Annotated in this window: 50 protein-coding genes and 1 pseudogene; 15 read left to right on the forward strand and 36 right to left on the reverse strand. The window is 69.0% G+C overall.

Annotated features, from left to right (window positions below; translation table 11 throughout):
• Positions 1–430 precede the first annotated feature (430 nt).
• The 3 genes from NQ706_RS11430 (at position 431) to lepB (NQ706_RS11440) (ending at position 2492) form a co-directional block, all read left to right on the forward strand.
• Entirely contained in the window at positions 431–751 is a 321-nt protein-coding gene (locus NQ706_RS11430) for a rhodanese-like domain-containing protein (RefSeq protein WP_006943527.1), read from the forward strand.
• Position 752: 1 nt separating this feature from the next.
• Positions 753–1694 (forward strand): signal peptidase I, encoded by a 942-nt coding sequence (lepB, locus tag NQ706_RS11435; RefSeq protein WP_051805483.1) that lies wholly within the window; start codon positions 753–755, stop codon positions 1692–1694.
• A gap of 120 nt (positions 1695–1814) precedes the next feature.
• Positions 1815–2492 carry a signal peptidase I gene (gene lepB / locus NQ706_RS11440; RefSeq protein ID WP_167539819.1) on the forward strand — a complete coding sequence of 226 codons (678 nt, stop codon included), beginning with the start codon at positions 1815–1817 and terminating at the stop codon, positions 2490–2492.
• A 164-nt stretch (positions 2493–2656) separates the two neighbouring features.
• On the opposite strand, the gene NQ706_RS11445 is transcribed toward lepB (NQ706_RS11440), so the two are convergent.
• The 4 genes from NQ706_RS11445 to NQ706_RS11460 form a co-directional block, all read right to left on the reverse strand.
• Positions 2657–3595: a D-alanyl-D-alanine carboxypeptidase family protein gene (locus tag NQ706_RS11445; protein ID WP_081873533.1), complete on the reverse strand. Its 939-nt coding sequence runs from the start codon at positions 3593–3595 to the stop codon at positions 2657–2659.
• 274 nt (positions 3596–3869) lie between these two features.
• Positions 3870–4733 carry an Fpg/Nei family DNA glycosylase gene (locus tag NQ706_RS11450; protein ID WP_038566453.1) on the reverse strand — a complete coding sequence of 288 codons (864 nt, stop codon included), beginning with the start codon at positions 4731–4733 and terminating at the stop codon, positions 3870–3872.
• Complete coding sequence (locus NQ706_RS11455) at positions 4726–5925, reverse strand: App1 family protein (protein ID WP_038566451.1); 1200 nt, start codon at positions 5923–5925, stop codon at positions 4726–4728. Before NQ706_RS11455 ends, NQ706_RS11450 begins: the two co-directional genes overlap by 8 nt.
• Positions 5926–6018: 93 nt before the next feature.
• Entirely contained in the window at positions 6019–6276 is a 258-nt protein-coding gene (locus tag NQ706_RS11460; protein WP_038566449.1) for a hypothetical protein, read from the reverse strand.
• Between the two features lie 252 nt (positions 6277–6528).
• Here NQ706_RS11460 and ppk2 point away from each other — a divergent pair, with 252 nt between their 5' ends.
• On the forward strand, positions 6529–7560 hold the full coding sequence (gene ppk2 / locus NQ706_RS11465) for a polyphosphate kinase 2 (RefSeq protein WP_051805481.1): 1032 nt from the start codon (positions 6529–6531) through the stop codon (positions 7558–7560).
• A gap of 151 nt (positions 7561–7711) precedes the next feature.
• Here the strand turns inward: ppk2 and NQ706_RS11470 are convergent, their stop codons facing one another.
• From NQ706_RS11470 to NQ706_RS11480, 3 genes are all read right to left on the reverse strand, one after another.
• Positions 7712–8146: a MarR family winged helix-turn-helix transcriptional regulator gene (locus NQ706_RS11470; RefSeq protein WP_038570031.1), complete on the reverse strand. Its 435-nt coding sequence runs from the start codon at positions 8144–8146 to the stop codon at positions 7712–7714.
• A gap of 88 nt (positions 8147–8234) precedes the next feature.
• Complete coding sequence (locus NQ706_RS11475) at positions 8235–9725, reverse strand: long-chain fatty acid--CoA ligase (RefSeq protein ID WP_038566447.1); 1491 nt, start codon at positions 9723–9725, stop codon at positions 8235–8237.
• 30 nt (positions 9726–9755) lie between these two features.
• Entirely contained in the window at positions 9756–10385 is a 630-nt protein-coding gene (locus tag NQ706_RS11480; RefSeq protein ID WP_051805479.1) for a TetR/AcrR family transcriptional regulator, read from the reverse strand.
• Positions 10386–10448: 63 nt separating this feature from the next.
• On the opposite strand from NQ706_RS11480, the gene NQ706_RS11485 reads away from it, so the two are divergent.
• Complete coding sequence (locus tag NQ706_RS11485) at positions 10449–10985, forward strand: hypothetical protein (RefSeq protein ID WP_006943515.1); 537 nt, start codon at positions 10449–10451, stop codon at positions 10983–10985.
• Positions 10986–11083: 98 nt separating this feature from the next.
• Positions 11084–12628, forward strand: coding sequence for a bifunctional phosphatase PAP2/diacylglycerol kinase family protein (locus NQ706_RS11490; protein ID WP_081873532.1), 1545 nt, complete (start codon positions 11084–11086; stop codon positions 12626–12628).
• Here the strand turns inward: NQ706_RS11490 and NQ706_RS11495 are convergent.
• From NQ706_RS11495 to ahpC, 10 genes are all read right to left on the reverse strand, one after another.
• Positions 12615–13385, reverse strand: a complete 771-nt coding sequence (locus NQ706_RS11495) for a CPBP family intramembrane glutamic endopeptidase (protein WP_038566443.1) — start codon at positions 13383–13385, stop codon at positions 12615–12617. The genes NQ706_RS11490 and NQ706_RS11495 overlap by 14 nt on opposite strands.
• A gap of 127 nt (positions 13386–13512) precedes the next feature.
• On the reverse strand, positions 13513–13701 hold the full coding sequence (locus tag NQ706_RS11500; RefSeq protein ID WP_038566441.1) for a hypothetical protein: 189 nt from the start codon (positions 13699–13701) through the stop codon (positions 13513–13515).
• A 62-nt stretch (positions 13702–13763) separates the two neighbouring features.
• Complete coding sequence (locus NQ706_RS11505) at positions 13764–14183, reverse strand: hypothetical protein (RefSeq protein ID WP_038566439.1); 420 nt, start codon at positions 14181–14183, stop codon at positions 13764–13766.
• A complete protein-coding gene (locus NQ706_RS11510) occupies positions 14180–14335 on the reverse strand; it encodes a lipopolysaccharide assembly protein LapA domain-containing protein (RefSeq protein ID WP_006943511.1) in 156 nt (51 codons plus the stop codon). The genes NQ706_RS11505 and NQ706_RS11510 overlap by 4 nt, the downstream gene beginning before the upstream one ends.
• Complete coding sequence (locus NQ706_RS11515) at positions 14332–14637, reverse strand: hypothetical protein (protein ID WP_038566438.1); 306 nt, start codon at positions 14635–14637, stop codon at positions 14332–14334. Before NQ706_RS11515 ends, NQ706_RS11510 begins: the two co-directional genes overlap by 4 nt.
• Before the next feature lie 75 nt (positions 14638–14712).
• On the reverse strand, positions 14713–17880 hold the full coding sequence (locus NQ706_RS11520; protein ID WP_338032965.1) for an amidase: 3168 nt from the start codon (positions 17878–17880) through the stop codon (positions 14713–14715).
• A 77-nt stretch (positions 17881–17957) separates the two neighbouring features.
• Positions 17958–18437: a rhodanese-like domain-containing protein gene (locus NQ706_RS11525; protein WP_200874230.1), complete on the reverse strand. Its 480-nt coding sequence runs from the start codon at positions 18435–18437 to the stop codon at positions 17958–17960.
• A complete protein-coding gene (locus tag NQ706_RS11530) occupies positions 18434–19453 on the reverse strand; it encodes a hypothetical protein (RefSeq protein WP_051805473.1) in 1020 nt (339 codons plus the stop codon). The genes NQ706_RS11525 and NQ706_RS11530 overlap by 4 nt, the downstream gene beginning before the upstream one ends.
• Before the next feature lie 334 nt (positions 19454–19787).
• Positions 19788–21338: an alkyl hydroperoxide reductase subunit F gene (gene ahpF / locus NQ706_RS11535; RefSeq protein ID WP_038566431.1), complete on the reverse strand. Its 1551-nt coding sequence runs from the start codon at positions 21336–21338 to the stop codon at positions 19788–19790.
• Between the two features lie 383 nt (positions 21339–21721).
• Entirely contained in the window at positions 21722–22285 is a 564-nt protein-coding gene (ahpC, locus tag NQ706_RS11540; RefSeq protein WP_038570018.1) for an alkyl hydroperoxide reductase subunit C, read from the reverse strand.
• Positions 22286–22653: 368 nt separating this feature from the next.
• On the opposite strand from ahpC, the gene NQ706_RS11545 reads away from it, so the two are divergent.
• Positions 22654–22929, forward strand: coding sequence for a VOC family protein (locus tag NQ706_RS11545; protein ID WP_200874229.1), 276 nt, complete (start codon positions 22654–22656; stop codon positions 22927–22929).
• 129 nt (positions 22930–23058) lie between these two features.
• Here NQ706_RS11545 and NQ706_RS11550 read toward each other — a convergent pair.
• A pseudogene (locus NQ706_RS11550) lies at positions 23059–23952 on the reverse strand (LysR family transcriptional regulator).
• A gap of 89 nt (positions 23953–24041) precedes the next feature.
• On the opposite strand from NQ706_RS11550, the gene NQ706_RS11555 reads away from it, so the two are divergent.
• The gene (locus NQ706_RS11555; protein WP_235181985.1) at positions 24042–25184 is read left to right on the forward strand and encodes a threonine/serine dehydratase; all 1143 of its coding nucleotides are present in this window, start codon (positions 24042–24044) and stop codon (positions 25182–25184) included.
• A gap of 199 nt (positions 25185–25383) precedes the next feature.
• Here the strand turns inward: NQ706_RS11555 and NQ706_RS11560 are convergent, their stop codons facing one another.
• Positions 25384–26328, reverse strand: coding sequence for an ABC transporter permease subunit (locus tag NQ706_RS11560; RefSeq protein ID WP_051805472.1), 945 nt, complete (start codon positions 26326–26328; stop codon positions 25384–25386).
• Entirely contained in the window at positions 26325–27218 is an 894-nt protein-coding gene (locus NQ706_RS11565) for an ATP-binding cassette domain-containing protein (RefSeq protein ID WP_038566425.1), read from the reverse strand. The genes NQ706_RS11560 and NQ706_RS11565 overlap by 4 nt, the downstream gene beginning before the upstream one ends.
• 142 nt (positions 27219–27360) lie before the next feature.
• On the opposite strand from NQ706_RS11565, the gene NQ706_RS11570 reads away from it, so the two are divergent.
• Positions 27361–27954 carry a pentapeptide repeat-containing protein gene (locus NQ706_RS11570; RefSeq protein WP_038570010.1) on the forward strand — a complete coding sequence of 198 codons (594 nt, stop codon included), beginning with the start codon at positions 27361–27363 and terminating at the stop codon, positions 27952–27954.
• 79 nt (positions 27955–28033) lie between these two features.
• On the opposite strand, the gene NQ706_RS11575 is transcribed toward NQ706_RS11570, so the two are convergent.
• The 4 genes from NQ706_RS11575 to NQ706_RS11590 form a co-directional block, all read right to left on the reverse strand.
• Positions 28034–28852 carry a serine protease gene (locus NQ706_RS11575; RefSeq protein ID WP_051805466.1) on the reverse strand — a complete coding sequence of 273 codons (819 nt, stop codon included), beginning with the start codon at positions 28850–28852 and terminating at the stop codon, positions 28034–28036.
• A 276-nt stretch (positions 28853–29128) separates the two neighbouring features.
• The gene (locus NQ706_RS11580) at positions 29129–30619 is read right to left on the reverse strand and encodes a CoA-acylating methylmalonate-semialdehyde dehydrogenase (RefSeq protein ID WP_235181984.1); all 1491 of its coding nucleotides are present in this window, start codon (positions 30617–30619) and stop codon (positions 29129–29131) included.
• A gap of 179 nt (positions 30620–30798) precedes the next feature.
• Positions 30799–31773, reverse strand: coding sequence for an NAD(P)-dependent oxidoreductase (locus NQ706_RS11585; RefSeq protein WP_038566422.1), 975 nt, complete (start codon positions 31771–31773; stop codon positions 30799–30801).
• 132 nt (positions 31774–31905) lie between these two features.
• The gene (locus tag NQ706_RS11590; protein WP_051805465.1) at positions 31906–32397 is read right to left on the reverse strand and encodes a hypothetical protein; all 492 of its coding nucleotides are present in this window, start codon (positions 32395–32397) and stop codon (positions 31906–31908) included.
• A 299-nt stretch (positions 32398–32696) separates the two neighbouring features.
• Here NQ706_RS11590 and NQ706_RS11595 point away from each other — a divergent pair, with 299 nt between their 5' ends.
• Positions 32697–33230: a type 1 glutamine amidotransferase domain-containing protein gene (locus tag NQ706_RS11595; protein ID WP_062258037.1), complete on the forward strand. Its 534-nt coding sequence runs from the start codon at positions 32697–32699 to the stop codon at positions 33228–33230.
• A 283-nt stretch (positions 33231–33513) separates the two neighbouring features.
• Here the strand turns inward: NQ706_RS11595 and NQ706_RS11600 are convergent, their stop codons facing one another.
• Positions 33514–33933 carry an NUDIX domain-containing protein gene (locus tag NQ706_RS11600; RefSeq protein WP_038566419.1) on the reverse strand — a complete coding sequence of 140 codons (420 nt, stop codon included), beginning with the start codon at positions 33931–33933 and terminating at the stop codon, positions 33514–33516.
• A gap of 167 nt (positions 33934–34100) precedes the next feature.
• Between NQ706_RS11600 and NQ706_RS11605 the strand changes: the two genes are divergently transcribed.
• A complete protein-coding gene (locus NQ706_RS11605; RefSeq protein ID WP_235181983.1) occupies positions 34101–35363 on the forward strand; it encodes an alpha/beta hydrolase in 1263 nt (420 codons plus the stop codon).
• A gap of 455 nt (positions 35364–35818) precedes the next feature.
• Here the strand turns inward: NQ706_RS11605 and NQ706_RS11610 are convergent, their stop codons facing one another.
• On the reverse strand, positions 35819–36904 hold the full coding sequence (locus tag NQ706_RS11610; protein ID WP_051805463.1) for a DUF2332 domain-containing protein: 1086 nt from the start codon (positions 36902–36904) through the stop codon (positions 35819–35821).
• Positions 36905–37241: 337 nt separating this feature from the next.
• Between NQ706_RS11610 and NQ706_RS11615 the strand changes: the two genes are divergently transcribed.
• On the forward strand, positions 37242–37403 hold the full coding sequence (locus NQ706_RS11615; RefSeq protein WP_156444974.1) for a hypothetical protein: 162 nt from the start codon (positions 37242–37244) through the stop codon (positions 37401–37403).
• 117 nt (positions 37404–37520) lie between these two features.
• The gene (locus tag NQ706_RS11620; RefSeq protein ID WP_081873775.1) at positions 37521–38243 is read left to right on the forward strand and encodes a GTP pyrophosphokinase family protein; all 723 of its coding nucleotides are present in this window, start codon (positions 37521–37523) and stop codon (positions 38241–38243) included.
• Positions 38244–38251: 8 nt separating this feature from the next.
• Here NQ706_RS11620 and NQ706_RS11625 read toward each other — a convergent pair whose 3' ends face one another.
• Complete coding sequence (locus tag NQ706_RS11625) at positions 38252–39406, reverse strand: hypothetical protein (protein ID WP_235181982.1); 1155 nt, start codon at positions 39404–39406, stop codon at positions 38252–38254.
• Positions 39407–39598: 192 nt separating this feature from the next.
• Here NQ706_RS11625 and NQ706_RS11630 point away from each other — a divergent pair, with 192 nt between their 5' ends.
• A complete protein-coding gene (locus NQ706_RS11630; RefSeq protein WP_038566412.1) occupies positions 39599–40519 on the forward strand; it encodes an NADP-dependent oxidoreductase in 921 nt (306 codons plus the stop codon).
• A gap of 123 nt (positions 40520–40642) precedes the next feature.
• Here the strand turns inward: NQ706_RS11630 and NQ706_RS11635 are convergent, their stop codons facing one another.
• The gene (locus tag NQ706_RS11635) at positions 40643–41005 is read right to left on the reverse strand and encodes a hypothetical protein (RefSeq protein ID WP_150112696.1); all 363 of its coding nucleotides are present in this window, start codon (positions 41003–41005) and stop codon (positions 40643–40645) included.
• Positions 41006–41015: 10 nt separating this feature from the next.
• Here NQ706_RS11635 and NQ706_RS11640 point away from each other — a divergent pair, with 10 nt between their 5' ends.
• Positions 41016–41381: a hypothetical protein gene (locus tag NQ706_RS11640; RefSeq protein ID WP_038566408.1), complete on the forward strand. Its 366-nt coding sequence runs from the start codon at positions 41016–41018 to the stop codon at positions 41379–41381.
• 412 nt (positions 41382–41793) lie between these two features.
• On the opposite strand, the gene NQ706_RS11645 is transcribed toward NQ706_RS11640, so the two are convergent.
• From NQ706_RS11645 to NQ706_RS11680, 8 genes are all read right to left on the reverse strand, one after another.
• Positions 41794–42261: a hypothetical protein gene (locus NQ706_RS11645; protein ID WP_150112695.1), complete on the reverse strand. Its 468-nt coding sequence runs from the start codon at positions 42259–42261 to the stop codon at positions 41794–41796.
• A gap of 94 nt (positions 42262–42355) precedes the next feature.
• Positions 42356–42610 carry a TM2 domain-containing protein gene (locus tag NQ706_RS11650; protein WP_051805461.1) on the reverse strand — a complete coding sequence of 85 codons (255 nt, stop codon included), beginning with the start codon at positions 42608–42610 and terminating at the stop codon, positions 42356–42358.
• A 545-nt stretch (positions 42611–43155) separates the two neighbouring features.
• Positions 43156–44268, reverse strand: a complete 1113-nt coding sequence (locus NQ706_RS11655; protein ID WP_038566404.1) for a hypothetical protein — start codon at positions 44266–44268, stop codon at positions 43156–43158.
• Between the two features lie 291 nt (positions 44269–44559).
• Complete coding sequence (locus NQ706_RS11660; RefSeq protein ID WP_051805459.1) at positions 44560–45432, reverse strand: alpha/beta fold hydrolase; 873 nt, start codon at positions 45430–45432, stop codon at positions 44560–44562.
• A 163-nt stretch (positions 45433–45595) separates the two neighbouring features.
• Positions 45596–46219, reverse strand: a complete 624-nt coding sequence (locus NQ706_RS11665) for a uracil-DNA glycosylase (RefSeq protein WP_038566402.1) — start codon at positions 46217–46219, stop codon at positions 45596–45598.
• Between the two features lie 207 nt (positions 46220–46426).
• On the reverse strand, positions 46427–46837 hold the full coding sequence (locus NQ706_RS11670) for an HNH endonuclease (protein ID WP_081873530.1): 411 nt from the start codon (positions 46835–46837) through the stop codon (positions 46427–46429).
• Between the two features lie 42 nt (positions 46838–46879).
• Positions 46880–47254, reverse strand: coding sequence for a hypothetical protein (locus tag NQ706_RS11675; protein WP_150112693.1), 375 nt, complete (start codon positions 47252–47254; stop codon positions 46880–46882).
• 259 nt (positions 47255–47513) lie between these two features.
• Positions 47514–48572: a hypothetical protein gene (locus NQ706_RS11680; RefSeq protein ID WP_404360963.1), complete on the reverse strand. Its 1059-nt coding sequence runs from the start codon at positions 48570–48572 to the stop codon at positions 47514–47516.
• Positions 48573–48742 lie beyond the last annotated feature (170 nt).

Here is a 48742-nt window from a genome sequence, read left to right on the forward strand (position 1 = left end):
AGTAGGGTGGAGCACGTCGAGGTCTTTCGGGATGGCGAGCGTGAAGAACTTCCATCATCCGGGAGACCTCGACCCCTACCCGGCCACTGACGCGCTCAACCGACTACACCCTCGTTCGTGAAGAGCCCGTCATCCGCCGGCAACGTCACGGTGACGTGGGCCGGGCCGCTGACGCAGCTTTCGTTGACGTACGACCAAGGTGGCATTGTTTCTGGAGGCCCCTTCGTCGCGGTCTCGGGGCTGACGTTCACCCCGACAGTTTGTTGATCTGGTCGGTAGCGCCCTGGAACAAATTCGGCCACCGCGTCTTGACCGGCCGCAAGCAGCACACTGCTGGACGCTTTTTGGTGCCTCGGGGCGGCGTGAAAGGCCTGCGTGGGGGCGCGTCACGCCTATGAAGCCCACCCCAAGACGTGAGAGGCTTGCACGCATGAACACCGTGACTCCGAAGGACATTGCTGACGACGCCGTCGTGCTCGACGTTCGTGAGCAGGACGAGTACGACGCCGGTCACGCGCCGCGCGCCATCCACATCCCCCTCGCGGAGCTCCCGGCCCGCGTCGGCGAGCTTCCCGAGGTCGATGGCGACCTCCCCGTCGTCTGCCGCAGCGGCGGCCGCTCGAGTCGCGCCGTGCAATGGCTCGAGGGGCAGGGTCTCGACGTGGCGAATGTCGAGGGCGGCATGAAGCAGTGGCACGCGGACGGCAAGCCGATCCAGGCTGTCGGCGGCGGCGACGCCAACGTCATCTGACGTGAGCGACTCCCCCCTCTCGCGTCGTGCGCGGCGCGACGCCGACCCGCAACCTGCGGCCGATGACGCTGCCGCCACCGGGTCCGACACGACCCCCTCGACGAGCGACACCCGCGATGGCGCCGCGTCCGTCAGCTCCCGCAAAGCCACGTCGGCGCGTTCCTCGCGCGAGGACGCCACGTCCGCCGTCTCCGGCGACGCCACCTCGTTGCGCCCTTCGCGCGACGACGGCGCTACTGCTGCAACGGCATCCGGTGACGGCAAGCGTGCGCACAAGCCACGCTCGGCGGCTCGCACGTGGTTCGACCGCCTCATCCTCGTCGTCGCCGTCTGGGCGATCTGGGCGTTCATCACGACGTTCGTCGTGCAGCCGTTCCGCATCCCGTCCGGTTCGATGGAGAACACGCTGCGGGTCGGCGACCGCATCGTCGTCGCCAAGTGGGCGCCGCGATTCACGGACGTCAAGCGCGGCGACGTCATCGTGTTCAAGGATCCGGGCGACTGGACCGACCCCGTTCCGAGCGGCAACGCCATCACCGGAGGGATCCGCAAGATCGCCGAGGTGACGCACCTGTCCGCGAGCGGCAGCCACCTCGTCAAGCGCGTCGTCGGCGTCGGCGGCGACAAGGTCTCGTGCGAGGGGCCCGGGCAGAAGCTCACCGTCAACGGTGTCGCGATCACCGAGCCGTACCTGAAATCGGGTGTGCAGCCGTGCCAGGACAAGTTCTCCATCACCGTGCCCAAGGACAAGGTGTGGGTCATGGGTGACAACCGCTCGAACTCGGCCGACAGCCGCTACCACGACGACGGCACCGGACGCCTCGGCAGCGTGCCCGTCAGCGACATCACCGGCCGGGGTCTCGCCGTCGTCTGGCCGATCGGCAACATCGCCGGCGGCCACAACGACGAGGACGCCTTCTCGAAGGTGCCCGCCGCCAGGTGATCGGTTCGCGCTGAACGATCATTCGCGACGGGGCGCCGCGGCCAGTGATGGCCCGGCGCCTCACCTCGTCTGGCCGTCGGTGCCACGGTTCTCTCAGGCTGGGATGGTGGTATGTCGGGCATGAATCCGAAGCTCGCGGTGTGGCGCGATCGTCTCCTCACGATCGTCATCATCTGGGTGGCATGGGCGCTCATCTCGACGTTCGTCGCCCAGCCGTTCAAGATCCCCAGCGGGTCGATGGAGAACACGCTCGGGGTCGGCGACCGCATCGTCGTCGAGAAGTGGAGCCAGGACGTGAAGCGCGGTGACGTCGTCGTCTTCGCCGACGACCTGCACTGGGAACCCGCGCAGGCCGCACCCACGGGCTGGCGCAAGGCGGTGCGCGGTGTCGCGACGGCCACGCACATCGCTGCGGAGGGCAACCACCTCGTCAAGCGCGTCGTCGGCCTGCCCGGCGACGTCGTCAGCTGCTCCGAGCCGAACGCGAAGCTGACGGTCAACGGCGTCGCCGTCGACGAGCCGTACCTGCAGGGCGGGCTCGACGGCTGCACGCCGAGCCCCGGGCAGGCGAGCAAGTGGAGCATCACCGTGCCGGCCGGGCACATCTGGGTCATGGGCGATCACCGCGGCGACTCCGCCGACAGTCGCTCGCACGACGACGGCACCGGAGGCCTCGGAAGCGTGCCGCTGAGCGCCGTCACCGGGCGCGCCATCGCCGTCGTCTGGCCCCTCAACCACCTCGCAGGCGGCCACGGCGACGCAGACGCGTTCGCGAAGGTGCCCGCGCCGAAGAAGTGACCTCGGCACGCATTGCTGCCACGATGCGATGGGCTCGCTGGCAGCTCCGAGGGACAACACCACGAGCCAGCAATCATGCGGTGCATCGAAGGCAAGCACCGGGGTGCTCTCCGGGGCGGAGAACTCGACATCCGGCGCGGCTTCAGGCAGGCGGCGCCAAGCCGTCAGTATCCCGGCGCGGCGGGCAGGCCGAAGAGTTTTTCGAGCGTCGCGATGTCGCGTCGCGCATGCATGAACGCTGCGACCTCCGGGCCGACGTAACGCAGGTGCCATGGTTCGGGTTCGTAGCCCGTCACCGCCTGCTGGCCCTCGGGGTAACGCACGACGAAACCGAACTCGTGCGCATGAGCGTCCACCCAGCGACCCACGGGCGTGTCCTTGAATGCGGGCTCGAGCTCGTGCTGACGGTCGACGCCCCGCACGTCGAGGGCCAGGCCAAGCTGGTGCTCGGAGTGGCCGGGGCGCGCGGAGTACGTGTCGGCGGCCTGCTTGCCGTCGCGCGCGGCGTAGGCGTCGTAGACGCGGGCCTGGTCGTCGAAGTCGCGGTGTGCGCTGACGGCTTCGAGCGCGACGTGCTCGCGCTCGGCGCGCGCGAACATCGCGTCGAGAGGCTTGCTCAGCCGTTCGTCGATCATCACGCCGTGCGCCGCGAGGAGCTTCTTCGGCTCGTCCGAACGGGCCAGCGCGAGGCGCTTGTTGACGACGCGCAGCAACGACGAGCGCAGCGCGTCGGGCCGCGTGTCGACGCTCACCGACGTGTCGGGCGCGCTCGGGGTGCTGATGTCGATGCGGCTCACGGCGGAGTGCTTGACCGGCAGCGCCACGACGACGACGCCACCTGCGGCGCGTTCGATGGCGACCGCGTCGTCCTGGTGCGCCCACAACTCGCCGTCATGGAGCCGCGCGACGACGGCGGCGACGTTCGGTGTCACGGCGAAGGCTTGCAGGTGCAGGGCGCGCAGCGCGTCCGCGTCAGTGCCGGTGACGAGCGAGGGCGATGTCGTCGATGCCGCCAGCGCCCCGGACGAACCCGCGATTCCGGCGGCTGCCGCCAGCGCGGCCACGGGTGCGGCGAGGGCCGCGCGGCGCGTCACGTCAGCCATGGCCCTCACCCTTCTTCACGCCCCGTCGACAACGCCCACGCTCTGGCTGCACATCTGAGCGGGGGACGAACGAAAACGGGAAGACGATCTCGTCGAGGTCACGATATCGTCACGGCGGCATCCGCGTCACACCGGGCGCCGCCCCGGACCCGGCCTCCTCGCACGATGGCGAGTAACTCGCAGGTGGGCGCGCAGTTGGCTGCCTACCTGTGAGTTACCCGCCATGTTGTGGCCTGCGAACTGACATCACCCGCCAGGCATCTCGCGAGCAGGCTCACTTGAGCAGCTTGCTCATCCGTCGATCGGCGAGCGGCTTGCCGCCCGTCTGACACGTCGCGCAGTACTGCAACGAACGGTCGGCGAACGACACCTCGCGGATGACGTCGCCGCACACCGGGCAGGCCTCGCCCGTGCGCCCGTGCACGCGCATCCCGGCGCGTTTGGCGTCCTTGAGATCCTTCGCGGGCTTGCCGGCCGCAGCGTCGACGGCATTCGTCAGGGTCGTGATCAGCGCGTCGTACAGCGTGTCGATCTGCCCGGGCTCGAGCGATGACGTCAACGCGAACGGCGAGAGCTTCGCGACGTGGAGCACCTCGTCCGAGTAAGCGTTGCCGACGCCCGCGATCTCGTTCTGATCGCGCAGCAAACCCTTGATCTGCATGCGCCTGCTCGCCACGAGCTGCCCGAACGCCTCGCGGGTGAACTCGGGCGACAGCGGGTCGATGCCGAGCTTCGCGATGCCCGGCACGTCGACGACGTCACGCACGATGTGTACGGCGAGGCGCTTCTGCGTGCCGGCCTCGGTCAGGTCGAAACCGGAGCCGTCGTCGAAGCGCACGCGCAGCGCGATCGGCGACTTGCCGGGCCGCAACACCGTCGTCGGCAGCGCGTCGGACCAGCGCAGCCAGCCGGCACGCGAGAGGTGGAACACGAGCGACAGCCCGCCGCTCGTCTCGAGGGCGATCCACTTGCCGTGGCGGCTGACGGCGTCGACGACGAGCCCCACGAGCGCCTGCGGTGACGGGTCGAACGTCTTGAGCACGGCGATGGAGGCGAGTTCGACCCCGACGATCGCGCGCCCGACGATGCGCTCGTCGAGAAACCCGACGAGCCCGCTCACCTCTGGTAGCTCAGGCATGAACCTTCCCCCTCACCCGTCGCGCCTGCGGGGCCGCAATGGCGGCGACCGAACCACGCCCCGGATCGACGACCGCGCTCACACGTTCGTGGAGCATGAAACCGTTGGGCCCCTCGAGCCACGGCACGCCCGGCACCCGACCGGCCACGTCGTCCATCTGCAAGGGATGGCCGTGGCTGAGCAGCTGCTGCGCGGGCGTGAGCTGACGGATGGCGATACCCGCGACGTGCTCGGGATAACTGAGCGCGAACTTCTCGTACAACGCCGGGTCGTGCTGGCCATCGTCACCGACGAGGAGCCAGCGCACGTCCGGGAACTCGGACGCGAGACGCCGCAGCCAGCGACGCTTGTGCTCCGGGCCGGAGCGGAACCACGCCGTCTCCGTCGGCCCCCAGTCCGTCAGCAGCAGCGTGCCGCGCGGAAAACCGCTGCGGCGCAGGAAACGCGTGAGAACGGGTTGGGTGTTCCAGGCACCCGTCGACAGGTAGAACATCGGCGCACCCGGGTGCCCCGAGAGCATCGAGCGATAGAACGCCGCCATGCCCGGCACCTCGCGACGCACCGTCTCGCGCACGACGAACGTGTTCCACGCCGCGATGAGCGGGCGCGGCAGCGCGGTGATGAGGGCCGTGTCGTCGATGTCGCTGATGATGCCGAAGCGCGCCTCACCGCTGATGATCTGCATCGCGGCGTGCGTGACGATGCCGTCGCACTCGATCGTCGCCTCGTGCCAGCCGTCGCGCAGGCCGTGGCCGACGACCTCGATGTCGAAGTACCCGCCCCGGTCGGTGTGGCCGACGGCGCGCGCGGCGCCGAGGCTCACCGTCACCTCTTCACCGGTCTGCGGGACGGAGAAGAAGGCCCGGAATCCGCGGCGCACGAGCGAGTCGTCGTGCGCGGCGGGCACGGCGGGCTGGCCGCTCTTGCCCATGACGACGCGGCCCAGCACGACGGCGCGCCCGCCCTCGGGGATGCGGCGCTGACGGCCGCTCGGCTGCCCCGATGCACGCCAAGTCTGGGTCTTCGGGCGTGGGGCGCTGACGTACGGGTTACGCCCCTCGAGTTCGGGGTCGACCGAGCCGAAACCGACGTACGGGAACACGCGCTTGCTCCAGTGACGCCGCTCGAGCAGCGTCGACGTCGAGCTGTTCAGCCGATCCTCGAGGCGGGAGGCCATGTGCGCGCGAGACATGCCACCACCCTATGACCCCGCACCGACAACCGCTGGGCAGCGGTGAGGATACGGGGCCGGGGCGGCGGTGAGCGGTCGATGCTCAGGCGTGGGTCAGGCCTGCGTCTTCGGCAGCGCGGCTTCGACGGTGGGGGTACCCGCGTCCTCGTCGTCCTTCAGCGCGGTGATCTCGCGGACGAGGCGCTCGAACTCGGGCGTGTCGACGGTGACGCCGGCCGCGTCGAGGCCCTCCTGCAGCTTGTCGGCAATCTTCGCGTCGCTCGCGCTGTAGTCCCACGAGGTCGCGGTGTCGACGGCGGCCTGCGCGGCGTCGCGTGCGGCCTGCAGCTCTTCGTCGGTGTACGAGTTCATGCTCTGCTCCTTCGCGGTGGGTCGCGTCCGAGCACCTCGGACGCCTGCAGGCCAGTGCACCACGAGCCGGACGTCCGCCGCACCGCCCTTACGGGTGGCCGCCTCCCGCGTCATCCGCGGGCAGCATCCGCCCGAATGGCACACGTCTGCTCACCAGCCTGACGAAGCCGCCGCGTGAACGCGAGGGGACGTTTGACCCATCCTGGCGCCAAACCCTAGCCCTGGGGATGTCATGTCGACCAAAATGGGGGCATGGGAAAGAAGAAGTTCAAGACGCAGGACGAGACCTGGCAGCACAACTACCCGTATGACGTGAAGATGACACGTACGGAGTACGAGTACCTCAAGCGCCAGATGCAGATCGAGCTGCTCAAGATGCAGGCGTGGGTCAAGGAGAGTGGCGAGAAGGTCGTCCTCATCTTCGAGGGGCGTGACGCCGCCGGCAAGGGTGGTTCGATCAAGCGCTTCAACGAACACCTCAATCCGCGTGGTGCGCGCACCGTCGCCCTCGACAAGCCGACCGAGCGCGAGATGGGCCAGTGGTACTTCCAGCGCTACGTCTCGCACCTGCCCACCGCCGGTGAGATCGTCTTCTTCGACCGCTCCTGGTACAACCGCGCCGGCGTCGAGCGCGTCATGGGTTACTGCACCGACGAGCAGTACGACGAGTTCATGCGCACCGCGCCGCAGTTCGAGCAGATGCTGACGGGCTCCGGCATCCACCTGCGCAAGCTGTGGTTCTCCGTCGGCAAGGCCGAGCAGCTGACGCGCTTCGAGAAGCGCCGCACCGACCCGGTGCGTCAGTGGAAGCTGTCGCCCACCGACCTCGCCTCCCTCGACAAGTGGGACGACTACACGAAGGCGAAGGAGGCCATGTTCGAGCACACCGACACCGAGTGGGCCCCGTGGACGGTCATCAAGAGCAACGACAAGAAGCGCGCCCGCGTCGAGGTCATGCGCTACGTGCTCGACTCGCTCGACTACCCGGGCAAGAACACCGACTTCATCCACGCGCCCGACCCGCTCATCGTCGGCCCCGCCAAGCACATCCTCGACGAGGGTGAGGGCGGATTCCAGGAGGGCTACCCCGACCGTCACGACGGCGGCAAGACGCCGACGCACACGGCCCCGAAGTCGAAGTCGGCTGCCAAGGCGCGCGCCAAGGCCCAAGCCGAGGTCAAGGCGCTCGAGATGCAGCGGACCGCCGAGTCCATCGCGCGCGGTGACGGCGACAAGTCGGCTGAGCAGAAGTCAGCCGAGGCCAAGGCGGCCGAGGGGCGCTGACGCCGCTCACGCTCGCGCAGGCGAGCACGATGGCGGGTAACTCACAGGTAGGAGGGCAACTTCGCGCCTACTCGTGAGTCACCCGCCATCCTGACGTTCGGGGTGGGTGGCTCGGGGGTTCGTGACGCCCGGGTCAGGGGGCGACGAGACGTCAGGGTTGAGTGTCGGCGCGCTGCTTCGCGAGGCGTCCCTCGAGGATCTCGAGAGCGGCGTCGAGCGTCGCAAGTTCGTCCTCGCTCATGCCGTCGAGCAGCGGGACGACGACCTCGGCGCGCGCCTCGCGGGCCTTCGCCAGCGTCTCCCGGCCTGCGGGCGTCATCGTGACGAGCGTCGCGCGCCCGTCGCGCGCGTCCTGCGAACGGTTGACGAGGCCGAGGCCCTCGAGGCGTTTGACCTGCGTCGTCATCGTCGGTTGAGACGAGTTGTCGGCCGTCGCGAGATCGCCGATGCGTGACGGGCCGAGGTCGTTGATGAGGGAGAGCAGCCGCAGCTGAGCCGCGGGGGCAGGCAGCTGCGCGTGGCGTGACGCCCATCGGTTGAGCCGGGCCACGACGAGCAGCAGACGGTCGCCTCGTGAAGTCGTCATGCTCGCCATCGTAAGACCCGCGGGCGTCTCGAGGGGCGAGGTCAGCGTCACCGCCTCACCCCGACGGGCGGGGTGAGGCGAACACCGTTCACTGCGGCCGCAGTTCGCGCTTGAGAATCTTTCCGGTCGCGCCCTTGGGCAGCGTTTCGATGAACGTCACGTGGCGCGGGTACTTGTACGCGGCGACGCGCTCCTTCGCGAAGGCCTTGACGGCGTCGGCGTCGAGGTTCGAGCCCTCGGTGCGCACGACGAAGGCGGCGACCTCCTCGCCGTAGTGCTCGTCGGGCACACCGACGACGGCGACCTCCGCGATCTCCGGGTGCTCGTACAGCACCTCCTCGACCTCGCGGGGGTAGACGTTGTACCCGCCGCGGATGATCATGTCCTTCGAACGGTCGACGATGAAGTAGAAGCCGTCCTCGTCCTGGCGGGCGAGGTCGCCGGTGTAGAACCAGCCGTCGCGGATGGCCTTTGCCGTCTCCTCCGGCTTGTTCCAGTAGCCCTTCATGATGTTGTGCCCGCGCACGGCGACCTCGCCCACCTCACCGACGGGCAGCGGGTTGCCGTCGAGGTCGGCGACCTTCATCTCGACGCCCTCGATCGGCGTGCCGATCGAACCGGGCTTGCGCTGCGCGTTCGGGTGGTTGAACGACGCGACGGGTGAGGTCTCGCTGAGGCCGTAGCCCTCGAGGATCGTCGCGTCGAAGCGCTCCTCGAACTTGCGCAGCACCTCGACGGGCATCGCCGAACCACCCGAGATGCAGGTGCGCAGCGACGCGAGCTTCACCTCGGGCGCCTTCGCGGCCGCCGCGAGCATCGCCTGGTACATCGTCGGCACGCCCTCGAAGACGGTGACCGAATCACGCTCGATGATCTCGAGCGCCTTCGTCGGTTCGAAGCGCGGCAGAAGGGTCAGCGTCGCGCCCCTGGAGACGGACACGGCCATCGCGCACGTCAGGCCGAAGACGTGGAACAGCGGCAGGCAGCCCATGACGACGTCGTCGGACGTCACCTCGACGAGCGTGCGCGCCGTGACGTCCTGGTTCGTCTCGAGGTTGTCGTGGGTGAGCTCGGCCCCCTTCGGGCGACCCGTCGTCCCCGAGGTGTAGAGGATGACGGCGGTGTCGCTGCCATCGCGCTCGACGATGTCGGACGTCGGCTCGAACTTCGCGAGCAGGCTCTGCAGCTGATCGTCACCGACCTCGACGAACGTGACGCTCTTCTGCTCGGCCGCCTTGGCCATCTCACCGGCCATGCCGAACGCGAGCTTCACGCCGGCGTCCTCGAAGTAGTAGTCGATCTCGCGCCCCATGAACAGCGGGTTCATCGGCACGAGAACGGCGCCCGCGCGCCACACGCCGTACGCGACGACGGGGAACGCCGGCACGTTGGGCAGGCTGAGCGCGACGCGATCCCCGACGCCGACCCCCTGGTCGGCGAGGAAGGTCGCGAGTCGTTGCGTCGCGTCGTCCAGCTGCGACCACGTCAGCGTGAAGTCGTCGAGCTTGATCGCGACATCGTCCGGCTGACGCTCGGCGGTGCGCGTGAGGTTGGCGGCGATGTTGAGCTCGTTCGTCATGACGTGATCCTAATCACTCAGCCCGGGTGTTCAGTGACCCGGGTCACGCATGTCTCGAAACCCCGCCGCCGCACCCGTCAGCTGCTCGAGGTGATCCTGCAGCACGTCGAGCGCCCAGTCGCACGGATCATCCGGCCCTTGACGGATGAGTTGCAGCGCCAGCCCGTCGAGCAGGGCGTGCAGACGCCTGGGCTCGGAGTCGGCGCTTCGCGATCCGGCCAGCAGGCCGACCGCGTCGAGGCGGCCGATGACGATGACGCACATCTGGCGCAACGCTTCGTCGGACTTGGTGCACTCCTCGCGCATCTGCGGGTCCGCCAACGCGCTGATGGACAGGGCCAGCCAGACCTCCATCTCGACGCGGCGGTCTTCGTCGAGGGGCAGGACGTGGGTGCACGCCTGCCACGCGAATTCGCGGGCGTCGAGGTCCACTGGCAACGCGCGAAATCGTTCGACCCCGCGCTGGAGCACCAGCTCCAGACAGAATCGGACGAGGCTGCGCTGCGTCGGGAAGGAGCGACGCAGTGAGCCGACCGCGAGATCCGCCTGCGCGGCGACGTTGCGAACGGACAGACCCCGGATTCCCCTGCTACGGAGCACCTCCCATGCCGCCTCTGCGATCGCAATCTCTCTCGCGGCATGATCGATGACCTTCGGCATCCCGCCATCTTAGTACGGTCGTGCTAACTTGTTTTTGGTACAACCGTACTCATTGGGAGGGTCATGATCGTCGCCATCATCGCTGCCTGCGAGATCCTCTTCTGGGTCTTCGTCATCGCGGGCCTGGCCGCGCGCTACCTCCTCGAGCGCCGGCGCCTCGGAGCTGCCCTGCTCGTCATGGCCCCCGTGACCGACCTCGTCCTCCTCGCCGCCACGGCCATCAGCCTGCACCGCGGTGACGTGGCACACCTCGGGCATGCGGTGGCCGCCGTCTACATCGGATTCAGCGTGGCCTACGGCCATCGCATGATCGACTGGTGTGACACACGCTTCGCCCATCGATTCGCGGCCGGGCCGGCGCCCGTCAAGGCGACCGGGGCGACCTACACCCGCCAATGCTGGGCCGACGTCGCGCGGACGAGCGTGGCCGCGGCCATCACCTGCACGCTGACGGCGGTACTCATCGCGATCGCAGCCGACACCTCGTCCGCGGGCGCACTTTCGGGCAACTACACGTGGATGGGCGTCATTCTCGGCCTGGACGTGTTGTGGGCCGTCAGCTACACGCTGTGGCCACGACGCGCCTCGAAGAACGGCTGACACCACGCCGAAGGTGGGGCGCAGATCCGGGAGCGCCCGGATGCTCATGGTGGCAAGGTGGACATGCCAACCGACGACTCGAGCGACGAGGAACCGTCATGCGTCTGCCCCGACCCCGCTTCACCCCGCAGATCATGCGCGTCGTGCGTGACGTCGACCGTCTCGACCGTTCGCTGTTCACGGCGATCGCCGAGCACCGCAGCCCCATGCTCGACCGCGTCATGCCGAAGCTGAGCCGCGCCGCCGACTACTCGGTGCTGTGGATGGCGGTGGGCGCCGGGCTCGCCGCGACCGGCGACCGTCGGCTCAAGTGGGCCGCCGAGCGCGGGCTCGGCAACATCGCCCTCGCGAGCCTCCTGACGAACCAGGTCGGCAAGCGGCTCGCGCCACGCCTACGCCCCGCGATCGAGAGCGTTCCGCTGGCTCGGCGCGTCTTCCGGCTGCCGACGTCGAACTCCTTCCCCTCCGGCCACAGCGCGAGCGCCGCCGCCTTCGCCATGGGTGTGTCGACGGAAGCGCCCGCGGCCGGCATCGTCGTGCAGGCGCTCGCGGGACTCGTCGCGTTCTCCCGCATCGCGACGGGCGCCCACTACCCGAGCGACGTCGCCGTCGGCTGGGCGATCGGCTCGGCCGTCTCGACGCTCGGGGCGCGCGTGCAACCGTCCGCCCCGCCGGCAAAGGTGACGCCGGCGCCGCCGCTGACGATCGACGTGCCGCCCCACCCGCGCGGCGCGGGCGTCGTCTGCGTCATCAACCCGCGAGCAGGAGGAGGTAACGGCGCGCGCGTCATCCGACGCATCGAGAAGCTGCTGCCCGAGGCGGAGATCGTCCGCCTCGGGCAGGGGCAGGATCTCGACGACCTGCTCGCCGACGCGGCCGCGCGCTGCGACGTGCTCGGCGTCGGCGGCGGTGACGGGACGCTGCAAGCCGGTGCGCGGCACGCGATCGAGCACGACGTGCCGCTCGCGGTGTTCCCCGCCGGCACGTTCAACCACTTCGCGAAGGCGCTCGGGGTGAGCGTCGACGCGACCGCGCGGGCGATCGAGCAAGGATGGTGCACGACCGTCGACGTCGCGCGCCTCAACGGCGAGATATTCCTCAACACCGCGAGCGCCGGCTCGTACCCCGAGTTCGTCATCCGCCGCGAGAAGCTCGAGGGGCGCATCGGCAAACCGCTCGCCGCCGTCGTCGCCGGATGGCGGATGCTGCGCACCGCGGAGCCGTTCACGTTGCGCTACGACAACCGCGAGTACACCCTCGCCGGCATCTTCATCGGCAACGGCCGCTACGACCCGCCCGGCGACGCACCGCAGACGCGGCTGCGCATGGACGACGGGCAGCTCGACCTGCGGTTCTTGGAGCGAGGCTCGCGGTGGGCCGCCGTCCGCACGCTGTTCGCCGTCTTCACCGGCGGGCTCGGACGGTTGCCGCTCTACCACGAGTTCGACGCGCCGAAGGCTCACCTCGAGGTCGTCGGCGGTCCCATCCCGTTCGCCCGCGACGGCGAGGTGACCGGCTCGGGGACGGTGCTCGACCTCGACGTCGCCTACCGCGCTCTCACCGTCTATCGGCCGCGCACAGGCAGTTGGAGTCGCGTGCTGCGACGCTTCGGATGGCGCCGCCAGGGCGTCACAGCCAGCTGACGCGGCCGGCGAGCAGCTCGTAACCGACGAAGCTGACGACGTCGAGGATCGTGTGCGCGACGATGAGCGGCAGGACGCGTCGCGTGCGCGTGTAGAGCCAGCCGAAGATCAGGCCCATGACGACGTTGCCGACGAACCCGCCGAGGCCCTGGTACAGGTGGTAGCTGCCGCGGATCAGCGCGCTCACGACGATCACCTTCGTGCGCCCCCACCCGGCCTGAGACCAGCGCGTGAAGAGGTAGCCGATCATGACGACCTCTTCGAGGATCGCGTTCTGCGCGGCGGCGAGGACGAGGATCGGAAAGACCCACCAGTGCTCGCCCAGGCCGGACGCGACGACCGTCGTGTTGATGCCCATGGCCCGCGAGACGAGGTACAGCGCGAGGCCCGGGATGCCGATGACGGCGGCGAGCAGCGCACTGAGGACGGCGTCGGGTGCCTGGCGTGTGCGGTCGATCCCGAGGTAAGCCAGCGGCTTTCGCAGTTCGCGCGACAGCAGGAGAACGACGAGCGCCACCGGCACGAGCGCCAGCGCGATCTGCACGAGCTGATAGACGACGTCGAGCCACTGCGTGCTCGAACGCGACGAGTTGAGCGTCGACGTCTGCTGACTGATCGACGTGTGCGTCGCGCGCGCCGTCAGGGCCGTGCGCAGCAGCGAAAGCGCCGACCAGATCGCGCTCGCGCCGAGGCTGAGCAGCAGGACGATGACCGTCTCGGCGAGCAGTTGACGCCGCGGCAGGCGCGTGCGGGCCACGTCGAGTCTCGTACCAGGCCAGGCCATCTGGCCTCGCAGACGGCCGAGCGCTGTTCGTGCGCGCTCACTCGGCGCGTCGACTCGGGTACTCACCGAAGCAGCGTGGGGTTCAGCAGCACAGCGCGGTTCACGAGACGCCGACAGAGCCGGCGTCGTCGTCATCGGTGCCCGTGTCGGTGACGACGTCGTCGGAGTCAGCGTCGGCGTCGGCGTCGGCGTCGGATCCACCGTCAGCCTCGGCGTCGGGTTCTGCCTCGTCATCGAGGACGTGAACCGGGGCCTCGTCGTAGGGGTCGTTGATCGTGTCGTCGCTCATGTCAGATCCTCGCTCGTCGAATGTTCGTCCTGGCCCGTCGTCGGTGTGCCAGCGGCCGCGCATCACTCGTCGCGGCGCGAGGTGAACGCGCTGCCGACACTGCCACTCGGGCGATGCGCGGGCACGTCGGGACGGGCCTCGTCGCGTTCTTCGCCGTCGACCCGGGACGCGACGTGTCGCTCGCCGTTGATGGGCTCGCCGTCGCCGAGCCCGTCGGACGGGTCGTCGCGGCGCGAGCCTGCTGCATCCGAGCCTGCTGCAACCTGGCGTCCTGCACCTGCCAGTCCTGCGCCGGCGCGTCCTGCGTCCGAATGGCCGTCGCTAGAACGTCCTGCGCGCCGCGAGCCACCGTCGCGTCGCTCACGCTCAGCGCTCACGGGCGCATCGTCGAGGCGACGCACGACGGTGAACCAGGTGATGGCGAAACCGGCGACGAGCGCCAGCACCGCTGCGGGCCACAGCTGAGCGGCGAGCCAGATCATCGGACGCTCCCCGCGTCGCCCTCGTGTTGCTCGTCGAGTTGGCGCAGGTCGCGGCGCGTCGGGTAGAGCGCGGCGGCGAGCAGCCAGGCGATGAGGGCGCCGAGAACGAAACAGACGAGCATGACGAAGACGCTGTCGATCACGAGGTTCATCGGTGCACCTTCACCGTGCGGACGCCGTCGACGTGCGACGCGGCGTCGCGCACCGAGTCGATGGCGTCGTTGCCCGACCGCGCCGGGACGACGGCGGTGACGTCGCGGCCGTCGACCGAGACGGAGACCTGCGCGACGCCCGTGCCGGCGACGCTGCGCTCGACTCGCTGCTGCAGGTTGGATTCGATCGAGGACTTGCCGAGGAACGCAGCCGCAGCGCCGAGAACGAGTGGGACGACGACGAACGCCGCCCACCACGCCCGACTGAGTCGGGCGGGCACGCGCGTGCCTGAACGCTCCACTGCGTCTCCTTCGTTCTTCAGGTGCTCATCGTCGAACGTCGCCCATTGTGCCTGGCGTCACCGACAACGCCGTCGTCACGCGCCGTTCGATGCGGCGCCGACACCCGGTTCGTCGCGGTTCGGAACGCCGCCCTGGGCCGCCTCGCCCACCTGGTCGAGGCGACGGAACGGGTGGGCCGCCTCGATCTGCAGGGCCAGCCGCAGCAGCGTGTTCTCGTCGCCGATCTGCCCGGAGATCATGACGCCGACCGGCAGCCCGTCATCGGTCCGTCCGAGCGGCAGGCTGATGGCGGGTGCGCCCGTCGCGTTGTGCAGCGGCGTGAAGGCACAGTAGGCGAGCACGCGCTCGAGGTGCGTCTCGTAGTCGAGATCGCCTGCGAGATAACCGATCTCGGGTGCGACGTGGGCGAGGACGGGCGAGACGAAGACATCGGGGCCGCTCGCCATCTGCGAACGGTACACACGACCCGACGCCTGCAGACGCGCGAGGAACTTCGGCGCGTGCGCGAGCCGGCGGCGTCCCATCTGCGCGAGCCCGAGCGTCAACGGGTCGAGCTTGCTCGCGTCGAAATCCTTGTGGAACAGGCGCTTGCCGCCCGCCACCGTGTTGAACGCGAGGAAACCCCAGTAGTCGAGAAAATCCTGTTGGAACGACTCGGGAATCGTCGGTTGCCAGTCGACGATGTCGTGCCCGAGCCCGCCCAGCATCGTGAGAGCCGTGTCGACGGCGGCTCGCGTCGGTGCATCCGACGGAGGCGCGAACGGACTGTCGTGCATGAACCCGATGCGCAGCGGGCGCGTCAGCTCGGGGTGCGACGTGACGTCGATCGGCGGTAGGCGGCGCGCCGGGTGCACGCGCTGGGCGTCCTCGAAGAACGTGACGGTGTCGCGCACCGTGCGCGTCAGCACCGAGTCGGTGACGATCTTCACCGGCATCTGCGCGGAACTCTCACCGATGATGAGGCGCCCGCGCGTCGGTTTGAGGCCGACGAGGCCGCACGTCGCGGCGGGAATGCGGATCGAGCCACCACCGTCGTTGCCGTGCGCGATGGGGACGGCGCCCGACGCGACGAGCGCCGCCGAACCGCCGGAGGAACCGCCCGAACTGCGCGACGTGTCCCACGGGTTGCGCGTGACGTTGCCGCCAGGGCGTTCCGTCGTCGCCGTCCAGCCGAACGGCGGCATCGTCGTCGTGCCGATGGGGACGATGCCCGTGCCGAGGATCTGCGTCACGACCTTGCCGCTGCGGCGGCTGCTGACGCGCGGCATCGCCTCCGAACCCTGCGTCATCGGCACGCCGGCGACGACGACGTTGTCCTTGAACGCGCTCGGCACGCCGCGCAGCGCGGCGTCCGGATGATCGTGGCGCCCACCTCCGAGGCCCGCGTCGATACGACCAGCACGCTGACGGGCGCGCTTGGCATCGATGAACTCGATGGCGTTGAGCACCCCGTCGACCTTCTCGGCGCGCGCGAGCGCAGCCTCGACGGCCTCCGTCGCGCTGACGCGGCCCGAGTCGATGGCGTCGGCGAGCGCTGTCGCGTCCATGTCACCGAGCGCATCGTCGGTGAACGCGTGGATCTGCTTCGGCCTCGTCTCGGACATCATCTGACCCCTTTTCGTCGTGGCAGCTTCGATCTGCCAGTGTGCCGCCTGCGACGCCGCCTGTGGGCCGAAGCGCGCAACTCGGGTGGCCGATGCCGCCCGTGTCGCCGATGTCGGCATGGCCTCGACGATGGTGGTGGCGGTGCGTGCGAGGGCACGCCTCCCTGGGCATGGTGACGGTTCAGCGGCCGAGGTGGGCGCGAGGTTCGGGGCGGGGATTCCGTTGTCGTGCAGCAGGGTTCGCGCCGCGTGCCAGCCGCACATGCCGTGGACGCTGGGGCCCGGCGTCGTCGCTCCCGAGGCGAGGTAGACACCGTCGGCGGGTGTGCGCCAGGGCGTCGGTGACACGACGGGACGCTTGAGCATCTGCGTCATCGTGACGGCGCCGCTCGCGAAGTCGCCGCCCGCGAAGTTGGGACTGACGGCTGCCGCGAACTCGTCGGCGCGCGTCGCTGTTGAGGCGAGCACGAGGTCACGGAAACCCGGGGCGTGCTCCTCGACGGCGGCGAGGACGGCCTCGGTGGCGTCGACGTCGCTGTCGAACGGCACGTGAACGTACGCCCAGAACGTCGCCTGCCCGGCCGGCGCGCGCGTGGAATCGGCGATACTCGGCTGCACGGCCAGAACGTAGGGACGCTCGGGCACCCGCCCGCGCGCGACGTCGTTCTCCGCCGCCGCGATCTGCTCGCGTGTGCCGCCGAGGTGCACCGTGGGGGCCTCGCCGATGCGCGGATCGCTCCACGGGACCGGCCCGGCGAGCGCCATGTCGACCTTGCTCACGCCGCTGCCCGGCTTGAACCGCTCGAGAGCGCGCCGGTAGCGATCAGGCAGGCGCGCGGCGCCCATCGTCAGGAACGCGGGGACGCCGACGTCGAGCACGGCGGCGTCGTACTCGTCGAGCTGCGCGAGGTCAGTGACCTCCTGCCCGAGGTGGACGCGCCCACCGTGCGCCTCGAGATCCGCGACGAGCGCGTCGACGATCGCTTGTGAACCGCCGACCGGCACCGGCCAACCCTGCGCGTGCGCGGTTGCGCTCAGCATGAGCCCGCCACCGGCCATGGCGAGAGTGGGGTGGCGGCCGATCGTGTGCGCGGCGCACCCCGTCAGCATCGCCGGGGCGACGTCCTCGACGAACCGGCGTGACCACGCGGGCGTGCCCGCCTCCAGGACGCGCGCGCCGTAGACGGCCGCCGCGATCGGGTCGCGTGGCACCCGCAGCAGCGTGTTCATCGTCATGTCGGTGACGCCGCGCAGGCGCTCGACGACGGGGCTGAGGAAGGAGCGGTAGGCGTCGCCGTCCGCGCCGAGTGCGTCGGCCGCACGGTCGAGGTCGCGATACCCGATGCCGCTGCGGCCCCCCGGCAAAGGATGTGCGAACGAGGCCTCGGGCACGACGAGGTCGATGCGCCGCGCAAGGTCGAACTCCTGGAAGAACGGGCTCGCGAGCGCCATCGGGTGGACGGCGCTCGCGACGTCGTGGCGAAAGCCCGGCAGGCTGAGTTCGCGGGTGGCCGCGCCACCGCCCGTCCATTCGTTGCGTTCGAAGACGTCGACGGCGAGCCCGGCGCGCGCCAGCGTCACGGCCGCGGCGAGACCGTTGGGTCCGGCGCCGACCACTGCCACGCGCGTCAAGTTCATGCGTGAAGCGTAAGGAGGCGGCTACGGACGCGGGGCGCCGGGGACGAATGTGACCCAGAATCGCAGGTGTGCACGGCTCAGAAGCGGACGTCGGCGGGGGCGTGCGTCGTCGGCAGACGCGCCTCGACCCAGGCTGCGTACCCGCCGATGACGTCGGTCGCGTTGACGAGCCCGACGTCCTGCAGCGCCCGCGCCGCGACGCTCGAGGAGAAACCGTGACGGCAGATGACGATGTATCGCGTCTGCCAGCTGCTCGCCTCCGGGATGCGCCACGCGTTGCTCGGATCGAGACGCCACTCGAGCACCGTGCGGTCGATGACGAGCGCACCCGGGATGTTCGCGCTCTCGGCGCGATGCTCCGCCGTCCGCGTGTCGACGATGACGGCCCCACGCTGCTGCTCGTCGAACGCCTGGCGCGGTGTCAGCCGACTCCATCCCTGACGCACGCGCGCGAGGTAGGCGGTCGAACCGCGGTCGCCGTCAGCTGGCATGGCCGGGCCGGTGGGGCGGACCTGCGACGGTCGCCTGGCTTCGTTCGTCCCCTTGTTCGGGGTCATGTGCGCCGAATGATCTCGGTGTCGTCGTCTCCGCCGCGCCCGTGGCGCGGCGCGCTCGCGCCGCCGTCAGTGCCGACGTCACGACCGGCACGTCCGGGTCGCATGGGCTGCGTCCGGGCGTCGTCATCGCCGTTGTCGGCGCGCACGGGACGGAAGGCCTGCGTCCGCGCGTCATCGTCGCCGTCATTGGCTCGCGCGGGCCGAAGCGCCTGCGTCCGGGCCTCGTCGCGTGACGTGCCGTAGGGCGGGGTGTGGTCGACGGCGGCTTCACCCGAGCGCTCGTACCACCGCGTCGAGCTGGGCGTGTCGTCGAAGTCACGGAAGTCGTCGTACTGGCGACTGTCGGCGCGGCCACCGAGCGGGAGGGGACGATCGTCGGCGCGCGATGCGTCGTCGGTGCGAGCGTCCGCCGGGTGCGCACCTTGCGCAGAGCCACCCTCGAGCACTCCCGCGCGGCGCTCACGCCGACGCCGTGAGGCGCGCGAGATGGCACGCGCGATCGCGAGGAGGATCGCCAGCACGAGCCCGAGCGTCAGGCCGAGCACGAGACCCGTCCAGTTGTCGACGACGTCCTGGCTCGAGCAACTGCGCTTGAGTTCGGGGTAGAGATCCTGCAGCGTCTCGATTCCCGGCGGCAGCGCGAACAACACCATGACGCCGAGGATCTTGCGCCACACGCCGTCGAGCAGCATGACGCCGACGCCCGCAGGCAGGAACAGCCACACGTTCGGGGGCCGCGAGCCGGCGCTGAACCAGTACTCACGGGCGAGAGGCCGCCATACCGACCAGTCGCAGCCCGCCGCCGGCACCCCGAAGTAGTCGTTCTTGACCGGGCTCAACGTCACGACGGCCGCGACGACGAGACACCACGTCAGCAGCGCGAACCCGAGCCGATCGGCGCGTGAGCGGCGCGTCGGGAAGAGCAACGTCGTCAGCAGCGCGAGGACGAACCCGCCGAGCACGGCCGGGCCTGTCCAGGGAAGGGCCTTGAGGATGAGCTGCAGCTGCTCGAGCATGGCGCCTCCAGGGCTTCCCGGCGTGGATTGGATGACGCAACACGGTAGCAACCAGGCGTGACCTGTTCGTTATCGACGCGCGGGCGGCGGCTCGACCGTTCGCCGTCAGTGTCCTGATGATGTCGGCCAGCGTTTGGGATGCCCAGGCTCAGATGAACCCTGTGGAAGCCCCCGGCTTGGCTGCCTCACTTCCTGGACGCGCAGGTTCGTGCCCGTCGTCAACGCAATCGAGATGGGGCATCCGACCCGCGCAACTGCGTCAGGGAGCATCGACGCAGAACGTCCCGGCCACCTCAGGGTGACCGGGACGTTTCACGTGAAACACGCTGACGGATCAGCCGCGGATGCTCGCGTCGAACGCGCCGAGTGCGGCCGTCGCGCCGGAGCCTTCGGCGACGACGATCTGCTTGTACGGCTCGGTCGTGACGTCGCCGGCGGCGAAGATGGCCGGGTCGGACGTCGCACCGCGGTCGGAGATGACGATCTCCTTGCGCTCGTTGAGGTCGACGACACCGTCGAGGAACTCGGTGTTCGGCAGCAGGCCGATCTGGACGAACACGCCCTCAACGTCGATGCTCTTGCTCTCGTTGGTCTCGCGGTCGGTGTACGTCAGGCCGGTGACGCCCTTGCCGTCGCCGACGACCTCACTCGTCGCGGCCGACAGGATGATGTCGACGTTGGGCAGCGACTTGAGCTTGCGCTGCAGCACGTCGTCGGCGCGCATCGTGTCGAGGAACTCGACGACGGTGACGTGCCCGACGACGCCCGCCAGGTCGATCGCAGCCTCGACGCCCGAGTTGCCGCCACCGATGACGGCGACGCTCTTGCCCTTGAACAGCGGACCGTCGCAGTGCGGGCAGAAGGTGACGCCCTTGTTGCGGTACTCCTCCTCGCCCGGGACGCCCATGCGACGCCAGCGGGCACCCGTCGCGAGGATGACCTGCTTGGCGCGCAGTGCGGCGCCCGTCTCGGTGACGACCTTCTTGAGGCCGTCCTCGTCGGTGATGGACGCGACCTTCTGCGCCTTCATCACGTCGATCTCGTACTCGTGCAGGTGCGCCTCGAGCGCGGCGGCGAGCTTGGGGCCCTCCGTGTACGGCATCGAGATGAAGTTCTCGATGGCGTTCGTGTCGAGCACCTGGCCGCCGATGCGCTCGGCGACGAGGCCGGTGCGGATGCCCTTGCGTGCGGTGTAGATCGCGGCCGCGACGCCCGCGGGGCCACCACCGATGACGAGGACGCCGAACGGCTCCTTCTCGCTGAGCTTCGCCGCGGCCTTCGCGTCGGCGCCGGTGTCGAGCTTGCTGATGAAGTCTTCGACGGTCATGCGGCCCTGACCGAAGACCTCACCGTTGAGGTAGACGGTCGGGACGGCCTTGATGTCGCGCGCCTCGATCTCGTCCTGGAACGCGCCGCCCTCGATCGCGATGTGGTGGATGTTCGGGTTGAGCACGCTCATCGCGTTGAGTGCCTGCACGACGTCGGGGCAGTTCTGGCACGTCAGCGACATGTATGTCTCGAAGTAGAACGTGCCCTCGATGTCACGGATCTGCTGCGCCTGCTCGTCACTGACCTTGACGGGGTGGCCGCCGACCTGCAACAACGCGAGGACGAGCGACGTGAACTCATGCCCCATCGGCAGGCCCGCGAAGTGGACGCCGACGTCCGTGCCGGCGCGAGCGATCTCGAAGCTCGGGCGACGCTCGTTGTCGTCGCTGCGCTCATAGCTCACCTTGTCGTGCAGCGCCTCGATCTCCTTGAGGAGCTCTTCGGTCTGCTTCGACTTGTCGGAGTCGTCGAGGCTGGCGCGCAGCACGATCGGCTCACGAAGGTTGCCGAGCAGCTGCTGCAGCTGGGCTGTCATGTTGGCATCGAGAACGGCCATGGGGTGCCTCCTGGTGTCGGCGGGGAAACGAGAAAAGAACGGATTGGCCTGGGCGGCGAGGTGTTCAAGCAGGGTGTGCAAGCACGGTGTGACGAGGACACGCCCACGATCCGGGGCGGGCAGGTCACGAGTGGACGGCGACGAGAGCCTTGGGGGCGTTCTCGTCACCCTCCACCCGCGGCCTGAGGGCCAAAACTCTGCACTGCAGGGTTTCAGTCCTCAACCGGGGCGGTGCGGACTGAAACTCCGCCATGCCGAGTTTCAGACCTCAAGCGATCACGCCAGGCCCGGCGCCGCCCCGCCGTCGATGACGGTGAGGCGGCGACGGCCACGACCTGGCGACGATCAAGCGAGCCTGGAGGCTGAGCCTGCGAGAACTGAACTCAGATCTTGCCGACGAGGTCCAGCGACGGGGTCAGCGACTCGGCGCCCTCTTCCCACTTGGCGGGGCAGACCTCGCCCGGGTGGTTGCGGATGTACTGGGCGGCCTTGACCTTGCGGACGAGTTCGGCGGCGTTGCGGCCGATGCCTTCGGAGGTGACCTCGGTGAACTGGATGACGCCGTCGGGGTCGACGAGGAAGGTGCCGCGGTTGGCGAGGCCCTCGTCCTCACGCAGAATCTCGAAGTTGCGGGAGATCTGCAGCGTCGGGTCGCCGATCATCGCGTAGTTGATCTTGCCGATCGTCTCGGACGAGCCGTGCCACGCCTTGTGCGTGAAGTGCGTGTCGGTGGAGACGGAGAAGACCTCGACGCCGAGCTTCTGCAGCTCGTCGTAGTAGTCGGCGAGGTCGCCGAGCTCGGTCGGGCAGACAAACGTGAAGTCGGCCGGGTAGAAGAAGAAGATGCTCCACTTGCCGGCGACGTCGGCCTCGGAGACCTCGACGAACTCGCCCTGCTTGAAAGCGGTGGCCTTGAACGGCTTGATGGTCGTGTTGATGAGCGACACGTCATGCTCCTTCGCGTTGGGGGTCGGCGGCGAGCGTGGCGCCGCCGCAAGCATTCCTTAACTGGAATGACTCCATATTAGCGTCTCTGGTCGCCATGTCCAACAGCGGGCCGCATGAACATCGCGTGAACGACCCGCTCCTCTTCGGCGTACTCCGGTTTCTCAGTCCCACGGCGGTGCACACATCTGCGATTTACGGTCACATTCGTTCGCGGCGGCGCGGTCGGGTCTCGACCAGGTTCACCGCCCGGCCGTGGCAACCTGGGGCCACGACGACCCACGAGCACACCTCCCCGCTTCGGGGCGTCATGATCTTTGCGCGAGACCCGGAAACGTCATGCCGGTGGTACACCGAGCACGTCCTGCGTTTGGAATCGACTGCCCTGCAAGTTGATTCGGGGTTCTGGTTCGTCGAGGTCGACGGTGTCGAGATCGGTTTCCACCCCGCCGACGACGAGCGCAACCCGTTCGGTGCCAGCGTCGTCGCCTACTTCGCGACGGGCAATCTCAGCACCCACCGCGAGGAGCTGCTCGCTGCCGGCGCACGCCATCACCGTGGGCCGCTCGTCATCGACGGCGGACGCAGTATCTGTCAGCTCGTCGATCCGTTCGGCGGCATCTTCGGCCTTGACGGCCCACCCTGACGCCCGGCGCGCCCGAACATCGCCCGGAAACGCGTCAGGCACGACGCGTTTCCGGGCAATGATCCTCGAGCACCGACGAGCCTGCGCCTCCGCAACCGGCGCAGCGTCGAGACACGGCTCAATCTGCCGTCACGCGCCCCACGACAGGCCGAGCAGGGTCTGCACGACCTCCTCGACGGCGGCCGGGCGCGGCGGTGCGCCGTACGTCGCGACGTGCAGTTCGCGCCCCGCGCCAACGACGGGATGCGTGACGACGCCCGGGTTGCGGTGGCCCGCGAGCGCCAGGGCGGGCAGCAGCGTCACGCCGAAACCGGCGGCGACGAGGGCCTGCACCGCGACGACGTCGTCGCTGGCGAACCCGATGTCGGGCTCGACGCCGACGGCCGCGCACAGATCGAGCAGCCCCGTGCGGCAGCGCTCACACCCGGCGATCCATCAGGCGTTCGACAGTCGGCGCAGCTCCTCCGGTCGCAGCGCTGTTGCGCCCCCGACACCAGACGCCCCGCGAGACGGCTCGACGAGGTGCAACGCGTCCCACCCGAGGTGTTCGACGGTGACGTCGTCGTCGAAGTGCTGCCCGGAATACGCGAACGTGATGGCGACGTCGACCTGCCCCGAGCGCAGCAACGTCGCGGCTTCCGGCGGTTCGACCTCGACGATGTCGAACGTCAGGCCGGGTGCTGTGTCGGCGAGCGTCGAGAGCAGCCGCGGCACGATCGTGCTGCACGCTGAAGGAAAGGCCGCGAGACGCACGTGCCCGGCAGCGAGCGTCGTCATGGTGTCGAGTTCCGCCTCCGCGCGCCGCAACAGGCCGAGGATCTCCTCGCCGCGCGCCGCCAGACGGGCGCCGTCGGGCGTCAGTCGTACCCCACGCCCGACGTGCTGCACGAGCACGGCGCCGGTCTCCTCTTCGAGTCGGCGCAGGTGGTGCGAGACCGTCGGTTGCCCGCAGCCCAGAGCCGTCGCGGCCGCGCTCACCGTCCCTTCCCGCGCGAGCGCGACGAGGGCTTCGAGGCGTTTCATCTCCACCCCCTCAATGTATCGGCGTCATCGATGCGATCGAGTGATTGCATGTATTGGACGGATGATTCGCCGTCCCGCACGCTGGAGGCATGACGATCCTGCCGCTGCCCACCCGCGAAACCGCCGCGCCGCACGACCTTGCGTCGAACCCGCAGATGCAGCCCGCCAAGCCCGCCCTCGCCGCACCGGCCACCGGCGCCACCGGCGACACCGGCTCGGCAACCCCGGTCGTCTCCTTCGACGGCGTTCTCGCCGCCGAGGTCCTCGCTGCGCACCTCGCCCCCACACCGACGTGGCGGTACGCGGCGCTGAGTGACGCGGTGGGCCGCGATGTCGTCGTAAAGCACGAGAACATGAACCCGACGGGCTCGTTCAAGGTGCGTGGCGGCCTCACGCTCGCGAGCCGTCTCGACGCCGACGAGCGTGCCGCCAGTCTCGTCACCTGTTCCACGGGAAACCACGCGCAGTCGATCGCGTTCGCGGCACGCGTGGCCGGGACGCGCGCCGTCATCGTCATGCCTGAGTGCGCGCCGAGCGTCAAGGTCGACGCGGTGCGCGCCCTCGGCGCCGACGTCGTCATCGAGGGCCCGACGCTCGCCGAGGCATCCGCTCACGCCCGCGCCCTTGCGGAGACGAGCGGCATGCGGTTCGTCAATCCAGGCAACGAACCGGCGATGATCCACGGTCACGCCACGGTCTACCTCGAGCTGCTCCAGACGCATCCGGAGATCGCGGAGGTCGTCATCCCGATCGGCAGCGGTTCCGGGGCCGCCGGCGCCTGCCTCGTGCGCGATGTCATCGCGCCGCACGTGCGGATCATCGGCGTGCAGTCCGACGGCGCGACGGCCGCGTACGACTCGTGGACGAGTGGCTTCATGCAGAGCCGCCCCGCGACGACGCGCGTCAGCGGCCTCGCGACGGCGCACGGTTTCGAGACGCCGCAGAGCATCATGCGCGGTGACGCAGGCGGCGCCGGCAGTCTCGGCCTGCAGGGCTTCGACCTCGTCACCGACGACGAGATGGACGCCGCTGCAACGCTTCTCGCCCGTCACGCGCGGGTGCTCGCCGAGGGCGCCGGCGCTGCAGCACTCGCCGGTCTCGTCGCGCGGCAGGGCACCCAGCACGGCACCACCGGCCTCAACGCCCGAAGCTCCGGCACCGCCGCCGTCATCGTGACGGGCGGCAACGTCAGCGCTGACGAATGGGCGCACCTCGCTGCAGCGATGAGCTGACGCTCGAGGGCATCCGCTCAGGTGCGGCGAGCACTGGTGCCCGGTGGGCACTGGTGCCCGGTGGGCGCTGGTGCCCGGTGGGCGCTATGACCACGTGGGCGACCCGCTGATCCGCGACTGCCGACGTCCACCGAACCGAACGAGCGGGTCCGGCTCCTTCACCAGGAAGGAACCGGCCCCGTTCGTCATGTCGAGCACGTCAGGCCGACTTGACCTCACGCTTGGTGAGGCGGACGAAACCGAGCACCATCGGCAGCACGAGCCACAGCGCGAGCGTGACGGCGAGCTTGCCCCACTGGTCGCCGCTCACGGAGCCGTCGATGAGGGGTGCCATCGACTGCTGCGGGTTGACCCACTCGGCCGCCTTCTGGCCCCATTCGCCGGCCAGGTTGAACAGGGAGACGACGATCGGGATGAACAGGAACGCGCAGATCGCACCGGGCGTGTTCTGGATGAGAAGACCGAACGCGACGCCCATGCCCGCCTGCAGCAGCATGTAGGCGAACAACGTCGCGTAGGCCGTGCCCTTCATGTGCCAATCGGCGTCCCCGCTGCCGAGCGAGCCGACGAGCAGCGTCAGCCCGGCCGCCACGGCCAGCGCGACGATCGTCGCCGCGACCGCTGCGAGGAGCGTCGCCGCCAGCTTCGCGAGCACGACGCGCCCCCGTCGCGGTTCGAGGGTGAACGTGATGAGCCCGGTGCGTTGTGACCACTCGCTCGTCACCGCGAGGATGCCGAGGATCGGCACGAGATAGTTCATCGGGATAAGGGTGGCGCCGATGAGGTCGAAGAACTTCACGCCGTCGCGCTCGGTGTACGCCACCAGGGCGGAGGCGAGCACGATGAGCAACGCGGTGATGGCCATGAGCCACGTGCCGGCGCGGGTGTCCGTCAGCTTGCGCAGCTCGACGGCGAGCAGTTGGCCGAAGCCGATCGGCGTCGACTTGCCGGCGTCACCGAGACGCTTGGGCAGGCGAGCGTGCGTCGGCGCGGCCGAATCCAGCACACCACCGCCCGGGCCGCCCGCATACAGCGGCTGCATGCCGGGGCGCCCTGTCGGCGCGCCCTGCGGCTGCGGCGGTCCCGACGGCGCGCCCTGCGGCTGACGCTGCTGCGGCTGGTTGGGGTTGATCGGTGTGCTCATCGTGCGACCTCCCGGGAGTCGGCGGCGGTGAGGTTGAGGAACATCTCTTCGAGGCCCGCACCACCGGCGGCGCCGAGCTGGACGAGCACGATGCCGTGCTGCGCGGCCACGCGGCCGACGTCGATGGGTTCGGCGGGCGTGTGGATGCCGGTCTGGGTGCGCTGCACCGGGATTCCGGCGGCCTGCAGGGCGGAGGCGAGGGCGGCGTCGTCGGTGCTCGCGGCGTTCGTGCCCGCACCGCGCAGCAGCTCCTGCTTCGAGCCCTGACGCACGATGCGTCCGCGTCCGATCATGACGAGGTCGTCGGCGACCTGCTCGACCTCGTGCAGCAGGTGGCTCGACAGCAGCACGGTTCCGCCGCGCTCCGCGTACGAGCGCAACAGCCCGCGCATCCAGCGGATGCCGGCCGGGTCGAGACCGTTCGCGGGCTCGTCGAGGATGAGCACGTCCGGGTCGCCGAGCAGCGCGTGCCCGATGCCGAGGCGCTGACGCATGCCGAGCGAGTAGTCGCCGACGCGTCGCTTCGCCTCCGCAGGCGTCAGGCCGACGACGTCGAGGATCTCGGTGACTCGGTCGGCGGGCAGCCCCATCGTCTTCGCGCCGATCGTCAGCACCTCGTGTCCGGTGCGTCCGACGTGCTGCGCGCTCGCGTCGAGCAGGACGCCGACGTGGCGGCCCGGGTTATCGAGCTTGCTGTAGTCCTTGCCGAGGATGGTGGCGTGACCCCGCGTCGGCGGTGTCAGCCCCGTCATCATCCGCATGCACGTCGACTTGCCAGCGCCGTTCGGGCCGAGGAAGCCGGTCACGCGACCCGGCTTGGCCTGAAAGCTGACGTTGTCGACCGACACGGTGTTCCCGTAGACCTTGGTCAACCCCTCCACTGTGATCATGGTCTCAACCCTAGGAGGCTCACGCCGCGTCAGGCCGCATCGGCGTGTCATCTCATCCTCCCGGCACCGAGGATTCATCCGCGCGACGGAGCCTGCGTCATCCTTGCGATGGATGCGCGGCGCGCGATGCGAGCATGGGCGCATGAGTGACACGACGCGCGGCGAGCGGTTCGTCGGGATCGACTTCTACGAGCGCGACCTCGACGGGGCCCGCTTCGTCGACTGTCGGTTCACGGCGTGCGACTTCACGGAGAAGGACCTCGTCGACGTGACGTTCGAAGGATGCGCCCTGTTCGACTGCCGCTTCAACGACACCACACTCGAGCGGGTCGCGTTCACCGGCGCCACACTGAGCGGTTGCTCGTTCGCGATGACGACGCTCGACGGCTGCAAGATGACCGGTTCGACGTTCGCCGACTGCGGGTGGCGCCACACGACGATGGTCAGCGGGCAGTGGGCGATGGTGACGATGCGTCAGCAGAAACTCGACGGCCTCGACTTCACCGGCGCCCGCCTCAGCGACGCCGACCTCAGCGAATCGTCCCTGCGCAGAACGGTCTTCGCCGACGCCGACCTCAGCGGCGCCAACCTGCGCGGGGCCGACCTACGGGACGCCGACCTGCGCGGCGCCCGCGTCGACGGCATCGATCTCGCCCAGGCACGCTTCGCGCAGACCCGCATGGACGTCGACGCGGCGCTCGCCGTCGCAGCGGCGCAGGGCATCGTCATCGGGTGACGGGCATCAGCCCGCGCGTCTCGGAGGATGCGCGATCAGCGGGTTGCCAGGCGAGCAGGCCGTGGTGAGACGCGTCGTGTCAGCAGCCGTCGTCGCCGGGCGTGGGGGCCGTGTCGCCGGCACCACCGGCGTCGGCGCGGGCGAGCAGCACGAGATCGCGCGAGTCGAACGTCGGGCTGTAGGACGTGTGCGTGTAGCAGCCGCCTTGATGATGACCGCCGATGACGCCGATGACCTGCTGCTCGCTGTGCCCCTTGCTCGTCACGGTCGTGACCCACGGCGAGCCGCTGCTGCCCGTCGAGTACCCGTCGCAGTGGAAGACGGGGTCGTTGTCATCGTCAAGAACGGTGGTCTGGCAGACGATCGGCATGTCGGAGTCGTTGTTGTACGACTGGACGGAGACTGGCGTGCCGGCCGCGCGGGAGCGCCCGACCTCCAGCTCGTAGGCGCCCGTGGCGTCCTCGATGTGCTGGACGTTCTTGCCGCTGCCGTGCGTCTCGATGCTCAAGAACGCGACGTCGGCGTCGGGATCCTGATCCTTCATCCATGCGGAGTCGAGGAACGCGGCCTTCACCTTCCACGTGCCCAGCGGACGCGCCCCACCCGAGTACTGCGGGACGAAGACGAGGTCGTCGGACTTGCCGCCGAGGCAGTGCGCGGCCGTCATGATGACGTCCTTGCTCTCACTGTGGACGACCGAGGCGGTGCAGAAATGCGCTTCGTCCCCACCGTCGGAGGGTTCGATGAGCACCCCGGTTCGGGACGTCGGGTTGGCACCGGCCGCCTGAAGGGTGCGGCCCCCGTCGGCCGTCGGTGCGGCGGTGAAGACGAGGGTGCCGATGCACCCGGCGGCGGCGAGCGCCCGGCGCGCGCCGGTGGGGTGGAGCAGCTGACCCATGACACCTCCTCGACGGCGCGGGCATGCTTCGTACCGTCTAAATCATCGGCGTGGCGGCAGGCAGCGTTACCCAGCTTCCCTCATGGAGGATCGACGCAGTACATCTGCAACGTGTTCAAAAGGTGGCCAGTCAGACGCTCTGGTCACGACCCGCACGCAAGACGGTGCTTGCACTAAGGAGAGTGGCGCGTCGGTGTGGCGCACGAGAAAGCCGGGTGCGTCTTGCATGTTTCACGTGAAACACGCGACCTGCACCCGGCCTCGTGGCATCGATCGTCAGTTCGTCGGGAACCCGAGGTCGACCTGGCTCTGCGTCGGGTCGGGCCAGCGCGTCGTGACGACCTTGCGGCGCGTGTAGAAGTTGAACGCCTCCGCGCCGTACATGTGGGTGTCGCCGAACAGCGACTTCTTCCAGCCGCCGAAGCTGAACGAGCCGACGGGCACCGGGATCGGCACGTTGACGCCGACCATGCCGACCTCGATGGCGAACTCGAACTCGCGGGCGCTCTTGCCGTCACGCGTGAAGATCGCGACGCCGTTGGCGAACTGGTTCGCGTTGATGAGTTCGACGGCGTCCTCGAACGTCTCGACGCGCACGACCGACAGCACCGGGCCGAAGATCTCCTCGTCATAGACCTTCATGCCGGGCTTGACGTGGTCGACGAGGCTCGTGCCGATGAAGAAGCCACTCTCGTCGAAGTGCTTCTCGCGGCCATCCACGACGACGCGCGCACCCTCGTCGGTGGCGCCGGCGACGTACGAGGCGACGCGGTCGCGCGCCTCGCGCGTGATGAGCGGACCCATCTCGGAGCGCTCGTCGAAGCCGTCACCGATGACGAGCTTGCCCATGCGCTCGGCGATCTTGTCGACGAGCGGGTCGGCGACCTCCCCGACGGCGACGAGCACCGACACGGCCATGCAGCGCTCGCCCGCCGATCCGTACGCGGCGCTGACGGCCGCGTCGGCGGCGGCATCGAGGTCGGCGTCCGGCATGACGACCATGTGGTTCTTCGCGCCGCCGAGGGCCTGCACGCGCTTGCCGTTCTTCGACGCGCGCTCGTAGATGTACTGCGCGATCGGCGTGGACCCGACGAAGGAGACGGCCTTGATGTCGTCATGGTCGAGGATGCCGTCGACGGCCTCCTTGTCGCCGTTGACGACGTTGAGCACGCCGTCGGGCAGGCCTGCGTCCTTGAACGCCTGCGCGATCCACAGCGCGGCGGAGGGGTCGCGCTCGCTCGGCTTGAGGATGACGGTGTTGCCGCACGCGATCGCCGTCGTCACCATCCACAGCGGCACCATGGCCGGGAAGTTGAACGGCGTGATGCACGCGACGATGCCGACGGGCTGGCGCACCGAGTGGACGTCGACGCCCGAGGAGACCTGCTCGGAGAACTCGCCCTTGAGGTGGTGCATGAGGCCCGCGCAGTACTCGACGTTCTCGAGGCCGCGCACGACCTCGCCCGCGGCGTCCGAGACGACCTTGCCGTGCTCGGCCGTGATGATGCGCGCAAGTTCGTCGCTCTTCGCCGTGACGATCTCGCGCAGCTTGAACATGACGGCGGCGCGCTTCGTCAGCCCGGTCGCGCGCCAGGCCGGCAGGGCGGCACGTGCGGCGTCGACGGCCTGCTCGAGGTCGCTGACGCTCGCGAGCGCGACGCGAGCGCTCACCTCACCCGTCGCGGGGTTGAACACGTCCTGTTCTCGGCCGGTTCCGGCGACCTCGCCGCCGTTGATCCAGTGGCCGATCTGCTTGATGTCACTCATGGTTCACACCTTCGTCTCGTGGGTCCCGCGATGCGCTCGTGGCTGTCTGCGGGGTTCTGGGTGGTCAGTGGTGCGAGCGCCGCGTGGGGCTCGGTGGTGGTGACGCGTGGGGCCAGCGATGGTGCCGCGTCGGGCCGGGGCTGGTCGTCCGTGGCCACGCGACTCGCGCGGGCGCTCGGTCAGGCGTCGCGGCGTGCGCCGCCGTGGACGTAGCCCTCGGGCAGGCCTTCGGCGTCAGGGTCGACGGCGGCGATGACGACGGTGCAGTCGAGCTCGCCGCCCCCACCGTCGACGGCTTCGGCGAGGCGTTGCGCGGACAGGCCCGTCGCGGGCAGGTGCAGGCCGTGATCGGCCGCGGCAGCGAGGGCGAGACCGATGTCCTTGAGCGCCAGATCCGCGCGGAACGACGCGGAGAACTCGTTGTTGACCGCGGCCGTCTCGACGACGCCGGGCACGGGATACCACGTCTGCAGCGCCCACGAGTTGCCGGAGGAGACGCTCGCGATCTGGTGGAACGTCTTCGCGTCGAGGCCGAGCTTCTTCGCGAGCGTGGCCGCTTCCGAGAGGCCCTGCACGGCGACGAACAGCATCATGTTGTTGACGATCTTTGCAGCCTCACCCGTCGTCGGGTCGCCCGTGGCGAAGAAGTTGCCGCACATGGGCTCGATGAGCCGGCGCGCACGTTCGACGTCGGCGTCCGCACCGCCGACCATGAACGTGAGCGAGCCGGCCTCGGCGCCGGAGATTCCGCCGCTGACGGGCGCGTCGACGAAGTGCAGGCCCTTCGCGGCGGCCGCGTCGTGCACGGCCTGGCAGGTCGCGATGTCGACGGTCGAGGAGTCGATGAGCATCTGCTCGGGCGTCGCATGGGCGAGGATGCCGTCGTCGTTCGAGGGTTGGGAGCCGTCGGCCGCCTGAGCAGCTCCGAAGTAGACGGCGCGCACGTGCTCGCCCTTGGGCAGCATCGTGATGACGGCGTCGGCGCCTTCCATGGCCTCCGGCGCGCTGCCGGCCAGCTCGACGCCCGCGTCGGCGGCAACCGCGCGGCAGGCATCGACGACGTCGTGGCCGCGGACGGTGAAACCTGCCGCGATGAGGTTCTTCGCCATGGGCAGGCCCATGTTTCCGAGGCCGATGAACGCGACGGTGGTCATGATGCTCCCCTGGGGTCGTGGGTGCGCACACGCCATGGGTGGGCGTGAACGACGATGCTCGCCACTCTATGACCTGCATCACACGACCAGTGGATCGGGGCCCACCCGGTGCGGTCTCCTCACCCGCGCGACTCACCCGCGCGCGACGGCGCCCTTCGCCGCGTCCCACGACCCGAAGTGCTGACGCATCGCAGCGCCACTGGGCGCCGTGCGGCTCGCGTCGGATTCGCTCTTCACCCACGCGCCGTAGGCGGTGAAGGAGGTGGACGCGACGTCGGGGCGGCCGTCGTCGGCTGCAGCGGCGAGGAAGGCGGCGACGGCCGCGCGGTAGTCGTCGTCGGAGAAGGAGCCGGCGCCGCGCGAGCGTCCGGCGTTCGCCGTCAGCCCGAGCGCCTCGGCGGCGCGCGCCCACGACCCGCCGCCGAGGCGCTGACGGATCGTCTGCGACGTCGGCGGCCACACCGCCACACCGACGCGGGCGACGATGCCCCGCTCCTCGAGATACGCGCTGCGCGCCGCGTCGTACTGCGCGGCGCTGATCGACGAACCACCGGCCTCGGGTGACCCGCCCGTCACCCGCTCGTGGAGGAGGCGATACGCGGCTTCGGGGCTCTCGTCGTCCATGGGGTCATTGTGGCGCACCCGCCGTGCCGGCCGTCGCGTCGACACTCCGGACGACGGCCCACGAGGCGTCTGCGTCGACACCAGAGAGATACGAGGCCGCCGAGGGATGAATGCGGCATCGAGCTCCCGTCGTCGGACGTCAAGTACGGCGTCCGGCAACTCATACCGGCGATGTGGACGTCGCCGTCATCGTCGAGACGGTGCGGCCACTACGCGACCGCGCGGCCGGTCTGGAGGTTCCAACGCGTCCACCCCGTCGGGCGTTGCGTGCCGCTGCCGTGCGAATTATCTTGGAACACATGGCAAAGATTGCATTCCTCACCAGTTCTGAAGGCATCGAAAGCGTCGAGCTGACCGACCCCTGGAAGGCCGTCGCCGACGCGGGCCACACGCCCGTCCTCATCTCGCCCGAGTCGGGCGAGGTGGACCTGTTCGACCACCTCGAGAAGTCGGGCACGCAGAAGGTCGACGTCGAGCTGTCGGACGCCGACATCAACGACTACGCCGCGCTCGTGCTGCCCGGTGGCGTCGCCAACCCCGACAACCTGCGCGCCGTGCCGGAAGCCGTCGACTTCGTCCGCCAGTTCGTCACGGGCGGCAAGCCCCTCGCGGCCATCTGCCACGCTCCGTGGATGCTCATCGAGGCCGACGTCGTGCGCGGCAAGCGCGTCGCGTCGTTCCCGAGCCTCCAGACGGACATCCGCAACGCCGGCGGCGAATGGGTCGACGAAGAGGTCGTCATCGACGCGAACCTCATCACGAGCCGTAACCCCGACGACCTGCCCGCCTTCGACAAGGCGCTCCTCGACGCGGTCGAGAAGGCCTCCGTCTGAGGTTGGCCTCGACAACGCCTCCTCGTGAGGCTTGTCGCCAGTGGGTTCCTGGCTGAGGTTCACCCCTCATGCGACGCCCCGGTTCGTCGGATCTGCTCACGCTGCCGACTGCCGGGGCGTTTGCATGTCCAGCGCTGCCCCAACGGCGAGTTTCGTCCACATCGGCGGTCTTCAGTCACATTCGTCCTCGGCTCGGCGCCCATCAGCCTCCCCACGTTGGACGCCGGCCTCGCCACCCCCGCACGTCAGCGGGCGTCTGAGACGCAGGGACGCGCAGGAGGCGTCAGCCGAAGATCGCAGGGACGGCGTTGAACTCGAGCATCGGAGCGAGCAGGACGTCGCCCTCCGGCTCGCGCAACTGTGCCTCCGTGAACCACCGCAGCTCCTCGATCTCGGCGGCGACGCGCGGCGTCTGCGTCAGCTCTCCGGGGTAGGTGAACACGTGGGACTCGAGGGCGAAACCTGGTTCGTTCGCCGCGTCGGAGCGGAACTCGCCGAGCGGCTCGAGCTCGGCCGCCGAGACCACGAGCCCCAGCTCCTCCTCAACCTCCCGCGACGCCGTCTGAGCGAACGTTTCTCCGTCCTCGAGCTTGCCGCCGGGCAGCATGAACCGCTGCGTGCCGCGCTTGCGGACCGTCAGCACGTGACCTTCGGCGTTCCGAAAGACGACCGCAGCGACCCGAATGAGCTTCTCCGCCACCATTCTTCCAACCCTAAATGTTGAGCCCCGTGACGTTCCGGGGCTCGACCGAATTCACCGCCAGCCCACGGACAGCGGCACGGGGGCGGCGCGATCCACCGGCGCTTCGATTCGCATGAACACAGATTCCTATGACCCGCAGCGTCGACGCGAGGCGGCATAGTGAAGACGTGACTCCCGGCAATGCCCCTTTCCTCCCGTCGGTCGCTGATCGTGCGCAGCGACGCGCGTTCGAAGCGTTGCTCGCGCTGCCGCGAGCCGTTCGTCATCGTGCCGCAGGCCAACCGCACATCGTCGACGGTGGGGCGCTCGACCCCGACATCACCGTCGGGTTGAAGGTGCTCGGACGCATCGGAGGCAAAGAGCTCGACGAGCGCTCGGTCGCTGACGCCCGTCACGCTCTCGCAGCCGAATCGTGGCTCTTCGCAGGTGAACTCGCTGACGTTGCGAACGTCGAAGATGTCGTCCTCGACGGCTCGTCGTACGGCGCGGGAGACATCCCCGCCCGCCTGTACCGCCCGCACCCCTCGCCCGTGACGGTGGTGGGCAAGCATGCGCGCGTCGTCGACCCCGATGCGGGAGAAGTCGGCACCTCGGAAGCCGGCGCGGAGGAGGCCGGCGCGGCGGTCGCTGCTCGCACGGACGCCCCGAACGTCGACAACCGCGAGCCTCGCGCAGACCCGCTGCCGCTGCTGGTGTACTTCCACGGCGGCGGGTGGGTGTTGGGATCGCATCACACGCACGACGCCGTCGCTCGGGCGTTGTGCGCGGGCGGCGAGGTGGCGGTGCTCAACGTCGACTACCGCCTCGCTCCTGAACATGTGTTCCCCGCTGCCGTCGACGACGCCGTCGCGGCGTTTCGCTGGGCGCATGCACATGCTGACGCACTCGGCATCGACCCGAATCGCATTGCGGTGGGAGGCGATTCGGCCGGCGGCAACCTCGCAGCCGTCGTCGCGCAGGAATGCGCCCGTGTCGGCGGACCGCAACCTGCGTGGCAGATGCTGTTCGTACCCGTCACCGACCTGACGCTGCCGCGCTCGCGCAGCTACGAACTGTTCAGCGAGGGCTACTTCCTCACGCGCGCCAACATGGATTGGTACGAGGCGAACTACCTCGGAGGCGGAACGCTGCCGGACGACGTCGATGCGATGCGCCGCGACCCGCGCGTCTCACCGCTGTTGGCCGATGATCTGCAGCAGCTCGCGGAGCGCGGGCTGGCACCGGCGTACGTCGCCGTCGCGGGATTCGATCCGTTGCGTGACGAGGGAATCGCCTACGCGCGCAAGCTCTCCGACGCAGGTGTGGCGACGACGTTGCGCGTGCACACCGACGCCGTGCACCCGTTCATCAACATCCTCGCGACGGACCTCGGGCGACGCTGCATGGCCGAGGCCGTCGGCACTCTCCGCATGGCCCTCCACGTGCGCTGACGCCCCGCCGCTCGCCCGTTCACCCGTTGGCCCGCTCGCACCTCGGCGATCTGGTCGTGGCCCTGGCCGGAGCCCCCCGCTCCATACCCATCCGCGGTTCCTGTCCCCATCGGCGATTCTCGTCCACATTCGCGGATCCCGTCCCCATTGGCGATCCACGGTCACATTCATGGCGCCGCTGCCTCCGGACCGACGACGGATGGGCGAGGTCTCGGCCTCAGCCGTCGCTCGTCACATCACCGACGCGGAGACGACGGCGTCACCACCGTCCGCGCCCCTGGAGCCGGCTGACTGGGATGCACCGTAGGTAGAGGTGGGCGGGTGCCGCGCGCCCGCCTGAGTGAGGTCGAGCGAATGTGGACAAGAATCGCAGTTGAGGCAGCCTCGCCAGCCACAGGCGGCTGACCAGCTGACGTCAGGCTCTCGCCCCCTCCGGCCACATCACGGGGGGAAGCTCAGTTCGTGGCATCCCACGGTGTCAGCGACTGCCCGTGGGGCCCCGTCAGAGCGCGGGGTTGCCCGTCGAGGGCGAGCACGAAACGTCCCCGCAGATCACGTGGTTCCCAGGCAGCCGCCACCGCGTCGCGCGTGCCCGGCATGACGCTGGGCGCCTCGTTGCTGATCCACGTGAAACCACCGGGCCGATGCGTCAACTCGTGCAGGCGACGTTCGAATCGTGTGCGGGTGTCATCGTCGACGTAGGCAAGTACGGCCGAGTGGAACAGCACGAGGTGCAGCTCGTCCGGCACCTGCGCGACGAGGCGCTCGAGATCGTCGACGACATCGCCACGGACGATGTGCGCGGCGTCCTCGGGGTGCGACGTCACGTGCCGCCTGACGGTGTCGATCGCCGCAGCGAGCCGCGATGCGCGCTCGTCCTGGCCGGGCCACACGAGCGCTCGCAACCAACGGGCGTTGTCGAGAGCCTCGGGGTCATCGGACAACACATCGAGTGGGTTGAGATCGAGGCCGCCACGCCATGCGATCGTCGGCGCACGCGGCGTTGCGTTCGTCATCTCGTCGAGTGCGCCGGCGACCACGCACGTCAGCAGCGGCCGCTCGCCACCGGCGCCGGAGTCAACGCCGCCCTCGGACCCAGCGGAGACGTACTCGTAGTCGTATAGGTCGGGGTAGAGCGCCAACCCGGCCGAGCACCCGACCTCGACGAGCGCGATCGGGCCGTCGCCCGCTGCACGCGCCGCATCAGCGATGAACGGCAACAGCGTCGCGCATCGCCCGACCTCGTTCGTCTGGGTGGCCCTCGAGAGCGCCACCGCGCGCACCTCGTCCCAGTGCTCGCGCAGCCAGTTGACGAACGACGACGCATCGTCGGACGGCGCGTCGAGGTAGCGCGCAGCGCCCAGGACGAGGTTGGGCTGACGCTTGGGCGCAGGCAGCGTCGCGATGAGCGAGAGGACGGCGTCGTCATCCGCGATGCGCAGGCAGATCGCCTCGTAGATCGGCGAATTTCCGCGAGCTTCGTTCGTGGCGAACCTGCGGTAGGCCGTGGCGGTGTCGGCTTCGAGCCCGGTCATGGTCATGGTGGCCTCCTTGGTGCCTCGACGTCAGCCTCCGCCCGTCGACGGCGGCTCACAAGACGTCGAGGCTAAGAAGCAACCCCGAAATTCACGCGCGGCGGGAGCCCGCGCCGTCCGTACCGCTCGGTTGGGCACAGCACCACGCCGCACCCCGATGGCATGAAATCGCGCGTCGTGTGGTTGAGTGGAACACGAGCACGCAGCCGACGAGATCTCTCCGGCGCCGCTCGATGATCCGCGCCCCGCGTCCGTGACGCCCGGCCCGGATCCCCACCTCGCCACGACGCGAAGCCGCGAACCATCGCGCCGCCGACCGGCCACCTGACTCGAAGGATCACGCATGACCATCACCAACCCGTTCACCCTCGCCACGCTGACGACGACGCCCGACGCGTCACCCGCCGACGTCGCCGAAACCCCCGTCACCCCCTACGCGACGCTGTGTGCGGATACGAGCCGCCCAGCCGCGTTCGCGATGACGTTCGTCGAACCCGCAGCATGATCGAACGCGGTCTGACGAAGGGTTGAGCGGCTGCTCAACGTACGCGCAGGGGCGCAGGCCTACGCTGGGGGCGTCCCGACCATGTGCTGGAGCTCACCGATGACCGATTCGCACCCCATGCCTCGTCCCGTCCTGTCGGCTCAGGAGGCGCGTGAGCGTATCGCGGCCGTCGAGCAGTTCATGGTCGCGTACCGTTCGGCCATCGACGAGATCGAGACGAAGCTGCGCGTGCTGCAACGCGAGTTCACGCACACCGACAGCTACAGCCCGATCGAGAGCGTCAGCACGCGGCTGAAGTCGATGGAGTCGCTGCTGCGCAAGGCCCGCAAACGCGACTGCCGCCACCTCGACGACGTCCGGGCGCGCGTCACGGACATCGCCGGCATCCGCGTCATCTGTTCGTTCACGCACGATGTCTACCGTGTCCGCGACCTGTTGCTCGCGCAGGACGACGTCACGCTGCTCGAGCAGAAGGACTACGTCGCGCACCCGAAGCCGAACGGGTATCGCAGCCTGCATCTCATCGTCGAGGTGCCGATCTTCTTGTCGACGGGCCCGCAGCCCGTGCCCGTCGAGGTGCAGTTGCGCACCATCGCCATGGATTTCTGGGCGAGCCTCGAGCACAAGATCTACTACAAGTACGACGGCGACGTGCCCGCGCACCTGCTCGCGGAGCTGACGACGGCGGCGCACACGGCCAGCCGCCTCGACGCCGACATGGAGAGGCTGCACCACGAGATCAGTGCGCTGCGCACGGCGAACTCCGCTGATGACGATCACGTGCTGCCCGAGATGCTGCAGCTCATCAGCTACTTCGACAGTTCGCCGGAGCGTCACTGAGGCGAGGCTCAGCCCTCGTCCGGTCCACGCGTGTAGGCCGCGGCGCGGATGATGTCGTCCTCCTCGAGGCCTGCTCCGACCGCGCCGCCCAGCGTCGCGAGTGACGCCGTCATCCAGGCGCTCTCGACGATCTTGCCGATCGACCACGACTGATCCGACAACTGCTGGAACGAATGCCCGTCGAGCAGAAGGAAAGCGGCCGCGAGCGCCAGCAAGAACACGGCGAGGTAGAAGACGCTGACGCCGATCGTCATCGTCAGGGCTGTGGCGACGTTGAAGAGCATCACCTGTTCGCGCTCGGCCTTGCGGCGCGGGCGTTCCCACAACTTCGCCCCGACGATCAGCGAAACCGCTACGGCCACAACGGCGATCACCGACAGCAGGCCGAGCCTCCACGGCCCGTAGTTCGTGGCGAGCACCCAGATGTCGGGCGTGATGAGCATGAGCGCGCCGGCTGCCGCCGTCACCGCGATGAGTTGGCTGAGGCGCAGCGCGAGCGTCAGCGGACGGTTGGCTCGCACGAGCCCGAGCAGCACGCCGACGTTGCCGCCGAGCACGCGCGCCGCGAACTGCACCGGGTTCTCGTCGTCGCGCCCCTCGACGTCCTCGGCCCGCTGGCGGGCACGGCGGTCGATGTCGTCGCTCGTGTCGCCCTCGTCGAAGTGGAGCAGCTCCTCGACGAGACGCACGCACGCGGCGCGCACTTTCGTCGCCACCTGCACATCGCCGAGGGCGGGCACGACGACGAGCCCCACGCCATGGACGGGCGACAGCTGCGTCTGCACGACGCGGCGCCCGTCCTTGAGCGGCAGATCGGTGAGGACGAGCACGAGATCCCAGTTCTCGTCGAGCATCCGATCACGTGCCGTCTCGATGAGGTCGAGGGGCGTGACTGGCGGTTCGGCGAGACGATCTTCGACGACGACGAGGTTCCACTCGACCTGCGGGTACTGCGCCGCGAGCGCCGCCGTCACGTCGGACGCGAGCGTCGCGCTCGTCAGCGCTGCGGGTGAGACGACGAGCCCGACGTCGAGGACAGGGCGATCCGACGGGTCCGACGGCGCGGTGTCCGGTCCGGAAGCGTCTCCCCCGGAGGCCATCCAGGCCGGGTGTTCTCCCGCCGATCGGAGGGGCAACTCGTGTGTCGCGTCGTCGTCATGCACGTCCCCATGATGCGCCATCAGCGCGCCGCGCTCATCCTTGCCGCCGGGACGCCGGGGTGCGACGTGCCGCCCTGCCGCCTCGGCGCGCCCCACGTCACGCCACGACGATCGGGGACGCGCTCGACGTGGCGATCGACGACTCTGCCGACCGCATGAAGGAATACGTGCGCCGCGCATGTCATTGAACCGAGCATGAAGGCGATGACGTACTCCCGCTACGGCGATGACAGTGTTCTCGAACTGCGCGATCTCGACACCCCGCGCTTCGGCCCCGGTGAGGTGCTCGTGCGCGTCAAGGCGGCGAGCGTGAACCCCGTCGACTGGAAGATCGTGTCGGGCGGGCTCGACTCGCTCATGATGACGGTCTTCCCCGCCGTTCCGGGCTGGGACGTCGCGGGCGTCGTCGAGGCCGTCGGGCTCGACGTGCCCGAGTTCCGCGTCGGCGACGAGATCATGGCGTACGCCCGCAAGGACGTCGTGGCCGGCGGCACGTTCGCCGAACTCGTCACCGTCCCGGTGCGTACCGCGACTCGCAAGCCCGCGTCGATGACGTTCGAGGAAGCGGCCTCCCTGCCCCTCGCCGGGCTCACGGCCTACCAGACGCTGACGCGTCTCAACCTCAACGCCAACGACACGCTGCTCGTGCACGGTGCGGCCGGCGGCGTCGGGTCGTACGCGGTGCAGATCGCGAAGCACATCGGGGCGCGTGTCATCGGCACCGCGTCCGAGCGCAACCACGAGTACGTGCGCGGCCTCGGGGCGGACGACGTCGTCGAATACGGTGACGGCCTGGTCGAGCGTGTGCGCGCCATCGCACCCGACGGCGTGACGGTGAGCGCCGACTACGTCGGTGACGTCGAGGAGCAGACGATGCAGCTGCTCACCCCGGCCGGGCGGCACGTGTCGGTCGCCGATCCGAGCGTCGCGCTCAATGGCGGGCTCTATGCGTGGGTGCGCCCGAGCGCCGAGGATCTCGCGAAGCTCGCGCAACTCGTCGACGACGGCGCGCTGCGCGTCGACATCGCCGCGACCTACCCGCTCGAGCGGCTTGCCGATGCCTTCGCCCAGAGCCGTGAGGGCCACACGCGCGGCAAGATCGTCGTCACCCCCTGACGCATCTCGTCCAGCCGACGAGTTCCGCCGACCGTGTGGCGGGCTCGTCGGCTCGATGGTGAACCTGCTGATCTCGCACCCCGAATTCCCGGCCACTTCGCACCCCTACCGCCTGGTATCGGCCTAGCGTTGAAGCATGAGAACTCGGGGGATCGTCAGCATCACGTTCATCGCCGGCCTCGCAGCCCTGACGGCTTGTTCCTCGGACGACGGGTCGGACCCGGCGTCGGGCGCGTCGTCCTTCACGGCGACGGCGTCCACCTCGGCGTCGACCAGGCCGTCATCGACCTCGTCGCAACCCACCACGTCGACGGCGGTGTCCTCGAGCGTGCCGACTTCCACGTCGGCCCCGACGTCGAGCACCGCTGCCCCCACGACGCCTGCGTCGTCGACGGTGGCGCCGCAGCCGACGTCAGCGTCGGCGACGCGCAGTTCGCCGACGTACAGCGCGACCTCCGAGCGCCCGCCTGCGCCGGGTGATCCCACGCCGAGCACCGTGAGTGGTGTGACGTTCGGGCGCGAGCAAGTTCTCACGCCGGGCAGCCCGGTCATCGCCGATGGCATCGGCAAGGTCAAGCCGTCGACGTTCGCCATCACGTCGCACCACACGATGTTCGTGACGGACGTCGTGTGGAGCAGCTGGGGCGGCCAGGTGGCACGTGCCACGGGCATCGCCGAGAACGGCGAGAACTCCGATTCGATGGTCGACCTGCCGCGGCAGAAGGCGTACATCACGGCCAAGCTCGGCACGTGCCGCGGGCGGCCCGCGTACACGAAGGTGGCGTGGAACTTCACGTCGTTCGAGAAGAACGAGACGAACCCGCAGGGGTGGTACAACATCTGCGACCTCGCGTCGAACTGAGTGCCGGCGCCCCATGGAAGACCGCGCGGCGTGGACGACCGAGCTGACGGCTCGCCCCGGTGGTATGCCGGACTCGGTGTCGAGTTTCTCGCGCCGCAGGGGTGCAGAAAGCTCGAACACACCGTCGACGTCGCCACGGCCGCGTGCCCTGAACGCGCGCGGGTCCCGGACGTCGAGGGCCGCAGACTCATCCTCCGACGAGGTTCGCGGCTGCCTGTTTGTCGTCGGCGTCGCACCTTCGTAGACTCGTGACGATGGTGGAGGATGAGCCGTTCTGGCATGACGACGAGCACGATGACCTGCTGGCCGAGGAAGAAGCCAACCGGTCTCGTCGTCGCGCGTTCATCGGGGTGGTGACGGCGTCGATCATCGGTGCCGGCGCGTTGGTCGGTGCCACCATGTTCGCGAAGAACTACGGCAGCAACAGCGACTCCGAGCTCCCGGCCTCGGTGGCGTCGAGCACATCGGCCACGCCGTCGAATTCATCGTCTGTTTCGTCGAGTTCATCGAGCTCGAGCTCGTCGTCCTCCCCGAGCACGTCGACGACCTCGTCGAGCCGGCCGACCGCGGAGGCCACGACGGTGGCACCGACCACGGCGCCCACGCGCACTGCGCCGACGACGCGCGCGCCCCGCACGACGACGACGACGCGCGCGCCTCGCACGACGACGAAGCCGAAGACGACCTCGTCCAAACCGAAGCCCACGTCGACGAAGCCGACGACGAAGTCGACGACCACGGCGCCGTCGACCACCACGACGACGAAACCCACCACGACGTCCGCACCGCCGCCGCCGACGCAGGCCCCGACGACGCCTGCGCCCACGCAGCCCCCGGCGACGACGCCGCCTGCTCCCGAGCCGACCAATACGCTCGGCACCGGAGGCCCCGAGGCTCCGAAGACGGCCGCCGCGAGCGGGTCAGCACCCTGATCTCACGTCTGGAGGCACGCTGAGCTGTCGTCAGCAACCTCCTCATTCGCTCAACAACCGGCCGGTGTCGTCGCGGGCGTTGAGCATGAGGATCTGGATGCCGTCGATGACGCCGTAGGCGACCATGAACATGCTGAGCATCGTGCAGCCGGGCACGAAGATGCCACTGCTGAACACCGCGAGGTGGATGCCGCCGCGGCGTGAGTCACCGGCGTAGAACCGGCCAAGGCCCGCCCAGCCACCGACGATCTGCAGGAGCCCCGCTGTCGTCTTCTTGCGCGGTGAATGCTGCGGCACGGATGCGGGCTGCGTCGGCGATGCGCGAGGTTGCCATGGGCCGGGTTGCCAACGTCCCTGATGCCACCCCGCCGCGGACCACTCCCCAGGAGCCCACGGCCCAGCCGACCAGGCTTGCGGGGGGACGGCTCCGGGCGTCCACGGCCCTGAGGCCCATGCGTCCGACGACCATGCGCCCGAAGGCCAGGCGCCGGGCATGGGCTGTTCGTGGTTCCACGCGCTGTCGTGGTGGCCCCGAGCGTCAGGCGCGAAGCTCTGAGTCGGGGGCATGTGGGGTGCGTCGATGGGCGGGCCGTAGCTGTCTACGCGCGGGTGAGCCGGTGGGAGCGGGTACGGCAACGACGTGGGCTGCGGTTCGGGTGCGGGAAACATGACGTCAGTCTTGCGACGCCACGACCGGCCGCGCGTTCGTCATCCACAACCGTCACCGTCCACAGGCGACGCTGCGGCTGGAACAGTTACACAGCGCCCGTCATCTTCGCCGACAACGCCCGAGGCGCCCCACCCTGTTCGGGTGAGGCGCCTCTCTGCGGTGCGGTTGTTCGTCAGTCGCGCAGGGCGCTGATGATGCTCGTGATGAGCATGAGCAGGCCCGCGATGATGCACAGCGTCAGCCCCCAGCCGCTGCCGGCGCTGAACCCGGCGAGGCCGTTCGCGCCCTGCTTGGCCTCGTCCAGCTTGTCGCGGACGTCGAAGTAGTCGTAGACGGCGACTGCCGTGGCGATACCGCCCAGCGCTGCGCCGACCCACATGACGGGCTTGCGGATCTTGCCGAGCGCGCGCAGCACGCCGAGAGCCAGGGCGATGATGGCGGGGATGAGGACGAACCAGCCGTCCGTCACCTTGTTGTCATCACCGGCGGAGTCGGAGTTGGGGATGTTGCTCGACTCCATGCCGATGCCGTTCGTCGAGGCGTTGAAGTTGCCGAGCGTGCCGGCGTCGATCTTCAGCCACATCCAGGTGCCGAAGACACCGATGATGGCGAGGAGCGAGGCGGCGACGAGGCCCCAGCCGAGCGTCTTGCCGATGCCGGGGCGGGGCTTGTCGGCCGTCGCGCCGTTCTGGGGTGCGTACTGGTTCTGCGTCACCGTCTGGCCCTGGTTGTACTGCTGGCCGGGGTTGTAGGCGGCGCCCTGCTGGTTGGTGTTGGCGTATCCAGCCTGCGCGCCGGAAGCGTAGCCCTGCGGCGAGGAGTTGTAGCCGCCGTTCTGCTGGGCGGGCTGACCCTGGCCGTTCTGGCCGTAGGGCGCGCCCTGCGGAGCCGAGTTCCACTGGCCGCCCTGGCCGTTGGGCGTGGAGTTCTGCGGCGCCGAGCCGTAGCCCGAGCCGTGCTGGCCCGAGGGGTTCGAGCCCTGCTGCCCGCCCGACGTCTGGTAGGTGCCGCCCTGCGGAGCGGAGCCGGGAACCGGCGGGTACTGGCCGGGGCCGCCGGAGGTCTGGCCGTACCCGTTCGAGCCCTGCGGGTTCGAGGCGTTGTGCGGCATCGCGCGGGTCTCGCCCTCGTTAGCAGCGAACTGTCCGCCGAGCCCGCCTGCCTGGTGCTGACCCTGCTGACCCTGGCTCTGCCAGGTCGACTGGCCCTCGCCGGCCTGCTCGTGCGAACCGGCCGACGCCATCTGCGTCGGCTGCTCGTTCAGGTCGTCGTTCGAGTTGGACATCGCGGTTTTCCTCCCGTGCCACGGACGTTTGATCAACACATTAGAGGAACCTGGGAGTTCATCGGTTCCAACTGGCGGGTAACGCCGTGTCGTGGGCGTGTCGGTCGCCCGTCCAGGCTGTGGGCATCGAGACCGTCCACTGTCCGTTTCGATGGGCTCGGCGCGCTTGAGGCGCGCTCCCGCGGTCGTTGGCATGGATCGTTCGCAGGCTTGCCGAGCGAGCGCACACACCCGTCGGGCGAGCGCGCGCCTCCGCCGGGCCCTTCGAGTGGCGGCGATGACGGCGCCAGCTCAGCGTTCGTGGGCCTCGTCGATGCGTTCGAGGATGGCGGCGGCGAGGGGTTCGGGGTGGAGGTCGCTGATCCAGTGGCCGGTGTTCTTGAGTTCGACGAGGCGGTAGGGGGCGTCGACGTAGGCGTGGGTGAGGTGGGCGGCGGTGTGGCCGAAGGCGAAGTCGTCGGCGCCCCAGACGTACGTCGTCGGGATGGTGCAGGGGCCGAGGTCGGCGGCGTCGCGGGGGCCGTAGGCGCGGTAGTAGTTGAGGGCGGCGTCGAGGGCGCCGGGTTCGGCGAGGAGGCGGGCGTGTTCGTCGAACGTCGCGCGGGGCAGGTCGTCGCAGCCTTCGCGTAGCTGGCGCCAGTCGTCGGCCATGAGGTGTTCGGCGGCGTCGGGTTCGCGGAACGTCTTGATGTACTGCATGGCGTCGCGCTGGGATTCGTCGGTGGCGATGGCGTCGAGCATGGCCTTGGGGTGGGCGGTGCTGACGGCGGTGTACGTCGCGAAACGTTCGGGGTGGCGGATGGCGGCGAACCACCCGATCGTGCCGCCCCAGTCGTGCCCGACGAGGTGGGCGCGCTCGATGTCGAGGGCGTCGAGCAGGCCGATGACGTCGCCGACGAGTTCGTCGATCGCGTAGTTCTCAGCGCCCTGGGGGCGTGCGGCGGACGAGTATCCGCGCAGGTTCGGGGCGATGACGCGGTGGCCGGCGTCGGCGAGTTGCGCTGCGACGGAACGCCATTGGGCGTTCGACTCGGGGAAGCCGTGCAGCAGCATCACCGGCGCGCCGTCATCGGGGCCAGCGGTGGCGACATCGAACGTCAGGTCGGCGACGGTAACGGTACGCGTCTCGCGCCATTCGTCCAGGCCACTCTTGCTCTCACTCATACGTCGCACGGTAGCCGATCCCCCGGCTCAGCCACCGCGGCGTGATCTCCCCTTGGCGACCCAGCGCCATGGCAACGAACGCTCTGGCGCGTGGTAGCGATGTGGCGCTGTTCGACCGGGCGATGACTGACCCTGACGTCAGATCTCCGTCGGTAGTGAAACGTCACCCCATCCGAACGATCCGCCCCGCCTCGTTCCACGTCTTAACGCGATGATCGATGCGCCGGGCGCGCTCGAGTGGATCGCTCGTCTGAAGTGCCTGAGCACTTGCGTGGAACGTCCGTAGGGCAACGAATCCGCCATTCAGGAGGAGCGGCTCCTGTTGCGCCGCAACGTCCCATGCGGCTTGGGCGTCGCGCCCTGTCAGGAGAACAACACGAAGTTTCGGCATGAGTGTCACCATCGACGCGAGGGCGGGCGCGGCCCGTCTGATCTGCGCCTTGGACGGAGCACGGTTGATGTACCAGGGGTAGGCATTCCACGGCGTGAGGTCGGAGGGCACCAGGCCCGCGCCGGCCATCAGTTCACATTGCTTCGCCGCCGTTTGATCGTCGTTCTCCGTGCACAACATCCCCGACCCGGTGCCTTGACTGGTCTTTGGGCCAGGATCGCGCAGCACGGTCATCATTCGGGCATCGATGCCACCGTGGATCGGCGCGACATACGGAAGCCACTCCTCATCGCTTCGCAAGCTGTCGATCAGGTCGGTGATCGGAGCGATGTGCGGTTCGTGCAGGCGCTGCTGCTGCTCACGTCGAAAGGCGGGGTTCGCCATCTGTCGCGTCATGGTTCAACCCTGACAGGTGCCAAGTCCCTCGTGGGGGCATTGCTAGAGGAGGCCCACTCAAATCTCCCTCGCTTCCGCGATAAGGCGGGCGTGTGCGCGTGGGTGCCGGGACCGCGCCAGCACTCCGGGGCGGCGCAGATACCCAGGGCCCCAAGGCGAAGACCCTCAGGGCACCGAAACCGGCGCCGCTGCCCCCTCGTGATCGCCTCACTCGCCGATCGGCAGCGGCAAGAGGTCCTCGGCTTCGATCCCGTCGGCGGGCTGGAACTCTCCGGTCTCCTCCCGAACGAGAAGGCCCTTGTCGAAGGCGCGGTGATGATTCGCACAGAGCAGGATTCCGTTGTCGAGACTGGCCGCGCCGCCATGGGCATCGTCGACGATGTGAGCTGCCTCCAGCAACGCAACGGTCGAGAGGCCGCAGTAGGCGCAAGCATTTGGTTGGTGCCTCAGGAGAAGGGCACGGAAGGCGCTCTGATGCCGACGAACCAGACGTGCCGCCATCACGTAGCGACGTTCGATATCCGCACCCTCAGACGCGGCGTCCTGCGCGGAGAGCGCACCCTCCTCGGCGTATCCGAGGTCTTCTAGGTGGCTTTCCCACGCCTCTGCGACAGCCAAGCTGTCATCCGCATGAATCAGCGTTCCGCTTGACTGCGGATTTCAGTAGGTCGATGGGGCGAGAACTTTCAAGGCGTCAAGCGGAAGAGCTTCCTCTCGCGCGACGAACGCGTCCCAATCAATGTTGTCGACGTAGTTCTTGCGACCGGCAGCTCCCTCCCAGGCGTCGTCTTCAACGACGGCTGGGTCAGTCACCCATCCGCTTGCGATGATGCCCCTTCGCCCGCCGTCGCCTTGCACGAGCAGATAGAGGCGATCGCCAAGAACGAAGTCTTTCTTGCGCGCACCTGTCGACCATCTGCTTGTCTCGAGAGCTTCACCGCGTCGAAAACGCTCGGGCTGTTCAGCCAGGAACCGGTGGTCAGTTGCGTCGTCAGGCCAATACGAGGGGTTGCAGGTCAGCAGGTACGACGCCATGTGGAACTCCATCTCACGTTGTGCGCTCGGTCTGCGCTGCTCGGTCCCTCCGAGCTGTCGCGTCTCCAACGATCTCACCTGGTGCTGCACTCGTGCGCTTCGACACCGCATCCGTTGCTCCAGACGCGTCATCCGGCAAGGTGGCAACGATGCAGATGTTCCGCTTGGCGTCGCCGCCACCCGAGCACACGGCGAAACCCCACGTCCGCTCAGTGCGTGCCCCGTTTCGCGGGAAACATTGGAGAAGCCTCCCTCAACGCTATCCTGCAGGACGCGGTGGAACGCCGAGTTCGACGGGTTCGCCCAGACGGCGGCCCAGCGTACGAATCGCCAGGTGTGGCGGCAGCATCTCTGCAAACTTGAGTCCGCGAAGTGCGTCCTCGCTGACAGCTGGGGTGACGTCGGCCAACGTCTCGCCAAAGCGCTCACGAGCCCGGGCGAGCGCCTGAGCGAGCTGGCCTGCTGATACTCCCGGCGCCACGGGCAACGACCAGTTACCGACGGCGCCGTCCCGGCACAGTTCGGGGGCGACATCGTCGAGCGCGGCCGCCAGCACTTCGTTGATGCGAAGGCCCGCGAACGTCCACCACCGCCGCCCCGACGGTTCATCTCGTACCACTGTGGCCTGTTTCAGGACGCGCGGCGCGTATTCGTCATGAATCTGCCGCAAACGCATTGATGCTCGTTCGGACACCGCCACACCGGGCAAGTCGGCCCTGAGAAGCACATCGCGAACGGCCCCTGCCAGCGCGAAGGACTGCATGCCCACCGTTCCACCCCAGCGCGCGCGTCCCACCTGATCTGACGGTTCGACGAAGGCTCGGCGGTGCTTCCAGTCGATGTGCGTCACTCGCCACGCCCTACCGGCAAGGACGATGAGGCGCGGCCCATCGACGCGTGTGGCGAGCAGACTGGGGTCGAGGCTGCCGATTTCGGTGCGCCCGTGCAGGGCAACGATCTCGGGCGGAGCGGAGAAAACGGCGAGCACTTCCATGAAGTTGCGCGCCCCGTAGCGACGCTCGGCTGCTTGGCCCACGAAGCTGAGCCCACCGTCAGAATCAAGGTGGCCGCTCGCGAGCAACCACTCTGCAATCTCCTGCAACTCCTGCGGGGTTCCGAGGCCGAGCTGAGAGAGCCACTGCATCTCAGACCCTAGATCGACGCGGCCCTGCTCCAGGCACCGGGCAAGCATTTGCTGCGCGGCAATATGGAGGGGCGCGGGGGGTGCCTCGATCGGTTCGACAAAGCCTCCGCCAAGCAACCGCAGCAAACCAGCTGCGCGCAGAAGCTGTTGGTCGTCGAGAGCCAAGAACGTCATGTTGCGCTGGGTGCCCGGTCGTCGCCCTGTGCGCCCGAGTCGTTGTCAATCGTCATCGAAGGTGAACCAGAATCACCCGACCTGGACCACGATGACGATTTCGTTCATCCAACCTGAACCGCCGAGCCGATTTTGGTCATCCAAAGTGAACCAACCCCTTGTTCTTCGCC

The organism is Dermacoccus sp. BD5 (assembly GCF_044878485.1).
In the GTDB taxonomy this organism is placed as follows: Bacteria; Actinomycetota; Actinomycetes; order Actinomycetales; family Dermatophilaceae; genus Dermacoccus; species Dermacoccus nishinomiyaensis.

Bases quoted from the DNA above. Each gene is read 5' to 3' on its own strand.
- NQ706_RS11655 (WP_038566404.1), bottom strand. From the start codon at position 44,268: ATGTCCAACTCGAACGACGACCTGAACGAGCAGCCGACGCAGATGGCG.
- NQ706_RS11630 (WP_038566412.1), top strand. From the start codon at position 39,599: ATGAAGGCGATGACGTACTCCCGCTACGGCGATGACAGTGTTCTCGAA.
- NQ706_RS11455 (WP_038566451.1), bottom strand. From the start codon at position 5,925: ATGTCTCGCGCGCACATGGCCTCCCGCCTCGAGGATCGGCTGAACAGC.
- NQ706_RS11475 (WP_038566447.1), bottom strand. From the start codon at position 9,725: ATGACGAACGAGCTCAACATCGCCGCCAACCTCACGCGCACCGCCGAG.
- NQ706_RS11520 (WP_338032965.1), bottom strand. From the start codon at position 17,880: ATGAACTTGACGCGCGTGGCAGTGGTCGGCGCCGGACCCAACGGTCTC.
- NQ706_RS11575 (WP_051805466.1), bottom strand. From the start codon at position 28,852: ATGGGTCAGCTGCTCCACCCCACCGGCGCGCGCCGGGCGCTCGCCGCC.
- NQ706_RS11610 (WP_051805463.1), bottom strand. From the start codon at position 36,904: ATGACCATGACCGGGCTCGAAGCCGACACCGCCACGGCCTACCGCAGG.
- NQ706_RS11660 (WP_051805459.1), bottom strand. From the start codon at position 45,432: ATGAGTGAGAGCAAGAGTGGCCTGGACGAATGGCGCGAGACGCGTACC.
- NQ706_RS11480 (WP_051805479.1), bottom strand. From the start codon at position 10,385: ATGCCGAAGGTCATCGATCATGCCGCGAGAGAGATTGCGATCGCAGAG.
- NQ706_RS11500 (WP_038566441.1), bottom strand. From the start codon at position 13,701: ATGAGCGACGACACGATCAACGACCCCTACGACGAGGCCCCGGTTCAC.
- NQ706_RS11620 (WP_081873775.1), top strand. From the start codon at position 37,521: ATGCCTCGTCCCGTCCTGTCGGCTCAGGAGGCGCGTGAGCGTATCGCG.
- NQ706_RS11675 (WP_150112693.1), bottom strand. From the start codon at position 47,254: ATGGCGTCGTACCTGCTGACCTGCAACCCCTCGTATTGGCCTGACGAC.
- NQ706_RS11565 (WP_038566425.1), bottom strand. From the start codon at position 27,218: ATGATCACAGTGGAGGGGTTGACCAAGGTCTACGGGAACACCGTGTCG.
- NQ706_RS11615 (WP_156444974.1), top strand. From the start codon at position 37,242: ATGACCATCACCAACCCGTTCACCCTCGCCACGCTGACGACGACGCCC.
- NQ706_RS11570 (WP_038570010.1), top strand. From the start codon at position 27,361: ATGAGTGACACGACGCGCGGCGAGCGGTTCGTCGGGATCGACTTCTAC.
- NQ706_RS11485 (WP_006943515.1), top strand. From the start codon at position 10,449: ATGATCGTCGCCATCATCGCTGCCTGCGAGATCCTCTTCTGGGTCTTC.
- NQ706_RS11430 (WP_006943527.1), top strand. From the start codon at position 431: ATGAACACCGTGACTCCGAAGGACATTGCTGACGACGCCGTCGTGCTC.
- NQ706_RS11445 (WP_081873533.1), bottom strand. From the start codon at position 3,595: ATGGCTGACGTGACGCGCCGCGCGGCCCTCGCCGCACCCGTGGCCGCG.
- NQ706_RS11555 (WP_235181985.1), top strand. From the start codon at position 24,042: ATGACGATCCTGCCGCTGCCCACCCGCGAAACCGCCGCGCCGCACGAC.
- ppk2 (WP_051805481.1), top strand. From the start codon at position 6,529: ATGGGAAAGAAGAAGTTCAAGACGCAGGACGAGACCTGGCAGCACAAC.
- NQ706_RS11580 (WP_235181984.1), bottom strand. From the start codon at position 30,619: ATGAGTGACATCAAGCAGATCGGCCACTGGATCAACGGCGGCGAGGTC.
- NQ706_RS11450 (WP_038566453.1), bottom strand. From the start codon at position 4,733: ATGCCTGAGCTACCAGAGGTGAGCGGGCTCGTCGGGTTTCTCGACGAG.
- NQ706_RS11600 (WP_038566419.1), bottom strand. From the start codon at position 33,933: ATGGTGGCGGAGAAGCTCATTCGGGTCGCTGCGGTCGTCTTTCGGAAC.
- NQ706_RS11665 (WP_038566402.1), bottom strand. From the start codon at position 46,219: ATGACGCGACAGATGGCGAACCCCGCCTTTCGACGTGAGCAGCAGCAG.
- NQ706_RS11595 (WP_062258037.1), top strand. From the start codon at position 32,697: ATGGCAAAGATTGCATTCCTCACCAGTTCTGAAGGCATCGAAAGCGTC.
- NQ706_RS11505 (WP_038566439.1), bottom strand. From the start codon at position 14,183: ATGATCTGGCTCGCCGCTCAGCTGTGGCCCGCAGCGGTGCTGGCGCTC.
- NQ706_RS11490 (WP_081873532.1), top strand. From the start codon at position 11,084: ATGCGTCTGCCCCGACCCCGCTTCACCCCGCAGATCATGCGCGTCGTG.
- NQ706_RS11470 (WP_038570031.1), bottom strand. From the start codon at position 8,146: ATGACGACTTCACGAGGCGACCGTCTGCTGCTCGTCGTGGCCCGGCTC.
- ahpF (WP_038566431.1), bottom strand. From the start codon at position 21,338: ATGGCCGTTCTCGATGCCAACATGACAGCCCAGCTGCAGCAGCTGCTC.
- lepB (WP_167539819.1), top strand. From the start codon at position 1,815: ATGAATCCGAAGCTCGCGGTGTGGCGCGATCGTCTCCTCACGATCGTC.
- NQ706_RS11560 (WP_051805472.1), bottom strand. From the start codon at position 26,328: ATGAGCACACCGATCAACCCCAACCAGCCGCAGCAGCGTCAGCCGCAG.
- NQ706_RS11680 (WP_404360963.1), bottom strand. From the start codon at position 48,572: ATGACGTTCTTGGCTCTCGACGACCAACAGCTTCTGCGCGCAGCTGGT.
- NQ706_RS11585 (WP_038566422.1), bottom strand. From the start codon at position 31,773: ATGACCACCGTCGCGTTCATCGGCCTCGGAAACATGGGCCTGCCCATG.
- NQ706_RS11460 (WP_038566449.1), bottom strand. From the start codon at position 6,276: ATGAACTCGTACACCGACGAAGAGCTGCAGGCCGCACGCGACGCCGCG.
- NQ706_RS11510 (WP_006943511.1), bottom strand. From the start codon at position 14,335: ATGAACCTCGTGATCGACAGCGTCTTCGTCATGCTCGTCTGTTTCGTT.
- NQ706_RS11525 (WP_200874230.1), bottom strand. From the start codon at position 18,437: ATGACCCCGAACAAGGGGACGAACGAAGCCAGGCGACCGTCGCAGGTC.
- NQ706_RS11530 (WP_051805473.1), bottom strand. From the start codon at position 19,453: ATGCTCGAGCAGCTGCAGCTCATCCTCAAGGCCCTTCCCTGGACAGGC.
- NQ706_RS11590 (WP_051805465.1), bottom strand. From the start codon at position 32,397: ATGGACGACGAGAGCCCCGAAGCCGCGTATCGCCTCCTCCACGAGCGG.